The organism is Candidatus Omnitrophota bacterium (assembly GCA_014728045.1).
Classification (GTDB): domain Bacteria; phylum Omnitrophota; class Gorgyraeia; order Tantalellales; family Tantalellaceae; genus WJMH01.
The window spans coordinates 114,511-158,388 of the sequence record WJMH01000022.1 but is presented as its reverse complement, the minus strand read 5'-3'; the positions used below and the strand labels follow the sequence as shown (position 1 = coordinate 158,388).

45 protein-coding genes, 6 tRNA genes and 2 pseudogenes (1 of these 53 only partly in view) are annotated in these 43,878 nt (G+C 48.8%); 5 read left to right on the top strand and 48 right to left on the bottom strand.

Annotation, left to right across the window (positions count from 1 at the left end; all coding sequences use genetic code 11):
- Nucleotides 1–697 precede the first annotated feature (697 nt).
- Nucleotides 698–1,654 (bottom strand): hypothetical protein, encoded by a 957-nt coding sequence (locus GF409_08200; GenBank protein MBD3427186.1) that lies wholly within the window; start codon nt 1,652–1,654, stop codon nt 698–700.
- Between the two features lie 551 nt (nt 1,655–2,205).
- Between GF409_08200 and GF409_08195 the strand changes: the two genes are divergently transcribed.
- Complete coding sequence (locus GF409_08195; GenBank protein ID MBD3427185.1) at nt 2,206–2,643, top strand: hypothetical protein; 438 nt, start codon at nt 2,206–2,208, stop codon at nt 2,641–2,643.
- Between the two features lie 316 nt (nt 2,644–2,959).
- Here GF409_08195 and GF409_08190 read toward each other — a convergent pair whose 3' ends face one another.
- The 13 genes from GF409_08190 to GF409_08130 all read right to left on the bottom strand — a co-directional run bounded on the left by GF409_08190 (nt 2,960) and on the right by GF409_08130 (nt 13,197).
- Nucleotides 2,960–3,805 carry a TSUP family transporter gene (locus GF409_08190; GenBank protein ID MBD3427184.1) on the bottom strand — a complete coding sequence of 282 codons (846 nt, stop codon included), beginning with the start codon at nt 3,803–3,805 and terminating at the stop codon, nt 2,960–2,962.
- A 24-nt stretch (nt 3,806–3,829) separates the two neighbouring features.
- Nucleotides 3,830–4,231 (bottom strand): Rrf2 family transcriptional regulator, encoded by a 402-nt coding sequence (locus GF409_08185; protein ID MBD3427183.1) that lies wholly within the window; start codon nt 4,229–4,231, stop codon nt 3,830–3,832.
- A gap of 306 nt (nt 4,232–4,537) precedes the next feature.
- Nucleotides 4,538–6,109, bottom strand: coding sequence for a radical SAM protein (locus tag GF409_08180; protein ID MBD3427182.1), 1,572 nt, complete (start codon nt 6,107–6,109; stop codon nt 4,538–4,540).
- Between the two features lie 19 nt (nt 6,110–6,128).
- Nucleotides 6,129–6,704 carry a YeeE/YedE family protein gene (locus GF409_08175; GenBank protein MBD3427181.1) on the bottom strand — a complete coding sequence of 192 codons (576 nt, stop codon included), beginning with the start codon at nt 6,702–6,704 and terminating at the stop codon, nt 6,129–6,131.
- Nucleotides 6,705–6,716: 12 nt separating this feature from the next.
- Entirely contained in the window at nt 6,717–7,235 is a 519-nt protein-coding gene (locus tag GF409_08170) for a YeeE/YedE family protein (GenBank protein MBD3427180.1), read from the bottom strand.
- Nucleotides 7,236–7,251: 16 nt separating this feature from the next.
- A complete protein-coding gene (locus GF409_08165) occupies nt 7,252–8,619 on the bottom strand; it encodes an MBL fold metallo-hydrolase (protein ID MBD3427179.1) in 1,368 nt (455 codons plus the stop codon).
- 314 nt (nt 8,620–8,933) lie between these two features.
- Nucleotides 8,934–9,026 (bottom strand) — tRNA-Ser (locus tag GF409_08160).
- Between the two features lie 19 nt (nt 9,027–9,045).
- Nucleotides 9,046–9,498, bottom strand: a complete 453-nt coding sequence (locus tag GF409_08155) for a tRNA-specific adenosine deaminase (protein MBD3427178.1) — start codon at nt 9,496–9,498, stop codon at nt 9,046–9,048.
- A gap of 2 nt (nt 9,499–9,500) precedes the next feature.
- Nucleotides 9,501–9,956, bottom strand: coding sequence for a hypothetical protein (locus GF409_08150; protein MBD3427177.1), 456 nt, complete (start codon nt 9,954–9,956; stop codon nt 9,501–9,503).
- The gene (locus GF409_08145; protein MBD3427176.1) at nt 9,947–10,660 is read right to left on the bottom strand and encodes a PAS domain-containing protein; all 714 of its coding nucleotides are present in this window, start codon (nt 10,658–10,660) and stop codon (nt 9,947–9,949) included. Before GF409_08145 ends, GF409_08150 begins: the two co-directional genes overlap by 10 nt.
- Nucleotide 10,661: 1 nt before the next feature.
- Nucleotides 10,662–11,354, bottom strand: coding sequence for a TrkA family potassium uptake protein (locus GF409_08140; GenBank protein ID MBD3427175.1), 693 nt, complete (start codon nt 11,352–11,354; stop codon nt 10,662–10,664).
- Nucleotides 11,355–11,366: 12 nt separating this feature from the next.
- A complete protein-coding gene (locus GF409_08135) occupies nt 11,367–13,106 on the bottom strand; it encodes a TrkH family potassium uptake protein (protein ID MBD3427174.1) in 1,740 nt (579 codons plus the stop codon).
- A gap of 15 nt (nt 13,107–13,121) precedes the next feature.
- A tRNA-Arg gene (locus GF409_08130) sits at nt 13,122–13,197 on the bottom strand.
- A gap of 91 nt (nt 13,198–13,288) precedes the next feature.
- Here GF409_08130 and GF409_08125 point away from each other — a divergent pair.
- On the top strand, nt 13,289–13,936 hold the full coding sequence (locus GF409_08125; protein MBD3427173.1) for an aminotransferase class IV: 648 nt from the start codon (nt 13,289–13,291) through the stop codon (nt 13,934–13,936).
- On the opposite strand, the gene GF409_08120 is transcribed toward GF409_08125, so the two are convergent.
- Nucleotides 13,933–14,421, bottom strand: coding sequence for a hypothetical protein (locus tag GF409_08120; GenBank protein MBD3427172.1), 489 nt, complete (start codon nt 14,419–14,421; stop codon nt 13,933–13,935). The two genes, GF409_08125 and GF409_08120, sit on opposite strands and share 4 nt — an antisense overlap.
- A gap of 134 nt (nt 14,422–14,555) precedes the next feature.
- Between GF409_08120 and GF409_08115 the strand changes: the two genes are divergently transcribed.
- A complete protein-coding gene (locus GF409_08115; GenBank protein ID MBD3427171.1) occupies nt 14,556–15,689 on the top strand; it encodes a diguanylate cyclase in 1,134 nt (377 codons plus the stop codon).
- A gap of 14 nt (nt 15,690–15,703) precedes the next feature.
- Here the strand turns inward: GF409_08115 and rfaD are convergent, their stop codons facing one another.
- The 12 genes and pseudogenes from rfaD to GF409_08055 all read right to left on the bottom strand — a co-directional run bounded on the left by rfaD (nt 15,704) and on the right by GF409_08055 (nt 26,190).
- Nucleotides 15,704–16,678 (bottom strand): ADP-glyceromanno-heptose 6-epimerase, encoded by a 975-nt coding sequence (rfaD, locus tag GF409_08110; protein MBD3427170.1) that lies wholly within the window; start codon nt 16,676–16,678, stop codon nt 15,704–15,706.
- Between the two features lie 10 nt (nt 16,679–16,688).
- Entirely contained in the window at nt 16,689–17,759 is a 1,071-nt protein-coding gene (gene lpxD / locus GF409_08105) for a UDP-3-O-(3-hydroxymyristoyl)glucosamine N-acyltransferase (GenBank protein MBD3427169.1), read from the bottom strand.
- A 95-nt stretch (nt 17,760–17,854) separates the two neighbouring features.
- Nucleotides 17,855–18,139 (bottom strand): DNA-binding protein HU, encoded by a 285-nt coding sequence (locus GF409_08100; GenBank protein ID MBD3427168.1) that lies wholly within the window; start codon nt 18,137–18,139, stop codon nt 17,855–17,857.
- Nucleotides 18,140–18,319: 180 nt separating this feature from the next.
- Nucleotides 18,320–18,395, bottom strand: a tRNA-Arg gene (locus tag GF409_08095).
- Nucleotides 18,375–18,647 (bottom strand): annotated as a pseudogene (locus GF409_08090) (hypothetical protein). The gene GF409_08095 and the pseudogene GF409_08090 overlap by 21 nt, the downstream one beginning before the upstream one ends.
- 18 nt (nt 18,648–18,665) lie before the next feature.
- A complete protein-coding gene (locus GF409_08085) occupies nt 18,666–19,358 on the bottom strand; it encodes a glycosyltransferase (protein MBD3427167.1) in 693 nt (230 codons plus the stop codon).
- Between the two features lie 2 nt (nt 19,359–19,360).
- Nucleotides 19,361–20,962, bottom strand: coding sequence for a phospholipid carrier-dependent glycosyltransferase (locus tag GF409_08080; protein MBD3427166.1), 1,602 nt, complete (start codon nt 20,960–20,962; stop codon nt 19,361–19,363).
- Nucleotides 20,959–21,378: a hypothetical protein gene (locus GF409_08075; protein MBD3427165.1), complete on the bottom strand. Its 420-nt coding sequence runs from the start codon at nt 21,376–21,378 to the stop codon at nt 20,959–20,961. Before GF409_08075 ends, GF409_08080 begins: the two co-directional genes overlap by 4 nt.
- Before the next feature lie 13 nt (nt 21,379–21,391).
- A complete protein-coding gene (locus GF409_08070; protein ID MBD3427164.1) occupies nt 21,392–22,954 on the bottom strand; it encodes a SpoIIE family protein phosphatase in 1,563 nt (520 codons plus the stop codon).
- A gap of 11 nt (nt 22,955–22,965) precedes the next feature.
- The gene (locus GF409_08065; protein MBD3427163.1) at nt 22,966–23,658 is read right to left on the bottom strand and encodes an anaerobic ribonucleoside-triphosphate reductase activating protein; all 693 of its coding nucleotides are present in this window, start codon (nt 23,656–23,658) and stop codon (nt 22,966–22,968) included.
- Nucleotides 23,621–25,809 (bottom strand): annotated as a pseudogene (locus GF409_08060) (ribonucleoside triphosphate reductase). Before GF409_08060 ends, GF409_08065 begins: the two are co-directional and overlap by 38 nt.
- A 293-nt stretch (nt 25,810–26,102) precedes the next feature.
- Nucleotides 26,103–26,190: transfer RNA gene (locus GF409_08055), tRNA-Ser, on the bottom strand.
- 143 nt (nt 26,191–26,333) lie between these two features.
- Between GF409_08055 and GF409_08050 the strand changes: the two genes are divergently transcribed.
- Both GF409_08050 and GF409_08045 read left to right on the top strand, forming a co-directional pair.
- A complete protein-coding gene (locus tag GF409_08050; GenBank protein MBD3427162.1) occupies nt 26,334–26,687 on the top strand; it encodes an STAS domain-containing protein in 354 nt (117 codons plus the stop codon).
- Nucleotides 26,688–26,704: 17 nt separating this feature from the next.
- Nucleotides 26,705–26,792: transfer RNA gene (locus GF409_08045), tRNA-Ser, on the top strand.
- Nucleotides 26,793–26,861: 69 nt separating this feature from the next.
- Here the strand turns inward: GF409_08045 and GF409_08040 are convergent.
- The 21 genes from GF409_08040 to GF409_07940 form a co-directional block, all read right to left on the bottom strand.
- Nucleotides 26,862–27,230, bottom strand: coding sequence for a response regulator (locus GF409_08040; GenBank protein ID MBD3427161.1), 369 nt, complete (start codon nt 27,228–27,230; stop codon nt 26,862–26,864).
- Nucleotides 27,231–27,235: 5 nt separating this feature from the next.
- Nucleotides 27,236–28,861: a hypothetical protein gene (locus GF409_08035; protein MBD3427160.1), complete on the bottom strand. Its 1,626-nt coding sequence runs from the start codon at nt 28,859–28,861 to the stop codon at nt 27,236–27,238.
- Nucleotides 28,845–29,810: a PAS domain S-box protein gene (locus tag GF409_08030; protein MBD3427159.1), complete on the bottom strand. Its 966-nt coding sequence runs from the start codon at nt 29,808–29,810 to the stop codon at nt 28,845–28,847. The genes GF409_08035 and GF409_08030 overlap by 17 nt, the downstream gene beginning before the upstream one ends.
- Before the next feature lie 418 nt (nt 29,811–30,228).
- A complete protein-coding gene (locus GF409_08025) occupies nt 30,229–31,476 on the bottom strand; it encodes a sodium:proton exchanger (GenBank protein MBD3427158.1) in 1,248 nt (415 codons plus the stop codon).
- A 21-nt stretch (nt 31,477–31,497) separates the two neighbouring features.
- The gene (locus tag GF409_08020; protein ID MBD3427157.1) at nt 31,498–32,517 is read right to left on the bottom strand and encodes a DUF72 domain-containing protein; all 1,020 of its coding nucleotides are present in this window, start codon (nt 32,515–32,517) and stop codon (nt 31,498–31,500) included.
- A gap of 9 nt (nt 32,518–32,526) precedes the next feature.
- Nucleotides 32,527–33,225 (bottom strand): protein-L-isoaspartate(D-aspartate) O-methyltransferase, encoded by a 699-nt coding sequence (locus tag GF409_08015; GenBank protein ID MBD3427156.1) that lies wholly within the window; start codon nt 33,223–33,225, stop codon nt 32,527–32,529.
- A gap of 124 nt (nt 33,226–33,349) precedes the next feature.
- Nucleotides 33,350–33,658 carry a hypothetical protein gene (locus GF409_08010; protein ID MBD3427155.1) on the bottom strand — a complete coding sequence of 103 codons (309 nt, stop codon included), beginning with the start codon at nt 33,656–33,658 and terminating at the stop codon, nt 33,350–33,352.
- Nucleotides 33,655–34,317, bottom strand: coding sequence for an HAD-IB family phosphatase (locus GF409_08005; GenBank protein MBD3427154.1), 663 nt, complete (start codon nt 34,315–34,317; stop codon nt 33,655–33,657). Before GF409_08005 ends, GF409_08010 begins: the two co-directional genes overlap by 4 nt.
- Nucleotides 34,314–35,348: a 23S rRNA (adenine(2503)-C(2))-methyltransferase RlmN gene (rlmN, locus tag GF409_08000; protein ID MBD3427153.1), complete on the bottom strand. Its 1,035-nt coding sequence runs from the start codon at nt 35,346–35,348 to the stop codon at nt 34,314–34,316. The genes GF409_08005 and rlmN overlap by 4 nt, the downstream gene beginning before the upstream one ends.
- A 7-nt stretch (nt 35,349–35,355) precedes the next feature.
- Nucleotides 35,356–35,754 carry a hypothetical protein gene (locus GF409_07995; GenBank protein MBD3427152.1) on the bottom strand — a complete coding sequence of 133 codons (399 nt, stop codon included), beginning with the start codon at nt 35,752–35,754 and terminating at the stop codon, nt 35,356–35,358.
- A gap of 19 nt (nt 35,755–35,773) precedes the next feature.
- The gene (locus GF409_07990) at nt 35,774–36,394 is read right to left on the bottom strand and encodes a hypothetical protein (protein MBD3427151.1); all 621 of its coding nucleotides are present in this window, start codon (nt 36,392–36,394) and stop codon (nt 35,774–35,776) included.
- A gap of 191 nt (nt 36,395–36,585) precedes the next feature.
- On the bottom strand, nt 36,586–36,807 hold the full coding sequence (locus tag GF409_07985) for a hypothetical protein (GenBank protein MBD3427150.1): 222 nt from the start codon (nt 36,805–36,807) through the stop codon (nt 36,586–36,588).
- Between the two features lie 231 nt (nt 36,808–37,038).
- The gene (locus tag GF409_07980; protein ID MBD3427149.1) at nt 37,039–37,224 is read right to left on the bottom strand and encodes a hypothetical protein; all 186 of its coding nucleotides are present in this window, start codon (nt 37,222–37,224) and stop codon (nt 37,039–37,041) included.
- A gap of 97 nt (nt 37,225–37,321) precedes the next feature.
- Nucleotides 37,322–37,684 carry a hypothetical protein gene (locus tag GF409_07975; protein MBD3427148.1) on the bottom strand — a complete coding sequence of 121 codons (363 nt, stop codon included), beginning with the start codon at nt 37,682–37,684 and terminating at the stop codon, nt 37,322–37,324.
- Nucleotides 37,650–38,033 carry a hypothetical protein gene (locus GF409_07970; GenBank protein MBD3427147.1) on the bottom strand — a complete coding sequence of 128 codons (384 nt, stop codon included), beginning with the start codon at nt 38,031–38,033 and terminating at the stop codon, nt 37,650–37,652. The genes GF409_07975 and GF409_07970 overlap by 35 nt, the downstream gene beginning before the upstream one ends.
- Before the next feature lie 242 nt (nt 38,034–38,275).
- Nucleotides 38,276–39,325: a hypothetical protein gene (locus GF409_07965; GenBank protein ID MBD3427146.1), complete on the bottom strand. Its 1,050-nt coding sequence runs from the start codon at nt 39,323–39,325 to the stop codon at nt 38,276–38,278.
- Nucleotides 39,318–40,898, bottom strand: coding sequence for a hypothetical protein (locus tag GF409_07960; GenBank protein MBD3427145.1), 1,581 nt, complete (start codon nt 40,896–40,898; stop codon nt 39,318–39,320). The genes GF409_07965 and GF409_07960 overlap by 8 nt, the downstream gene beginning before the upstream one ends.
- Nucleotides 40,899–41,023: 125 nt before the next feature.
- Nucleotides 41,024–41,111, bottom strand: a tRNA-Ser gene (locus tag GF409_07955).
- 34 nt (nt 41,112–41,145) lie between these two features.
- Nucleotides 41,146–41,826 (bottom strand): hypothetical protein, encoded by a 681-nt coding sequence (locus GF409_07950; GenBank protein ID MBD3427144.1) that lies wholly within the window; start codon nt 41,824–41,826, stop codon nt 41,146–41,148.
- Nucleotides 41,823–43,106, bottom strand: a complete 1,284-nt coding sequence (gene serS / locus GF409_07945) for a serine--tRNA ligase (GenBank protein MBD3427143.1) — start codon at nt 43,104–43,106, stop codon at nt 41,823–41,825. Before serS ends, GF409_07950 begins: the two co-directional genes overlap by 4 nt.
- Before the next feature lie 102 nt (nt 43,107–43,208).
- A protein-coding gene (locus tag GF409_07940; GenBank protein ID MBD3427142.1) for an RNA-splicing ligase RtcB crosses the window boundary here: on the bottom strand, nt 43,209–43,878 show its final stretch. 788 nt of this gene lie beyond the right edge of the window; only the last 670 of its 1,458 coding nucleotides appear in the window; its start codon lies off the right edge, out of view — the gene reads right to left on this strand; the stop codon is at nt 43,209–43,211.

Genomic DNA, 43,878 nt, shown 5'->3' with positions numbered 1-43,878 from the left:
GCCTTACTATATTGTATACTGCTGAATCTGTTGAAGTCGAGCTAGTTGACTTCGTCGATGAAATTATTTAGCACGATCTTGCCGCTGGATAGTCTTTGTTGTAAATAACCGAATGTGTGGTGATCTGCCATCTGCCCCCCCTAATTCAGAGCATTTCAGGCCTTAGGTGTTTGATCTAAAACAATATCCTTACTACGGATATTTACATACTTTTACATCGACATGAAGTTATTCTGGAAACAGATGGGTACAGTTCGAGCACTAAAACTCATGTTGTATAACAGCTTTTGGACCTCTCAATAAAAATTTTGTCTCGCTTCCCTGGTCTGCAGGATTCCGTTTATCCGGTTCCCTTTTATGTATCGTATGCGAACAACCTACTATGGTAAACGTGACAGTTGTTATTATCAAACTGTAGATCAAGATCCTTCTCATGCCTGAAAGCATACCCCATAAAAGAATTATTTGCAAAATATTATGTAGTGCTGTTAATTAAATCCACTGACATCGAATTATCTCAAAAGAAATTCAAAAAGTGTAATAAAAGGGCGGAAAAAGAGAGACATTAGGAATTCAATATTTGTTTCGTAAATTATTACTTGGAAAGAATCTGCGTAAAGCGCCCTGTTGGCCTCGCTTAGGGTCGCGTATAATTGCTAGATGTGAGCTTTAAGACGCGCCGTTCTTTCTCGCGCTTTTACACGAGCTGGACGAGCCAGAACGGGGCCCCTCCGTAAGACAACGGCTTGATATCACGCGCGCGGGTAGAGTCGGCAAGCCCGTAGCGCCCAATTTTCTTCATGTGCTTGCTCCACGCCACGGACCCTTCGCTTGGGTCAATCTCGCCCTTGCCAATGCGAGTTGTAAGCACTATCTCGCAATCGGGCCTCAACAGGCCCCTTTCGGTGACATCGTCGATCTCATGGGAAAATGCCTCTCTTTCATAGCCCACAAGCACCGCGATATTGAGGGCCTCGGCGATCCTTTTCCTAGCGGCCTCCCGGCCCCTGATCTCTTCGTACTTTTCGGCCTGTTCACGGGCCCTTTCCTCTTGTCTCTTTTTCTCGGCTTCAGCGGCTTTCTCTCTCAGCTTATCGTTAAATCCTCTTTTCTGGAATTCTCGCTCAAGAAAAGGCACCATTTCAGCGGCATTTTCCCTTGCGAAGTCAAGTATGGTGCGGTCTCCGTGCTTGTATTTATCCTCGTCGGTTTTGAATAAACTGTATTTCCCGGGGTTTTCGTACATGGAAGCGCCGTGATCGAACAAAAGGGACACCATTTTCCTATTGTTGTTTCTGCAGGCGGCCTTAAGAGCGGTGTTCTTTTTGTCCTCCGCAAAATTGGGATCCACCTTGTGATCCAGAAGTAATTTCAACATGTCTATCCGGTTCAGTTCGGCGGCGGCTACGTGCGCGTATTTATATTTAAGCCTGGGATAAGCCCATTTATAGACTTTCCCGTAAGCGAAGCGTTCTCCGTAAGGGGATATCCGCAATATTTTGAGGAAAAACCACAGTTTTCTGACGTTTCCGGACAGTACGGCCCGAACCGGCGCCACGTCGCGGAAAACCTTGTATTTAATGTAGGTCAGCGCCCCGCCGGCGAGAATACCCGCTATAACTGATCCGGCAACTATGCCCCAAAAAGCTCCCACGTGATGAGTCCTTGCAAGTTATAAGTTGTAATTTGTAAAGCGCAATGTTAACACATCGTCTCTGGTAAGAAGAACCGCTGTGTCACCTTTAAAAACAGCTAACCTCTTTATTATAGAACGTTTAGACCTAAGGTCAAGGGGATTAACTGCTTGATGAAAATGTATGCCGGAGAGAGGGATAGGACTGCTCGCCTCTTATCTTATTCATTTAATCTCTTACTTATCTTGGGAGTCTCCTATGGGGGCCTATAGGGGTCAAGTGTTAATACTTCACTTTAACAAGCATTTCTACCGCACTATAAAACCCTTCCTTATCTCTCTGCGACCGTTCAGGCTCTTATGGATCGGCCCATGTGTTTCCGCATTATCGCATTATGTCCGCAACGGGATTTAGAGTAAGTGGTTAAGACTTGATCCCCGTTTGATTGGTTCCATATCCATCCAACCTTAATTAGACCGGTTTGACAAAGCTTTTTTCGATAAGTATACTTAAAAAAGACTCTTTTGTAAGCTTGTAATACCAATAAACCCTAGAAAAGAGGAGTACTATCATGAACTCAAAAACCAAACTTATCACAGCGGCTTTTCTTATTTTCTGCGTGGACCTGGCTGCCAATGCTGTGAACAGCATGGGTTTCTCCTGGATATACAAGATCCCTCCCACGGACATATGGGATTTCCCCATAACCGTCCCGAAAGTGCTGATCTCACTGACGGCTGATTATCTCTGGAATATCGTGATCGTCATCTGGTTCTTATTTTTTATTTCTTCGTCAATTACGAACAACTTCAGCAAGAATAAAAGCGCTGTAATATTTGGTCTTTTGCTCATAGGCTTCTGTCTCGGCGACTGGATCTCGAATTTCTGGGCAATCCTGAAGATACCTACAGCCGTAACAGTTTACTGGATAGCTCTTACAGTAGTCATGAACCTTTCTAAAAGTTTTATCTTATCATATTATTACGGCGGGAAAAACGCCCAGCTGTAATAACTAAAAGAGCAAACTGACACATATCAAGGGCGGGATAAACATCATTATAGTATAGAAACGTGTCACTGGATGTATGTTGTCCGTGCAGGTATAGATCCTGTTTCCTACAATTTATGGATATATTTCATGGCTCACTTTTAGACGAATATTAAGCCTATGCCAAATATTTTAGGAGATTTATTCATTGGGTTTTCTGCTAGTGGGTTGTAAAACGGCGGAGGGGGAGGAATTAGATAACTACTCCCCCATCTTCTCTAATTAAGTATACTTGCGGGATCGCAAACGTCAATGTGTTAAATTTGTGACAAAATTTTTATCCACTTATCGTTTTTGTAATAGTAACTATACCCAAGATTATGCTCAATATCGCTATGGCTATTTTCAATTTTTTTTCAGTCATTTTCTTCACACTTTTTACAGAAAAGGGTATGGACGCAACCGCCCCAACAGCAATAAAAGGGGCTAATCGTAAGTCTAAGGAGGACTTTGAAATCAACAGGTACGATATTATCCCTACAGCACAAGTTAACCCCTCGGCTAATGAAGTAATCCCAACAGCGCTTTTACCCTCAACACCTGAAAGGATCTGCCCACTGGTTACTACCGGGCCATAACCCCCGCCACTTATGCCTTTATTAAATGATGCAACTAACCCTAAATTTACTATTTTCCTCCATGAAAATTTAAATTGCCTGTTGAAGCATATTAGAATAATAATCCCCATCATTAGCACCACAGCGCCTATGTAAACTTTGACCCAATATTTAGGCAAATTAACCGCTATAAAAGTGGAAAAAATAGTGCCTATTATACTGCACAGCGCCAAAATCAAAGCCACCTTTAAATGTATGGGTATATTTCTACTAAGGCTTTGAATATACCCGAAGGACTTTAATTCCTCCTTAATTGCCGCCAAATCAATTATTTTAGGCTGAAAATTCACATTTCCTTCTTTGTGGTGAAAATACCCTGCTAATAACCCGGTAATCAATTCAGATATCAGGACAACCGGAACTACCTGTAACGGTTCATATCCAATAATTAAAAGTACGGGTGTCACTGTCGTTCCATATCCCATACCAAGCGTGGAGTCCATATACTCGCAAAAAAAGGCAAGAAATACTATTCCCAGAATAGTGCCTAATGACAATTCGAACATCCTACCAACCACCTTTTTGATGCTTCACAGCAAATCGGATATTTTTATGCTTTCAACTTTTTTGGAAACATAATCTCTGATCTCTTTCATAACATTAATAACTTTATTCTCCTTTTCTAGTGGGTTGCTTTCAAAAAAATATTTACTCACAGATAACGTCGGAGCCAGCGCCCCATCCATTAATCTCACGACCTCAGCTAGACTTATCTTCTCCGGTTTCTTGGCAAGCATAAAACCTCCGTTTGCCCCCCTCCTGGTTTTAATGTACCTTGATTGCCTTAAAGCATTGAATATTTGTATCAGATACTTTTTGGAAAGATCATACTTCTCTCCTATTTCTTCCATCTTCACATATCCGTTGTCCTTTCTCCTGGCAAGATGGATCAATGCCAATAAGGCGTACTCACTCTTTGTAGTCAGCTTCATATTGCCCCCCCTTTTTTTGTGTAGTTTGTATATTTACTTAATATACAATAAAAGTGATAAAAAAGCAAATTTAATTAAATAAACAAAAATATCAAAATTCGCAAAGATTTTAGACTTTGAAGATCTCTTAACAGGTAAAGTTAATACTTAAAATGATTGATTTTAGGAAGTTCTAAAATATAACTGACGGAGAGAGGAAACAGGAGACATGTCAGCATAGGTCGTTATAAATACTTTTTTTGCAACCGAACCCCGCGCTTGCCATACAACTTTTTTACAATTTCCCTGATAGTTTCGCTTAAAAAATCAGTGTTTTACTAAACGTTTTTCTGCTGATATTAACTTATCTAAAAAGTCGCCTTTATAGAAAGCTTTTGACCATTTTTTCATCAAAATCCATCCCCCAAATCTAACCAGAGACTGCCTCCAAAAACGATACCATCTTCGCCATCCATGTTTTATATTATGGGGAGAAAGAATTATCCCTGGAGTCAATAGAACATTTATCCCCACCATAAACATATTCTTAAAACGGAAGATCCCTCTCATTATTTCCATTGTTGACTTCTGCATCTCTTTAGATGTCATGGGTTCGTCGGGATGAAAAACGGGGAAGTTGCCATCATAATATTCCCAGCCTACATCTTCAATAGGATATATCCTGTTCTCGCTTTTAAGTCTTTCCCTTAACTGGGTACCCGGAAGCGGTATAGGCAACATGACTTGAACAGTATCGAGTCGTGCTTTATTAATAAATTGTTCAAAACGTTTTACTCTCTCCTTTTCCGACATCTTAAAATCAACACCTGCCTTCATTGGATATCCGAAAATAAACATTCCATGTATCAAGAATCCTGCTTTGCGGAATATCTTTGTAAGATAAAGCATCTCTTCAGGATCAAGATGTTTTTTCATGACCTTTAGTTCCTCTTCAATCGGCGACTCATACCCAATAGCTATAAAACTGATCCCTGCCTGGCGCATCGCGGAAAGAAGCTCAGTATCCTTTGCCATGTCTAATCTTATCTGCACACCGACATCCAGTCTTACGCCTATGGCCTTTTGATAATCTCTCAGCATATTACAAAACCTGATGGTTTCGGACCTTTGCTGGCCAAAAAGATCATCAACTACAAAAAATTTCTTTGCCTTTGTCGTTTCGACAACATTTGTTATTTGTTCCATTAATCTTTCCACGGAAGCACATCTTGGTTTTCCCTTAACTGCGCAGAACTCGCAATCCATACCACACCCTCTTATTCTCCCGACAGGATACACCACTATCTTTGCGCACCTCACTAAAGAGAAATCAGGTAAAGGTAATCTGTCGAAATCGGTTATGGGTTTTCTTGCCGGCGTACGGATTATCTCACCGTTCTGCTTGTAAACTATACCCTGCACTTTTGCCAGATCACCTTTTTTCATAAGGGTTCGTAAAAGTTCTTTTATGGTCTCTTCCCCTTCGCCTATAACTATGTAATCAACGCCCGATGAAAGAGCTTCTTCAATGGTCTCGTCAACAAAATGGTGCCCCCCGGCAATGGTTGTTATTCCTTTATTTTTGTAAAATTTAGCTATTTCATAAAGCCTGGGGATCGTGCTCGTAAGCCCCCCGTAAAGTCCCACAACATCCGCGGGCCTTAATTTTTGCAAGAACTCATGATCCGCGCCACCCGATCCGGATTTGGGACCATACCTCCTGAGATTATTTTCATCAATAACTTCTGCGCCCCATCTTTCCATCTTATTAACCGCAGTCGCCACGCACACGGGTCCTAAAGGGGTTGTCCTACCAGCATTGAACGAATAGACATTAAACGCCGGGTAAGCCGGATCTACTATCCTGAATCTGTATCTTTTCTTTAACGGATCGATCATTTTCTTAAGTAATCCTTTTTTACTTCCCCAGCAATCCGGGAATATTATTTGTTTCTAAAAGGATAACAAACCCTATAATTACAACTGTTACCGCTGACATAGCCGCCCACTCCGGGATATGCAATATCTCTGGCAAGTTTTTTTTGCCGAAATCACCTATGTGCAATATTTTCCCGTTCAGTGAAGGAAAAATTCTCGAAAATATCCAGGATCCGGCTAATAGCCCGGCTATACCTCCAAATAGCGCGTCCAGATTGCCCTGTGCAGCTGCCCCGGATACGGTTCCGGGGCAATAACCTAGAATTCCCATACCTACCCCGAACACAAGACCACCGATCAAGGAAGACCCGATCGCGCCGGGCTTGATGTGCAACTCCACAAGAGCTGCTTTTTTCAAAAAATATATGCCCCACATACCTACAAGGATCGCTGAAAGCATTATCTTTATCACCCGGAAATCTTCAAGAAGCAATTGCCCTATCATCACGTCATAACGGGTAACACCTCCTTTTTGAAGAAGAAATCCGAAACAGATACCGAATAAAAAGCCCATTAAAAGCTGTAACATTTTTTTATTACTATTTTCTAGTTTCATTGTTTCTCCCGGTTAAAATAATGCGTATATAATATGAGCCGTTAAAACACCAGTGATAAAAAAACATATAACGGCTATCCAACTGCTTACGGCCAGCTGTAATGTGCCGCTTATGCCGTGCCCGCTGGTACAACCACCCGCCCACCGCGCTCCTACCTGCATTATAATCGCGCCGATGAAGGCCGCGGCCCAACGCAGTAAAGGCGTATTACCAAAAGACGCTTCCCAGCGGCCGGGCACCCAATCGAGAGCAAAAACCCCGGATAATTTGGAAGATAGAAAAGCTCCTAATATAAGTCCGGCGACGAGCATCCATTCCCAATCTATCGATGGGGAATATTTCCGGTAATATTCGTTCTTTTTCTCAACATTGTTATCCAATTTTTTCTCAATAAGACCACAGGTCCTGACATAAGCCGTGGACACCCCCAATGCCTTGTTCGAAATAAGAAATGTTATCCAGCTCAAAACCCCTATCAAACTGCCCGTCACATAAGGAGACCACATATCCATTGTCAACCACTTCATCATGCGCTTTCTCCTTTTTTTATTTTTCTATCGGACAACCTATGGCGGAACATGCTTTGATCGACCCCAGACAGTCCTCAACCTTATCGTAACCGTTTCTCTTTAATATTGACGCGGCTATAATAGCCCGTCTGCCGCTTCCGCAGAAGGTAACCACAGGACGATCTTTAGATACCTTATCCAGATGTTTTTCGATATCCCCCAAATAAATATTTACTGCCTTTGGAAGATGACCGGATTCGAATTCACCTTCCTTCCTGACATCAAGAAGAGTAAGCTCCTCCCCCCTATTTATCCTTTCTACCAGGTCTTCAGCGTGAACAGCAGGCACTCTGTCGAATTTGCGTCCGCTCGTTTCCCACTCGTGCAGGCCTTTATCCAGATATGCCTGTATATTATCATATCCCATCCTCAGCAGGTATCTTACGGCCGTATCTACCTGGCTCTCGTTCTCGACGACAATTCCGATCGGCTTGTCATATGAAACGAACCAACCTCCATAAGAAGGGAACATCCCCAGAGGAATGGCCAGACTTCCGGGAATGAACGCTCCCGCAAAAGCTTCAGGACTGCGCATATCTATAACTACCATATCCTTCTTTTCGATAGCTTCCGTGAACTCTTTCGCACCCATAGGTGCCGGTAACGGAAGCCCGCACATCTCAGGAGCCCCATTCTTATTGTACTCCTCCATTTTTTTAAAATATGGCGGCAGGGGATGTTTTTCCTGCGTTTTATGTCTTATGAACTCCTCTTTATTCATCTTAAGCATCGGGTTGTTCCTTATTTCGTATCCGATAGTCGAGAATTCCCGGGTCGCCAGTCCTGCACCGCACACCGAACCTGACCCGTGGGCGGGGTATATAATAACGTGTTCCCCGAGCGGAACAAGTTTTTTAAAAATGCTATCATGAAGAAGCCCGGCAACTTCTTCTTTTCTGTCCGGGAAAAAATCCGTCCTTCCCACATCACCTATAAACAGGGCATCACCCGTAAAAACACCTACCGCGTCTTCTCCGGATTTTTTATCGTAAAGAACGATCGAAATGCTTTCGAAAGTATGTCCTGGGGTTTCGAGCACCTTTAACCCCACGCTTTCCAGTTCGAAAGTTTCCCCGTCGGACACTGCCGTACCATATTGAAAATCCATGTTCGCGCCATGAAATATTCGCGCGCCTGTACGTTCCGCAAGCGAAACTGAACCTATAACGTAATCCTCGTTCCGATGCGTTTCAAAAATATGAGTGATACGCATACCCTTATTAGCTGCTATCCGTTCATATATATCATGGTCGCGGCGCGGATCTACTACTGCCGCTACGTTCCCGCTGCCGATAAAATATGACAGATGGGCTAGGCCTTCCGATTTGATCTTCTGTAAATACATATGTGCATCCTTTTTATTCTTTTTGAATATAAGCATCAAACGCTATCAAACACTGTACATTATATTTATGTGTCGTTCTTTTCCTATCGGTTATATCCACTTTATATTGACTATTTTCTACTTGCAGAGGCAACCAAAATCATGCCCCGGAAATGCGGGTGAGTCGAATGAAGAGAAAATACTTATTTCCTCCAGGGGCACTACTTAAAACAAACAAAAGAAGATAAAAGAAAAGACTCAAACCCTTATTCTGAAAGAGTTTGAGCCTTATTCTATGATGATCAGGCAACTTATGAAAATGCCTGTTTTATCGCTGGCGGAGAGGGAGGGATTCGAACCCTCGGTAGGGTGTTACCCCTACGACGGTTTAGCAAACCGTTGCCTTCAGCCAGCTCAGCCACCTCTCCGTATTAAAAAAGGTATGTTTTAATCTCTTTTCGCGAGGAAGAATTCCTGTATTACCGTCCGGCATTCGGGTTCCATTATGCCCCCTGTAACCTCAAGGGTATGATTAAATAGACCCGGTTTAGTCAGATCCACCGCCGAACCGCAGGCACCCGTCTTGGAATCGCTTGCCCCGTATACCACGGATTTAAATCGTCCCAGAATAAGCGCCCCCACACACATCGAACAGGGCTCAATTGTAACATAAAGTACGCACCCGTTCAATCTTTCATTTCTAAGGTGCGCGGCCGCCTGCGTGATAGCTATCATCTCCGCGTGCGCGGTGGGATCCTTCAGCATTTTTATCTGGTTATGGGCCCGCCCTATTATCTCCCCTTGATAAACTATCACGCATCCAACGGGTACTTCATCCTCGTCAAAAGCTTTATAGGCTTCGGTAAGGGCCTGTTTCATGTATATTTCATGTATGTTCATTATCACCACCTGAGACTGAGTTTACATGTGGTTATCGACTCGGAGTAATCAGTATCCACCGTAAAACGTCCTGTTCTGCTTCCTCTAAGACCCAGTATCCGGGGGATAACCGCTGATTCCTCCAGGGCGACCGTATTGCCGGCAGAATCCAAAAATTCGGCGACCACCACAACTCCCGCTAACGTAACGTTCTCCAAGGGCTCCACGGTACCGCTGATATAGAGCTTATCCAACAGACCGGACCCGGTCCGTTTCCTGACGTGGGCCGGGTAAATATCCCCTATACCCAAACGCTCATAAGTATTTACCTCCACCTTGATCCGGTAGGAGAATTCCGGTTCGGTGCTTCTTACATCCAGTACCATTACCCTGGAAAAACCCCCGGCGTAAGAAACCCCCGCCTGGATAAATAAATAGATCACTGACAGCGTTACTGCCCATATTCTTCTCATTCGCATGATAATACCCCCACAGCGTGTGATATATCAGAGTCCGCATTAATGACCGGATAGAATGTGATTCTGCACTTTTTGCTCTTGCCTCCGGCATTTATGGTGATTTCACCCCTCTCGATAGCTTTTCTTCTTCTTTGGAGTTCCGAGAAAAGATCCTCGGGGGCTACCCCCTGGAGAACACCGCTGCAAGTATATCCGAGAATGTCTTCCCTTGTAATATCCATCTCCCCGAGAAGCGCGCTGTTACAGTCAACAAGGCGCCCATACCTGTCCATGACCAACAGCGGTTCAGCGGACATTTCCAGCAAAAGGTCTTTCATCCCGGACAGGGAACTTATCTTCAGCGACTTTTTCCGGTTCAGCTTCTCCAGGTGGAATACCAGGAAGTTCACCCTCTCCCCCAGCCTGCCGAGCTTGCCCAGGTGTTCTCCCACATCGTATTTGCCGTAGGAGGAAAGCTGTATAAGCTTATCGAGACGCTTGAGGATATTGTTGCTCATCCTAACGAAATTGACCAGAAAGAAGAACACGATCATCATAAGCACGATAGAGGCGAAAATAAAGTTCTCCATCTCATACTTGACGTCGAGGTCCGTCGTCTGATCGACATGCCTGAGGGCGTAGAAGAACTTGACCTCCCCGAATATGACGATCAGGCAGAATAGAACCGTCAATATGAAAAGATACCTTTTCTTTACGAGTATCATCTTATATCTCCTTGAGTTTCTCTATGTCCTTCGGCGACCCGAGAACGATCAGTACGTCATCCACCTTGAGCTCTTCGTCCGGTTTCGGCGTGAAAACGAATTCCTTCTTCATGGGGTTGCCCATGTCGTCTATATCGATCTTGGAACGTCTTACCGTGATGATATTGACATTGAACCTCTTTCTGAGTTCGAGCTGCGAAAGCGTTTTCCCTATGAAATTCTCCGGCGCCCGCATCTCGGCTAGCACCTGGTCCTCGGATATGGGAACCACATCAACTATGTCCGGGGCTATTATCCGGTTGGCCAGTCTCTGTCCCTGGTCGACCTCGATATTGATGACCTCGGTCGCACCGATCTGCTTGAGGACCTGCGCGTGGACATCGCTCATTGCCCTGGCGATGATATAAGGAACCCCTATCTTCTTGAGAAGGATAGTGGTAAGAATACTGCCTTCCATGTTGTCCCCTATCGAGATTATAGCGACATCCGTATCCTGAAGTGCCGCGTTCCTCAGGGCGTCTTCGTCGGTACTGTCCAGAAGCACCGCCTGCGTCACGCTGTCCCTTACCCGGTCCACGTTCTTTTTATCGATATCTACCGCTATTACCTTGGCTCCCTTCTTCGAAAGCACGCTGCATATCTCCATACCGAACGTACCTAACCCGAACACCGAAAATATTTTTTCCTTTGCCATTTTATTTTCCTCCTATCCTATGCTTACCTTCCCTTCGGGGTAGCTTATACCGTATCGCAATGTTTTCTGGGAGATAGCCGCCACCACTGTAAGCGGCCCCACCCTGCCTATGAACATAAGAGCTGTTATCACCATTTTGCTGAAAGCGGTCAGTTTCGGCGTAATACCCGTGGAAAGCCCCACAGTGCCGAAAGCGGAGAACGATTCGAAGACGAGCTCATGGAAAAGTTTGTCATGTTCGAACAGCATAAGCAGAAGCGCTCCGGAGAATATCACCGACGCTGAAAGCAGGACCACCAGAAAGGCCTGATTGATGAGGTCCTTCGATATAGTGTGTTTGAGCAGAACGACTTCATCTTTGTTGTTGAAGACCGAACGCACATAGGCCCAGACCACACCGACGGTATTGACCTTTACTCCTCCCGCGGTGGACCCGGAAGCCCCTCCTATGAACATGAAAAGTATCATCAGGATGAAGGTGCCTTTATGCAGTTTGGAAATATCCATCGTGTTGAACCCGGCCGTTCGCAGCGTGACCGTCTGGAAAAATGATTCAAGGTACTGCGTCTGGATGCTGTCGGTGAGTATATTTTTGTGCTCGATCTTGTATATGACAAGGGTCCCTATAAGAAGAAGCGTTGCTGTAGTATAGAGCACGATCTTGGTATTGAGAGTGAGTTTTTCGATCTTTTGCGTCCTGTCAAGAAACCTTTTCCGAAAAGACGTCTTGAGGTGCCTTGCCGAATTGGTTATTACGCCGAAACTTATGCCGCCTGCTATGATAAGACCGGCTATCACGAAATTAAGAAAACCGTAAGACTTGAACGAAGCCAGGTTATCCGAAAATAGAGCGAATCCTGCGTTACAGAACGCCGAAACCGCGTGAAAGATCGAATAAAAGGCCGTGCTTAGTATACCCCCCGTCGTGGACTTGAAAGCCATGAAAAGAAGGACAGCGCCAGCAAGCTCGAAAAGAAGAGTTAGAAGCACTATGTTCTTGACGCCCCTTGCCAGATTACGGGAATCGTTCTCATCAAGCATATAGGATACCATGAGCCTGTCCTCGAGGGTAAGCTTCCTTCCCACGATAAACCCCGTGAAATAGGCGAATATCATTATCCCGAGTCCCCCGAACTGTATGAGCAGCATGATAACGATCTGCCCCAGGACAGAGAAACGCGTTGCCGTATCCACCACGATAAGCCCCGTCACGCATGTCGCGGAAGTGGCGGTGAAAAAGGAGTTCACAAACCCCATCTGGCTTCCGTCGCTGGTGGCGTAAGGGGTCATAAGCAGGATAGTTCCGGTCACGATTATGGCTATGAAACTGAACATAATGGTCTGCGCCGGGTGAAGGCTCAGCTTCTGAATGACGTATTTTACAGTATTTACCCTGGTGAACACCTTGAGTGCGCTTATGATGGTTATGGCTATTATGAGCTTGACGGGTATACTATGACCCTGGAAATCATCGATAAAGAAATGATAATACTTAAAGGCGAAGAACATGACGGAGGCGACCGCGGCCAGTGCGATCTCCAGAATATTCCGTCTGATGAACTCCTTCTTATCCGGCGCCTTTAGAATGCCGGCAGCAGCGGCCGTCACAAAAAGGAAAAAGATGGCAAAATCGAGAAGATGAGCGACAAGCTCGGAAAGATACCACTGGGTAATGGCATTCTCCAGGATTATGGATATGCTCCCCAGAATAACTATGAAAAGGGCAAGTTTACCTTCTTTTCGCAGGCTCATTTCAGGACCGGATAATGGCGTGCCAGGGAGGATTCGAACCTCCGACCAACGGCTTCGTAGGCCGCTACTCTATCCGCTGAGCTACTGGCACGCGCTTAGAATAATCAATTGAGTTTTTATTGTATCACATCTATAATAATAGTCAACGAAGACAGACGTAACACCTTGACGGGTAAATCCTTATGGAAAACTTCAGTTTGATCGAAACACTTCTCTGGGAGGACGGCGAGTTCTTCCTGCTCGAGGAGCACTTATCTCGCCTGCGCGAAAGCGCACGTAGGTTCTCTTTCCCCTACGGGGAAGATTTCATATATGGTGCCCTTCAGAGCTCAAGCGCTGATTTCAGCCTCATGAGAAAGTACAGAACTCGCCTTTTGCTCGGTCCGGAAGGCGAATTGAAGATAACCAGCCGCGTTCTCGGTGAAATTCCCGAGGCCCCTGCCAGACTGGCCCTGTCAAGAGAGAAGACCGACAGGAACGATGATTTTCTCAGGCACAAGACCACCAGAAGAGACCTTTATGACCGAAAACTCCGAAAATGCCGCGAAGAGGGGTTTTTTGACGTTATTTTCACCAACCGAGAGGATGAGGTGACCGAAGGCGCTGTTACCAACATCATGATCCGTAAAAGGAACTATTACCTGACGCCTCCCCTCTCCTGTGGGGTCCTGCCGGGCACTTTCAGACAGCATCTTTTGCGAGAAAAGGACCGGCCAGTGAAAGAAAAGGTCCTCCATGTGGAGGACCTTATTAAGGCTGATGAAATTTACGCCATGAACTCGGTAAGGAAGATCTTACCCGTCTGTTTCCAGCCGGACGCCGTGCTCTAGACGGCCCTGTCTATCTTCTCTTTCAGCTGGAACATTTCCTTCAGGTGCCGTATTTCATCATCAATAAGCGAATCTATGGTCGTACCGCCCTCACCTGTGACATGGCTCTTGAGTTCATGCAGAAAAAGCATGAAATCCTTCTCGAACGTTATCCCGGCCTGAAGAGCCTCCTCTTCGCTTACGGTCTTTTCAAGCGCCTGCCGTGTCGTCACATCGCAGCTGTATGCGTTGTCATCGACAAGTGCTTTCAGGTAAAGAGCCCTTTCTCCCGGATAGGCCTCCTCCTGGTCGGCACCGGTGATATAGTCGAGCCATTTCTCAAGCTCCAGCTTGTGTTTCTGCTCGTCCTTGGCGAGTTCGGTGAATAGTTTGCTCACGTGGTAGTTCTCGCTGTTGCGGGCAAGCGCCAGATAAAGCTCCTTGCCCCGCTCCTTGGCCTGGACGGCCATCTGGACTACGTCTTTAGGAGTATATAATTCTTCCATGGGTATTGCTCCTTTCAGCTGAATACAATACACAAACTATAACATATAACCCGGTGATTTTCAACAAAACCCTGCCCCGGCTTCGGGGGCAAATATTGCTTTCTCGGCGCGGGGCGTATATAATATATATTATTATGAAACTTTCATTCCTCAAAACGAGGTTCATAGCTTATCTGGTGCTTTTGTCCATCATAGGTGGGTTTCTCTTCAACTTCCTGCTTACCAGGCAAAGCGCCATCATGTACAAGTATTTCATCGAAAAACCCACTTCTTACAACCTGGAAAGGGCCGAAAGACTCGCCTCATCCATATACCAGAGCTTTAAAAAGGAAGTGCCGACACCGACCATAGAGAATATCAAGACATTCCTGGATAAATATAACGACATACCTTTCCTTAACGTTAATTTCATATACAGGGATGAGAACGGCATTATGCGCAGCGCCGCCAAGGACGTCAAGGAGGTCGATATACTCAGCGCCGAATACGTCTACCCTATCAGGTATGGAGATACCGAGGTGGGCACTCTGCTCGTATACGATATCAACAAGGAATATAAACGGGGGCTCTCCGAATACTCGCATATGGTGAATGTCACCAGGGTATCCTTCATAGTACTGCTTGTCCTGCTTTTATCCGTGCTTATATACCGAGAATACAGCGCGAAGATAGAACACGACAAACGCATAGCCGAATACCAGGCTGTGCACGACGGTCTGACCGGACTGTACACCCAGAAATACTTCAAGGAGCACCTGGAAAGGGAGATCGCCCGTTCCAAGCGTTACGGCAATCCCCTGTCACTTGTCATGTGTGACATAGATCATTTCAAGAAATTCAATGATACCTACGGACATCTGGCGGGCGACCAGATGCTCAAAACGGTTGCTGCCATAATCGCCGAGAACGTCCGCTCATCTGATATAGTTGCAAGGTACGGCGGCGAAGAATTCGGCATACTGCTTATGGAAGCCGGACCGGAAGAAGCCGCGACGGTCGCCAAAAGGCTCAAAAAGCTTACCGAAGAGGCCCTGGAAGTAGCCGACCGCATAAAAGAAAAGGTGCAGAACACGGAAATAGAAGTAGAGAATAAACACGTCGGGGTCACCCTCAGCCTCGGGGTTTCTTCATACAACGCGAGCCCGGACTACAAACCGGAATACCTTATCAGTGAAGCGGACCACGCCCTTTACGAATCCAAGAACGGCGGCCGCAACAGGATAACGGTATTCAATCCCGTCACAAAAGAATTCAAGACCTTTAAATAGGCACCTCATCTGCCTCAAAGATGGGAATTATCCCTTAAGTACCGCACGTAATCCCTTACGGCTTCTTCAAGGGACATGAACTGATGGTCACAGCCGGCCTCTCTGAGCTTGGTAAGATCGGCTTCGGTGTAATACTGGTATTTGGGGCGGAGTTCCCCAGGCATATCGACATATTCAATCTTCCCTTCGTTCTCGGCGGTGCCGTAATGCGCCGTGAACATGGCACGGGCAAGATCATTCCAGCTTCGCGCCCTGCCGGAACCCAGGTTATAGATACCTGTGATGTTCGGATTAGTGAAGAGGAACCACATCACCTCTATCGTATCCTTGATATAAACAAAATCCCTCTTCTGTCCACCGTCCGGATATTCTTCACGGTAGGATTTGAAAAGCGTGATCCTGTCATCTTTGACCAGTTCGGGGTATTTCTTGCAGATAACGCTCATCATCTCGCCCTTATGATATTCATTCGGCCCGAAGACATTGAAGAACTTGATGCCGGTCATCTTTCCCAGAAGGCTCTCCTCTCTGGCCCAGAGATCGAACATGTGTTTCGAGTAACCGTACATATTGAGCGGCCTCAAAGAATCGAGACCCCCCTCATCGTCCTTATACCCGCTACTGCCGTTACCGTAAGTGGCGGCCGAGGAAGCGTAGAGGAAAGGGGCCTTGCGGGAAAGAGCCCACCGGGCTAGTTTTTTGGAATATTCGTAATTATCTTTTATGAATATATCCGAGTCGGTTTCGGTAGTGGAGCTGCAGGCGCCCATATGCACGACGGCCTTTGGGCTTGGGATACTGTTCTCTTCGACCAAGGATAAAAACTCGTCTTTCTGGCGGTAATCGCGGTATTTCTTCCCAAGGAGGTTGCGCCACTTCTCTGAGCGGTCAAGCTGGTCAACGACGAGTATATCGGTAATTCCCTCATCATTTAGCTTACGCAGAAAACAGCTTCCTATGAACCCCGCTCCGCCTGTCAGTACTATCATGCTTCACCCGTCATTGCTCAGGAAGGCTCCTTATGAACCTCTTGAACTTTTTCATGTGCCTTAAAAAGAGCGACATAAGCCCGTACAACTTCCTGGCGTCTTCGGCCTCCCTGTGAGGATAACCGAAAACGGTCTTTCCGTCAGCCACCCGGCCGGTAACGCCTGTTTTGGCACCTATCTTGACATTGCTGCCTACTTTACTGTGGTCGGCTATTCCCGCGTTACCGCCCATCATGGTGCCCTCACCTATTTCACAGCTTCCGGCTATGCCGCACTGGCCGGCTATGAGAACATTCCTGGCTATCCTGGTATTATGTGCCACTTGGACAAGATTGTCTATCTTGGTGGAATCACCCACGACGGTGGTAGTAAAGGTGCCCCTGTCTATACAGGTATTCGCCCCTATCTCAACGTTATCCTCAATAATAACGTTACCCATCTGGGGGACCTTGTAGATCTTTCCGTCCTTGGGAACATAGCCGAACCCGTCAGAGCCTATGACGGACCCTGAGTGCACGATGACCTTCCTGCCCATGACCGTCTGGTCATATATGACCACGTTGGGGTATATATGCGAAAGTTCTCCGACAGTGACCTCCCTGCCGATAGAGCATCCCGATCCAATGACGCAATTGTCGCCGATGCGGGAGTTGTCCCCGATCACCGAATAGGGCCCCACGGCAACGTTCTTCCCCAGTCGGGCGCTCTCGGAAACTACGGCAGTGGGATGGACGCTTCCCTTCTCCGGCGGCTTGATCTCGAGCATGGCATTATACATCATGGTGAGAGCCCGTTTTAAGTCATCCACAAGGATCACCGTCTTGGGGTAACTATCTTTGGCGACCGTGGTGAGCACACACGAGGCGGGACTTTTACAGGCCGCGTCAAGCTCTTCCCCGTCCGAAGCGAAAGTGATGTCCCCTTCCCTGGAAAAGGTTATCGAGGAAATGTCCTTGATCCTTACTCCGCCGTCACCTTTAACGGAACCTCCAAGAAAAGTGGCGATTTCATTCGCCGAAAGGGAAAGGTCCCCGCTCATCGTTTTGGCCTTCATATAGAGATTGGTCAGAATCTTTTTCATAATAAGTTAAATTTTATCATCTGCTCCCGGAAAACACAACCCCCACCGTTCTTCCGGTGGGGGTTGCGATGATACATCCATTTTCTTAAAGAAAATTACAGGCTTTCTTTAAGGTTCTTTCCGCTCTTGAAGGTCACGACCTTCTTCGCAGGTATCTTGATCGATCTGCCGGTCTGCGGATTCCTGCCTGTTCTGGCTTTTCTCGTCTTCATCTGGAAAGTGCCCAGTTCAGGAAGACGGATAACCCTGTCTTTCGCGCTGCCTTTGCTGAGGCGGCCGGAAAGAGCGGAGACCACGGCATCATAGGCCCTTGCCGCTTCGGCTTTGGTCTCGTAATCACCGTGCTTGACGACTGATTCGATAAATTGCTGTTTGTTCATAACTACCTCCTTTGGATTTTGAACGATCAAAACCTTACTAGAAAACTATACAGGATTATACTGACCTTGTCAATATAATTTAGTAAACACAGGGGTTTCCGCATTACAATAACGGGTAGCCCTTATGCCAAGGGGTTGATGGAGCAGCTCAGCGATCAAAAGAACATCATCCGAGAAGAATGGCGTCCCCGGGCAGATTCGAACTGCCGCACCCGGCTCCGGAGGCCGGTACTCTATCCAGCTGAGCTACGGGGACCCTTTTGGACTTTTTTATCAAAAATAAATTCCTAAGATATATCATTATGCCGGCACCCTGGCCGACGATGAACACTATATCCTTTCTGTGGAGGGCGTATATGAAAAGCACCGTGCCGCCGAACAGGCTGAGGTACCAGAATACCGTAGGAACATAACTTCTCCTGCGGATCTCCGAAGCAAGCCACTGTATGAGAAAACGTGACGCGAAAAAGAACTGTCCTAAAAATCCGAAAATTATCCATTTATCCATGATCACTCCCGGGTTGATTCAATATTTTCCTGATATGAGCCCGAAAAACAATTTAACAGTTTGGGGCGCTTTTCTCAAGGAATATTTAGAGCTGCCGTATCTTCTGGGTTTATGGTTAACCTCTTTTTCGGCGAGCCTGAAGCCGGCACGCTGCAAAAGATAAGGTATATACCTATGGAGCCCCTTCTGCTCGAGGCGTATCTTTTTGATGGCCTGCGCCCTGTACACCCTGAGGGTGCACGAGATATCGTGGACCGGAACGTTCAGTAAAAGCCTCTGAAGTGAATTGCCCAGCCTGGAAAGCGCTGTCTTCCCGGTCGCGTCATTGCGTCCTTTTCTCCAGCCGCATACCGCGTCGGCGCCTGTTGCTTCCATTTCATCCAATAAAGCGGGTATATCCGACGGGCAGTCCTGCAGGTCCCCGTCCAGCGATATCACGACCTCTCCCTTCGCCCTTTTAATGCCTTCGGCGAGACAGGCGGTCTGGCCCCTGTTGGCCCGGAAACCGAAGGGCACTATCGCCGGGTTAACCGAGCTCATTTTCATGTTCTCCCGGCGGGTATGGTCGGTGGACCCGTCATCGCAAGCTAATATCTCGTACGGTTTGCCGAGCTTTTCCATTACACTGGTCAAAGAACCCAGAAGCTCCTCAACGGAATCCTCCTCGTTATAAAAAGGCACTATGACCGAATAGTATATTTGATTCTCCATTATCAGTTCTCTTTTACTGCGAACAGGTAAACCTTTTCCCTGAAAGCCTCGTTAAAGTACCTGGCGGCCCCGGAGGGATCGTCCAGAATATTTCGCAGCAACTCGCCGAACAATATCCTCTTCCTCCAGAAACTGTCCCCATAAAGCCGGCTGAAGGAAAGGTCCTTCCCGCGGACCTTTTCCAGGCGGGATATGAAGCTTTCCCGGTAAAGCCGGTATTCCGTCTGTGCCATGACCAGGTAAAAAAGCGTTCCCGACCCGCCCCCGGAGGATAGCGCTTGTTCAAGGCGCGGATCTAACGCTTTCGCTGTACGGCCCAGATTCACCTCCCACAGAACGATCACTCTCTCATCTATATAGAGCTCCACTTCCTGCGGATCCAGCCTCCAGGAAACCGCCACGGGAGCGCGCCGCTTCTTAAGCTGTTTTTCCAGTTCCATCGAAAGACGGTCGACCCCGTCAATGAATATCATAGGGAACACCATGACAACGGTCAAGAAATAAACCGCAAGGGCAGCTACAAGCAACCTCCTGAAAGCCTTCCTGACAATGGCGGCCCCAAAATCGAAAAAGGACACCAGATACAACGATAGCGCCGGGAAAAGGGACAGAACGTAGTGGGCGCGTTTTGCAGGTACCAGCGTGTAAAGGACAAAACCGGCCAGGATCCAGCAAAGCAGGAAACTTCGCTCAAGGGAAAGTTCCTTCCCCCTCGGATACTTCCTGATGATCACCAACCCGGCCGGTAAAAGCACCGACCAGGGAAGGTACTGCGCGAACAGGACCGGGACATAGAACAAAAGCTTGACCGAATAGTGCCAGAAAAGCCGCCACGGGCTCCCAAAGCTGATCTTTTCGGTGAATCGGTCCATCTCGACGGTTGCCATATGATCCAGAAACTGCCTGCCGTAGATCAGTACCGCCGGCACCGCCCATACCAGGAAAGCTGAAAAAACTATGAGCGCCCCCGCCGCCCACGGGACCGTAGGGAGAGTGAACCTTCGCCTGTTAACCAGATAGAAGACCGCCAAAGCGGCACCCGGCAACACAAAGGCCACCGGGCCCTTTACAAGGGTCCCCGCGCCCATTAAAGCGAAAGAGGCGTAGAAATAACCGTGTTTACTAAGAGAAAAAGCGGTATAGGCCAGATAGAAGGATGCGGTCATAAAAAAAATGAGCATCATTTCGGGAAGAACGATCCTACCGAACCTGAAAAAAAGCACGGTGGTGGCAAGCGATCCCGTCGCGTAAAAAGCCTTCTCGCGGCCGAACATCCTCACCCCAAGCATATACGTGGCTAAAAGCACCAGTATCGAGGAAAAGACCGATACCAATCTGGCCGAGAACCAGCTGGTCCCCAGCAGTTTGAAAGACAGGAGGACGGCGGAATAAAAAAGGGGCGGTTTCTGGAAACGGCGCTCACCGAAATACTCCGGAGCGTAAAGGTCCTTTACTTCCCTGATCGATTGGGTGCTTTTGTAATAAAAAAGTTCATCCGGGTTGAAACATATCTTGGGTTTCCATGTATAGAGTGAAAGTATCGCAAATACCGCGACCAGGAACAGGATCAGTCTTGTATTGTCTTTTCCGGACATGCTTATCATTCTTCGGAACTTTTTCTCAAGGGCGCGAGGAAACTACCGTTTATCTGTTCGGCAAGATACCTGCAAACGTCTTCCATGCGCCCCTCACCGAACTGCGCCACGTCTGATGTGGGCCGGCTGTAAAATTCATCGCGTACATGGTAGGCGATGCATATCCCCAGCGCGTAAAATCGTATCGGCTCCTGTTCAACGAGACTGAGATCCAGATAAAGATGGCTTTTGTCCTTCTGGTCCGTCACCGTTACATCTTCAAAGGATTCGAACCGGCTGGCCAGAAAATCCCTCACCTTCTCTTCAATGCCGGTATCGCCCCTCATCTTCAGGTAAACCTTGATGGGATCGGCGCAGGCCTCCGGGCAGAGGATGCCAGATAATAAAAACAGTACCGGTATTATCCTTAATATCTTCATATTCATTACGTCATCCGGTTCACTTGACGCGGAAGACCAGAAGCGTGAGGTCATCGAACTGCGCCAGGTCGGCAGTGAACTTGAAAACGCTCTCACGGATATTATTGACCAGCTCCTGTGCCGGAAGATGCCTGGATTCCAGAACCACCTGGCTGAGGCGGCTCAATCCGTACATTTCCTTCTTCGAATTCATGGCCTCGACCACACCGTCGGTATAAAGCACCATCAGATCGCCCTTTTCCATATGCACCTGGCTGTCGGCATATTTCTGCTCCTCCATTATACCGATCGGATAGCCGTGGGGCTTTAAAAGCTCTATGCGGGAGCTTTCGCTCTCTATGAACAGGGGCGGATTATGCCCGGCGTTGGAATACCTGAAAACACTTGTATCCTTGTCATAGATCCCGTAGAACATGGTGATGAACATCGACGAGGAACTTGAGCCCATCTCTCTTATGACCAGGTCATTGGTCCTTTCTATCACCTTGCCGGGAGAGGTCTCCTCGGTGGTCATTATCTTGAAGATACTCCTCGAATTGGTCATGAAGATCGAGCTGTAAAGACCCTTCCCGGTAGCATCGGCTATCACGAAACCTATGTTCCTCCCGTCATTGTCCATGTAGTCGAAATAATCGCCCCCGACTTCCCTGGCCGGCAGGCTCAGTCCGGCCAGGTCTATTTCCTCGATATCGAGATTGTAATGGGGTAGCATCGCTTTCTGGAGCTCCGCCGCGATCTCAAGCTCCCTGTTGAGCCTTTCCTTCTCGCTGGTCACCTCCGTAAGGTCCTGTATGTATTTTTTAAGCTCCCTGGCCATTTTATTGAAATTTCCGGCAAGCTTCCCTATCTCATCAGAAGACCTGACGGGTATCGCATAATCAAGGTTCCCAGAACAGATCTGGTCCATGCCCTTCATAAGTGCTTTGATCGGTTTGGTGAGCCACCAGGAGGCGAGGTTCCCCGCAAGAATGGATATGACCACTCCTACCAGGAAGACATACACGGCGTTGACCAGGACCGTCCGGCGCATCTGGGCTATGGTCTCGGCTGATATGTCGATACCCAGAATCGCGATCGCATCATCAGCTTTATCGCGTATGGGCGCATAACCCGAAAGCCAGTCCCCCCACCTGTCGGAAAGCACCCTGTGGTCCGCGGAAGGTCCGTGTACGGCTTTCACCAGTTGCGGGTAACGGGTAACATCGAACTGTTCCCCGCAATCGACAAGTTCCTCTTCATCAGCGTTGGCGACGAACTTCATGATCCCGGGAGAGCGGGTATTTACAAGGACGTATACATCGGCTATGTCAGGATGCACGTTCATTATGCTCTGGAGCTTGCTGCGGAGCTCCAGATATTCGGCTGAATTCATGTTGGACCGGGTGGGAACTATCTTTTCGACAAGAGAGGCCGGGACTATCCTGGTGCCCAGCGTTGAAAGCTCCATAAGCTTCTGGCGGAGGTTCTCCTTCTGGACAAGAACGGCCTTTACGTAGAAAAGGCCTATGAGGTAGAGGGAAAGTATCGTGTATGTGGCAAGGAACGTAAGGGTTATCTTTGCCTTAAAGCTTATCTTTCGCATATTCCCGCCTTTTATATCCCCCGCATATCCACCTGTTCGACCTTATCGAGCAGGATATCCCGGAAGCCTGAGAGAACTTCCTTACCGTAGGGGGCTCTCTTCTGAAAACTCTCCTGGTAGCTTATCCCGGGGCTGAACTGCTGGAGGGAGCATTTTTTTGCCCCCTTGAGGAGTTCAGCTATGGAACGTATGTCCTCCTCTTCTACTATACCGGGTACGCACGTTATACGGAACTCATAGGGTATCGTTGAGAGCATTGTTAGATGCACGCTTGAGGATATAAGTTCCTCGATATCCTTCACGTCCGTTAACAGAGAATATTTACCGAGCGATGTTTTCACGTCCACCGCCACATAATCCAATAAGTGCCCCCTGAAAAGGTCTTCAAGCCCCGCGGGATCGGAACCGTTGGTATCCAGCTTAAGGCGAAACCCCTTCTGTTTGATCCTGGAGGTGAACTCCGGAAGATCCCCGTGGATCAGGGGTTCGCCGCCTGTAATTACCACGCCTTCGAGCATGTTCTCGTTTTTTTCGAGATAATCCAGGATATCCTTTTCGTTATACGCAGATTCCCTGTTGAGCGGTATCAGTTCGGGGTTATGGCAATAGCCGCACCTGAAGTTACAACCCTGGAGGAATATCGCCGCGGCGACATGCCCGGGATAATCAACCATTGACAGCTTTTGTAACCCTGCTATCTTCATTCGCTATCTCGGATGCGTCCATTTTGTATTTTTTCCTGTCAGTGAACTCGGCGGTTTTACCTTTGTTCCAGGACTGGACGGGACGAAAGAACCCGGTAACTCTGGCAAAGACCTCAACGTTACATTTCTTGTCTGTCATATCGATACCTCCTCACTTGTAGTACTGTGTTCCTCATAAGGACAGGTGAAGTGCTCCCCGGGGATATATCCGTGTTCCGAACAAATGGTGAAAGACGGCGAGATCGTGAAATACGGCATATGATAGTTCTGCGCTATCTTGCGAACGAACTTTTTGCAGACATCCCGGTCCTCTATCCTCTCGCCAAGGAATATATGGAATACCGTACCTCCGGTATAGCGTGTCTGCAGCTCATCCTGGTGTCCCATGGCGGCGAAAAGGTCCTCGGTGTAACCTACGGGCAGATTCGAGGAATTGGTGTAATAAGGATCCTCCCCGCCCTGGGTGACTATACCCGGGTACTTCTCCTTGTCCATCTTGGCCAGCCGGTACGTGGTGCCCTCGGCGGGAGTCGCTTCCAGGTTATAAAAATGTCCTGTTTCTTCCTGGAACTCCATCATGCGTTCTCTTATGTAATTGAGCGCCTCCAGCGCGAACCTCTTTCCTTTCTCGGTGCTTATGTCCTCCTTGATAAGATTGAGGCAGGCCTCGTTCATCCCGACTATGCCGATAGTTGAAAAATGATTGGCCCAGAAGGAACCGTGCCTTTTCTTTATATCCGCCAGGTAATGGCTTGAATAAGGGTAAAGCCCCTGATCTGTGAGCTGCTCGAGTATCTTTCTTTTGATCTCCAGGGCTTCTTTGGATATGCGCAGAAGCTCATCCAGCCCCTTGTAGAAATCCTTTGTGTCGCCCGACATGTAGGCAAGACGCGGCAGGTTCAGCGTCACAACACCGATAGAGCCGGTAAGCGGGTTGGACCCGAAAAGGCCGCCACCCCTCTTCCTGAGCTCGCGGTTATCGAGACGAAGTCTGCAGCACATGCTCCTGGCGTCATCCGGATCCATGTCGCTGTTGACGAAATTGGAAAAATAGGGTATGCCATATTTTGATGTCATCTCCCAGAGACCGTCCAGGTCCCGGTTCTCCCAGTCAAAGTTCCTGGTTATGTTATAGGTGGGAATGGGAAAGGAGAATATCCTTCCCTTGGCGTCCCCTTCTATCATCACGTCACAGAAGGCCTTGTTTATCAGGTCCGCCTCGTGCTGGAAATCCCCGTACTTTTTGTCCTTGATCTCGCCTCCCACGACGACAACCTCGTCCCTGAACGATTCGGGTATCGTAAGGTCCATGGTGATATTCGTAAAAGGCGTCTGGAACCCCACCCGTGTCGGCACGTTGATGTTGAAGATGAATTCCTGCATGTACTGCCTCACCTGGGCATAGGTGAGGTTATCATAATATACGTAGGGGGCAAGAAGCGTGTCGAAGTTCGAGAAAGCCTGCGCGCCGGCGGCCTCGCCCTGCAGAGTGTAGAAGAAGTTGACTATCTGGCCCAGCGCGACCCGGAAATGCCTCGGAGGATTGGATTCAACCTTGCCGTAAGCTCCGCCGAAACCCCTTATCAGAAGGTCCTTGAGGTCCCATCCGCAGCAGTAGGCGCTTATCGAACCCAGGTCGTGTATATGAAGGTCCCCCTCCATATGCTTCTCTGCTATTTCCCTGGGATATATGCGGTCCAGCCAGTACTTGTTGGAGACGGCGGTGGATATGAAGTTATTGAGCCCCTGGAGGGAATAACCCATGTTAGCGTTCTCCTTGACGCGCCAGTCCTTCTGCTGAATATAGTTGTCGACCATATTGACCGCGTCCGAAAGAAGCGCCTTGGTCTGGCGCAGTTTGGCGTGCTGTTCCCTGTAGAGTATGTACGCCTTGGCGGTCTTGGCGTGACCGTTCTCAATGAGTATCTTCTCGACCAGGTCCTGCACGTTCTCCACCGTAGGCACCCGGTCAGCCTTATATATCACTTCCAGGAAGGACACAGTCTGGCGGGTTATCTCTCGCGCTTTTTCGATGTCCTCTCCCCCTACCGCCTTGGCGGCGGCAAAGATCACACTCTCGATCTTTTGCGGGTCAAAAGGTTCAAGTCTTCCATCCCTTTTCCTGATGAATTTGATATCAGTTGAATACATTTTCCACCATCTCCTTCGTTAATAAAATGAGTCTTTTTTTCAAGGACCTGTATCTATATGAGCCAGAAATACTGGATAATTCTTTCGATGGCCGGTTCCCCCCGCTTCCGGGAAAGAACGTGTTTAACAGGTGTAAGACCGCTGGTCGATTATTTTCAAAGCAAAAGCAAAAATACCATATGTTGTTGGCTTTGTCAAGAGATACACAATATATAGTTAGTAGCAAAAAAGCTGGAATTTTAATCTTGACAATCGAACCCCGTGGTTTTTTGCAGGAAATACGCAAAAAATAATGGCGGAGAGGGGGAGATTCGAACTCCCGGGACCCGAAGGCCCAACGGTTTTCGAGACCGCCGCATTCAACCGCTCTGCCACCTCTCCGCAGGGAACTTATTGTACCAGAATATCGCAAAATTCTCTACAATTTTCATGAAAATCCGGTCTTTTAACTTAAGAAAATTCGTGACAAACTCATCATATGTAGTAGAATATAAAGGCATTCAGGGCAAAAAAAGGATCTTATCATGGCTGAACTTATTTCCAATGAAAAGACAGGCGATATCAATCTCGTAAGATTCTCGTTCAACGAGATCACACGTGAGCAGAGGGAACAGATCAAGCGTAAACTCCAGGATCTGATGGACTCCGGGGAAAAGAAGTTCATTATCGACCTAGACGGTGTGGGTTTCGTTTCATCGCTGGTTATCGCCACCATAATCTTCTTCGCCAAACAGGTGAGGGAAAACGGCGGCACCATCAAGATAAGCGGCCTGTCCAACGAAGCTTTCAGTATATTTCAGCTGACCCAGCTTGACAGGATCCTGGAATTATACGAAACGGAGCATGACGCCCTGGAAAGCTTTAAGAACATTGACTGAATATTACTCCTTCGGGTGGAGAGGTGGCCGAGTGGTCGAAGGCGCTTGTTTGGAGAACAAGTGAACAGAAATGTTCCCAGGGTTCGAATCCCTGCCTCTCCGCCATTACCCGGAGAATAACAGATAAAAAACCCGGCAAAAGCCGGGTTTTTTGTTTACTGCTTAAAGGGGCACTCATCCTTCCAAAAGTTCCCTTAAAGTCTCGATGAGCTTTTCCGGGCCCTCTGTCTTGTTGATAAAGGCGTCGGCCTCCCTGGCGAAGACCGAGTGCCTGTAACTGGTGTAGCCGGTGTAAATTATCAGTCTTGAAGCGGGGGCTACCGAGCGGATGGTGTCGAATATGCTTATTCCGCCTTTATCGGGCATTATAAGGTCGAGTATTATGACATCCACGTCCTGCGTTTGCTTGAGGTATTTTATCAGGGAAAAACCGTCATGAACGAAATCCACCGCGTATCCTTCCCCTTCCAGTATGCACTTGAGAAGATCGCACAGTTCGCGGCTGTCCTCGGCCACTATGATCTTTTTCTTGTCCTGTTCCATTTGGATCAATCGCGTTTTTTGTGATCGAGCGGCAGATATATCCTGAAAACCGTACCTTCGCCGAGCTCGGAATCGAACTCGATATGACCGTCCTGGTTCTCTACCATCATTTTTGCTATAGGAAGACCAAGACCGGTACCTTTGGGTTTACTGCTGTAAAGGGGTTCGAATATAAGGTCCCGCTGATCGGGCGGTATGCCCGGGCCGGTATCCCTGACCTCTATGCACACGTGATCGCCCTCGGTGTAAAGACCAAAAGTAAGCACACCGTTACCGCTCATGGCCATGATGGCGTTATTGGCAAGGTTCATCAGCGCGTGCATCGTCTGGTCGCTGTCTATCTCTATTTCCGGAACGTCCTTGAATTCCTTCCTGACCTCCACAAGGTCCGGCACATTGATCGAAGAGAGCGCGTTATCGATCACTTTTCTGAGGTCCTGTTTCTGGATGTTCGGCGACCTGGTCTTGGCGAAACCCATGATGTCGTCGATTATCGAATCGATCACCGAGATCTCTTTTTTTATGATGTCGATATATTTTGCGACCTTCTTGTCCTTGACGGTGGAGGACTTCTTCTCAAGATAATAGGCGGCGTTCTTCAGGACCGCCAGCGGGTTCCTGAGCTCGTGTGTTACGCTGCCCGATAGCTTCCCCAGGAAAGCCAGACGCTCGCTCCTGTGCAGCTTTCTGCTGATATTGAGAAGTTCATCAGTTCTCTGTCTCACCTTCTCTTCGAGATTATCGCGTGCGTCCTTCAGCTGGGCGCTCATCTCGTTAAGGTCCTCTATCATGAAGAACATGGATTTCTGGGTCTTGCGAAGTTTTTCTATCTGTTCTTCAAGATCACGCTTCGTCTTCTCTATCTCGAACTCCTTTTTCTCTATGTATCCCATCGCCGCCCTCTTGAGATATTTGTTCTCAGCGGCGTTCTTCCTCAGCTGCAGGGCCATCTCTTCAAGCTGGCGTGATTTGGCCTCGTACCGGTTCCTTGATTCGGCTACCTTCCTTTCCCTGTCTTCCTTCATTTTCGAGAAAAGCCCCGTCGCGTACGACATCAGGCAGAACATGCCGCCGACTATGATGAAATTGGTCATCACCAGGTACCGGAAATTGTCGTAACTGGCTTCCTCCAGAGGGAAAAGCCTTATGTGCGTTATGTGCCCTTTGTATTCGAGGAGTACCAGTGAAAAGTAACTGGCGACTATCAGGAAAGTCACCAGGGCTCCTCTGGCCCTCCTCATAAGGACGTTCGCGTACACCAGATCGAAGAAATAGATAGCGAAAGCGAGCCACTCGGCTCCCCCCAGGTAATGCACCAGGATCGTGGAAAAAGCGATCCCGAAGAAGTAATAACTTAAATGAACGTTATCCAGCATCCTCTGGGACCGGCACAGGTTAAGCCTGTAATAGACCAGGTACAGCGTGCTGACCAGAAGCCATGCGTAAAGCACCCCCGGTATCTGCCAGGGTAAGTCTACATGTACAAGGGAATCGATCAGGTTTGCGCAGATCAGGCCCACGATGATACTGAAAATACGCACCTGGAATGAGGTCACCATAAGGGCTTTCTGGTAACCCAGTTCTATTACCCCGACCGTCTTCTTCTGTTTTTGCTTATTCTGCTGAACCATTTTTCTGCTTCTTCATTTTGAGCTGCTGCTTGGTCCTTTCCAGCTCGCCCCTCAGGTCCTTTATCCTTTCTTCGCGTTCGGTGGAAGCCTTCCAGAACTCTTCAAGCTCCTTTTTGCGCTTCTGTTGCTCTACTCTTTCCCGGGCCATGGCCGATACGTCCTTTACCAGGATCAGTACGACCCGGTGTTCCTTTATCTCCACCAGACTGAGCGTTAGTATGACCTCCTTGTAAGAACCGTTCTTGCATACTATGATCGCCTCTGCCCGGGAATTCCCCCGGAAAAGCAGGTCCTCCCGGCTTTCCTTGAGACCTTTTCTGTGGGTCGGATGAAAAAAATCCCCGAAAGGTTTGCCGACAAGCTCCTCCTGTGAAAAACCCGTGATGACCTCGGTCACCGGATTGATCTCTTCAATGATGAAATCATCGAACTTGCAAATTATCACCATATCACCGGAATTTTTAAATAGTTTTTCGTACCTCTGCTGGGATTCCTTCATCTTCTGGTATGACCTTCTCTCCTCGGTTACGTCCTCTATAAGTGCCTCTATCGTCTCTTCCCCACCTGGGCTTTTCACGATATAGGAATTGTGTATGACGACCTTTTCCTTGCCCTCGAGGGTCCGAAAACGGTACTCATAGTTCTTAAGCTCCCCTCGCTGCTTTAGCTTGCTGCGAATGCTGCCTTCCCCATCGACGTAGATCAAAAGTTCACTGAGAGACCTGCCGACGATATCTTCGACCGGACTGCCAAGTTCAAGGATGTCCACGAAAGCCTTGTTGGCCGCCAGGATAACCCCGTCGCGTGCTCTGTACCTGTAGTATCCCACATTGATGTGATCTATGAGACGATGGCATGTCCTGCGCGCATGCCGCAGGAAGAGAAAATTCCTGGCTAGGACCACCAGTATTATCAAAGTGATGATCTGCACGATTATGAGGTAAGTCATCGCTTGTTTCCCCTGTGTTCAAATACCGCAAGCTCCCAGAATATCAGCTTACGGCGCTGATATTCTTCTAACATTTTTTCCCGCGTATAAATATCCGTAAAACGCCTCATGCTTGATATTTATTACTCTTAACTTACAGGCGGTTTTAACGCCCTGTATATAAATTCCAGTCCTTAAAAAGGCCTATCACGCTTTTTGGATTTTTAACCTTTTTTTCTTTGTCGCGCGTTTTTCTGAGCATTTTCCAAAAGTTGCCTACATATCATTTTATGCTATACTTAAGAATGTGGAAAGAAGAAAATGCTCTTTTAGATTTTGGGTCTTTTATAGCTTTTCTCCCCCCTTAAAATAAAAAACTTAGGTGAATAAGGTTAAAGAAAAGCTAACCTTTTTAAAGCAGCCGGAAAGGCTGCTTTTTTTATTCCCCCTTCCCCGCTTCTTCGGAGCGCTTGATCGCTATTTCGGTAAGTAACGGGCCTATAAACTCAAAAAGGACCGTGGTGCCGAGTATAACGTTCAGCAGGATCGTCGCCATTCCGCTGAAAGCAGGCTGCTCTTTGAGAAGAAGCGCAAGGCCCACTATTATGCCGCCCTGTGGAACAAGCCCAAGAGCCGTGTACTTCTTCACGTTCTCCTTCGCCCCGGATATCACCGCTCCCGTATAGGAACCGGCGACCTTGCCGGCGACACGCAAAGCGACGAAGATTATGACCACCGCAAGCGCGCTTTTGAGGATACCCAGCTGTAGGTTAGCTCCAGCTATGACGAAAAATACGGTGAAGACCATCTCCTCGAAATAATCCCTCACCGACAGAAAGTACTTATCCTCGTCCTTGGCCAGATTCACGACCACGCAACCGAAGGTCATGGTTGAAAGCAGTTCATCCAGGCCGATGGCCTGCGCGATACCGAAACACGCGAAGAGCGAACCGAGGATCAGCGCTACCATGACTCCCTTGTCCTGGACTTTCCGGGAAGAGGCGAGTAAAAACAGGGCGAAAAGCCCTCCCGTCAGGATCGAGAAAAATATGGTGCCGAGAGGTTTTATGATCGCCGATGCCAGACCCCCGGCGCTTCCGCTTACCATGGCAGCACCCGCGGCCGTCGCCAGACTGAATATCATAATCCCCATGGCGTCGTCAAACGCCCCTATACCGAGTATCGTGGTCGTCACCGGTCCGCTCGCCCGGTATTCTTCCTTGACCGCAAGCGTCGGCGTGGGATCGGTGGGTGCGCCCAAAGAGCCGGCGAGTATCGCCAGCGGCAGGAAAAGTACTGGCTCCACTGACAACCCCGCGTAACGCGTAAGCAAGGGAAGCAAAAAGAAAAGCCCCACCGATATCATAAGAAAGGTCATCACCGACTCGAATATCGTCATCACCCATATGGTGTTGCCCAGAGAACGGATCTTCCTGAAAGACAAAGAACCGCCTATTGCATACGTTATGATACAAAGCGCGAAATTATTGACCACGGAGGAGTGGGCCATGAACTTCTGCGGCAGGAGGCCCGTGACCGAAGGCTCGAGAAGAACCCCCGCTATTATGTAACCGGTCACCTTGGGGAGCTTCAGGAAGTTGGCGACTCTCCCGGCGACGTATCCGGCCAGGAGAATTATCCCGAAGGTAAGGATCGCGTTGAAGTGAGTGCTCAGCTCCTGTATCATTGGTCCCCCCTTTTTATAGAACTATTCTCCTTTTTCGATCTCCCTGAACTGTTCCCACAAGCGGTCGAACCTCTGGCTGTAGATCATCTCGTAAAGGTATTCCTTGTCCGGGAAAAGTTGCCTGCAGAGTTCGCGCAACTTGGATTTTTCGATCTCTATATCCACCCTGGCATAATCTGTATGAAGTATCAGCGATACTATCCGCTCGGCCTCACGGCTCAGCCTCTCGACCTTTTCATCCTCCTCATCGTACTCTATGCGGTGGCACAGGCTCTTTATGAAATCGGTATTGATCTCCTTTATTCTGCCGGTATTCTCTATGATCCATTTGAACCTCATAGCGTCATGCATCATGGAGATATTATTGAACAGGACATATGCGTGGCGGTCACCCGCTTTCTCTATTTCACTCTCGCAGAAATCCCTTAGTTTCTTAAGGTCCATGCCCGTGTATTTATACCGATACCCCCCGATCCCGTGCATCCGGAAATACCTTATGCGGCCTCTTTCGATCTTCGCCTTGAAGGGGTCCACGCAGTGCACAAGGTCGAGTTCTTCACAGAGGGCCTTCACTTCTTCTTCTTTCCAGTCGCCACGAACCTCCCAGACGAAGGTATACCCTCCCCTGTCGATCGTGCGGAAGAACCTCCTGAGATTCTTCTTGTTAAGCTCGGTCGGCAGGAAGGAAGGCGGACACTGGAAGACTATGATGCCGGCCCCGAGGGCGGCTGCGGCCTTCTCGGTCTCTTCCCAAGCGCCGAAAACCTCATCTGTGGGTTTAAAGGACCCGTAGTTGGACTTTTTCCAGTTATCGGGGTGCTTCTTAAGCCTCCGGTAGGTCGGACTTGCCGCCTCATGCGTTATTACCTGCCAAGCCTTGAGCGTGAACTCGAAACCCTTCGTGGCCTCCATGCGCCATCTCCGCAGGGTCTCCACACGCGGAGGACTGTAAAAGGTCTTCTGCACCTCCATTACACGGAATTTACTGAAATATTCTTCCCTTTTTACGGGAAATCCGCAACAACCTATCCTTATGTCCACCTGAGGTCCTTATTCTTTTTCGGAACGAACCATGGGAACGAACCTTACCGGCAAAAGCTCTCTTTTCTCAATGCCTTGCTCTGTTCTGATTATCAGATTGATCTTCTGAAAGAACCGGCCCACCGGGACCACCATCCTGCCGCCGATCTTGAGCTGTTCCACAAGTTCCTCCGGTATCTCCGGCGGAGCGGCCGTGACGATCACCGCATCAAAAGGCGCCTGGTCGGGCCACCCCTTGTACCCGTCGCCCCATCTGACGTTCACGTTATCGATACCGAGCTCGCGAAACCTCTTACGGGCAGATTCGGCAAGGGGCTTTACTATCTCTATGGTATAGACCTGATCAACCATGCGGGCAAGTACCGCCGCCTGGTAACCGGACCCGGTGCCTATCTCCAGCACCTTGTCATCGGCCTCCAGTCCGGCCAGTTCCGTCATGTACGCCACGATGTAAGGCTGTGATATCGTCTGGTCATAACCTATGGGCAGAGGTGTATCTTCATAGGAAAGCCCGCGTATATGTTCGGGGACGAATAGGTGCCGCTTCACCTGGCGCATGGCCTCGAGGACTTCCGGATCCTGTATCCCCCGCATCCGGATCTGTTTATCAACCATCCTCAGCCTCTCTTCGAGGAAAGGGTCCTCCTGGGCACAACATGCTCCTGCAAGCATAAAGAACGCGCATATTATCAAAATTCTCTTTGTCATCTTCATGATATCACTCATTTTTTGTGTTTTTTTGTGCGTATCCTCGTGCTTGATCTTTTTTTCTTCTCTCTTACCACCCGCGGTATATCCTTCTGGCGTCTTGAAACGCGTTCGGCGACCATGATCAAGCCTCCTTTCTTTCCATCAGCTCACGCAGCTTCCTCCTGTAACGGCCGTAACAGAGCTCCATTATACCGTCCGGGTCCTCACCCGACTCGAGAAGCATCTCATGGCAGAGTATCAATAGGTCACCCACCTCCACCGGGAATTTTTCACTGGAGGCGCGGTAAAGCTCCTCTATCTCTTCGGCGTGTTTTTTGACCAGGTAAAGAAGCACCTCCATGTGAGACTTTTCCTTGCCGTTATATTCCCGCGACAGTTCATGGACCCTGCTTATATTCTCTCTTGCGTGTTCAGTGAGAGATCTGGTCATTTGTCCTCCCCAGGAAAAGACACCTCGAGTATCTTATTACATACTTCCATAAAATCCTCCGAAGTGCAATTATAATCTACTATCTCCGATAACTTCCCGCTTGATGAGTTGAACGCGATGGAATACCCCGCGATCTCTATCATGGGAATATCCCCCTCGCTGTCACCTACCGCGATCATTTCCTCAGCCCGTGCGCCGAACCGCTTGAGTATCCCCCGCACGGTCCTGCCCTTAGCACCGTGGCTGATCTTTATCGTGACCTTGCCGGTAAGCCTGCCCTTTCGTATGTTGAGCCGGTTACCGATAACATGGTCGAACCCGAGTTCCTTCTTCACGCGGTCCGCTATGAACTGAAGTCCGGTGGAAATAGCTACCAGTTTGAAACCGCTTTTTTTGAGCTTTTTCATCGCGCGTTTCACGTTCTTTGAATACTTGACGGACGTGAATACCTTCTCCAGCTTGGAAACCTCCATATCCTTCCAGTGCGCCGCGTCAAGCTCGCAGAACCTTCTGTAGCTGATCTTCCCGGCGAGGAACTGATCCTGATATTTTTTCGCAAGAACGTCCCAGAGCCCGAGCTTCTCGTGTATGTACCTCCAGCTGGAGACATGCCTGGTTATGGTCCCGTCTATGTCGAAAACGATAAGTTTGTATTTCATCTTCTCTGTTCGCGCTTTCTTGCTGCAAGCTGGCCACAGGCCGCCATGATGTCACTTCCCCTGGACCTCCTCAGGGTCACGTTAACTCCCCGGGACCGCAGGCAGTCAGTAAAGGTGCGCACCCTTTTTGCTTCCGGAGGGGTTGCTCCCGTGTCCGCCGACGGGTTGCAGGCTATAAGGTTCACCTTTGCTGCGAGTCTTTTCGCGATACCGGCGAGCTTGTCGGCGCACTCAAGCGAATCGTTCATCTGACTGATAAGCGTGTATTCCAGGGTAATAACCCTTTTGGTCCTCTGTGTATATTCAGCGCACGTTCGGATCAACTCTTCCAGCGGGTAGCGCCGGTTCACCGGAACGAGTTCGTCCCTGAGACCGTCCGTCGGCGCGTGAAGCGATACGGACAGCTCCACCTGCAGGCCGATGTCCATCAGCCTGCGTATGCCTGGAACGATCCCGCACGTTGAGACGGTGATCTTTCTGGCGCCCAGGCCTATACCCAGGGGATCGTTCATTATTTTGATGGAACTCTCAAGGTTAGGGTAATTGTCCAGCGGCTCACCCATGCCCATGAACACCGCGTTGGTGATACGCTGCGCGCTCTTTTTTTGTACCGACAATAACTGGCCCGTTATTTCCCCGACGCGGAGGTCCCGCTTAAACCCCATCTTTCCGCTGGCGCAGAACCTGCAGGCGTATCTGCACCCGACCTGCGTGGAAAGGCAAAGCGTGCGCCTTTTCTTCTCCTTTATGAGAACACTTTCGATATTGTACCCGTCATCCAGCCGCCACAGGAACTTCTCGGTGCCGTCCCCGGACTTGAGGCGTTCAGCGCATTTTAGACACCCGATCGTGTACTCACTATCCATCCGCTCCGCGAGAGAACCTGGGATATCGGTCATTTCATCGAAAGAGTCTGCGCCCTTGGCGTATATCCAGGAGAAGATCTGGCGCGCTCTGTGCGCAGGTTCTCCCATAGATATTATCCGGGAAGTAAGTTCCTCGAGCGTGAAATCCCTTATATCAACTTTCATTCTGCAATCAGTGAACAATGACCTTTACGGTGTATTTCTCCGCGGGAGGTTTATCCTGTTCCCAGGGACGCAGGTATTTGAAAACAAGTTTAGCCCTGCCTCTTTTGACGGCTTCGCACCTGAATATCTGTACCCCGGGAGCCCCGACCAGTCTGGGGTCCCGGGATCTTCTCACATAGCGGAAAGTGCCTATCTGGCGAATGATATCACCGTTAACCGCATCGGCAAGCTGCCAGGTGTAACCGGTAGAGGCGTTCGACTCGAAATGAAGCTTGAGTATCTGCCCTTCCCTCAGGCCGACCGTCTCATTCCCCTCCACCTCGAGCTGTACTATTCTTTCGGGCGTACACCCCGCCAGAAAAACCAGATTAGCCGCGAGGAATAAAGATACTATCTTCCTTACCATTCGTCATCTCCCGTCAGATCTATTTTTCGAGTTCCTCTATGCGTTTAATACCGTCCTTGCGAAGGACGACTTCCGACCTGCCCTCGGCGATATCCACCAGGTATCCCTTCTGCCCCTCCATCAGGATGGTAGCTTCTATGCTCCTGCCGTTATTGAAGATTATCCTCACCTTCTTGGGCTCGGGAACAAGATCGGTGCCTCCGGCGGGTTTATCTGCCCACCCGAGTTTTTCCCGGACCGGCGACGGCAAATACTCCACCAAAGACGTGATGCGGAGCTTCATCTTTTCCCAGTGCTCCTGGTAAACGGCCGGGTCCGTCATTCTGGTCACCACGAACCCCCCGCTTACAAGCCCGGCGACAAGCAGGATCTGCAGGAGAAAAGATATGACCCCGTAGACGAAACATATCAGAAAAGACCTGAAAAAACCGATATTATACCAGTTGATGAGTATAAAGACCCAGATCATAAGACCGAAAAGGAAAAGGAACCCGCCGCCGATCACGCTTAAGATAAGAGCGGTCAAGAAAGCAGTCGCCAGGTTATTCCTGTAATTATATCCTTCTACTATCTTTATCGAAAAATATATAAGAAAAGTACTTATCGCGATCTTTATCGCGTAAGCCAGTACGGTTAGCATTCTCTCCTCCGGACTTTGCCTGATCGCATAATATTATTATAATAGATTATTTTCTATATTTATAAATAAATTTGCCTGATAAATCATATATAGTCAAATTTTCCGGCTTTATAAAAAAACCGGCACTTGTAAAATGCCGGCTTTTCAGTAAAGATGGTCGTGTCGCCCCAGAAAACGAGTGCCCTTTTATCCTACCAGTTATTAAGGTCCTTTTGAAGATAATCGGAAACCTTGCCTATCAGCTGTTCCTTGAACTTGGGATCATCTCTGGTAACGGCCATTATCGCCCTCATGACTCTCGACTGCGGCACCCTTGTGCCTACGCGCGAGCATATCTTCTCCATAAGGTCCTCGTGATACTCAAGCATTTCCTGAGTGATCCTGTATGAAACATGTAGATCTTTATTCGCCATATTCTTTCCTTTTGTATATCGCAATACAAACCCCGAACTGCCGGAGCCGCCGGGAACGGACATTTTCTCCGGGTGAATATCGGGAGAGAATACTCTACCCCTAAACCTTACTGCCTCTGCATTTTAAAGGTAAAGGGGTAAGGGAGTGAGATAGGCGAAGTATCCTCCCCCGGTCACCTTCCTGCTTTATAATCCGTCTATAAATGATCTTCGATTCGCCAGAAAGCAAACTTACTCGATCCAGGTCGTATTCAAAAGAACCGGTTCCATGTCGGCGGTCTGATGCCATGCTGGGGAGTTTTCCTCAAGACAGTCAAACCCCACTGTTGTCTCTTTTTTCCCGTTCTTGAAGGATTTCCTGCGGGGCATGGTCTTCTTCCTCTTTTGCTTCGCGCCTAATGGATATGTCCGTCCCATTTGTTTCCTTTTTTACTAGTTTCTTTGATAATACTTCTTTGATGTGAAGGCTTTTTAACGATTTTGTGAAAAGTCTGCAATTATTCCCTTTCCGGCACTAGAGCCTGTTTTTTGCCCGCTGATGCTTCTTCTCCCACGCACCCTTGAAACCGCCCCGGTGCTTGGTCTTAAGCGCGGGCATTAACGCGTAAGCGCTGCAGAAACCCTCGTTCCGGGAACCGGTGACCTTCTCCGCGCAACCTATCGGCGAAAATCTCAGAATGGTTATCAGGCTTAATACCAGGAACACGGATATGACAACGGCGCATTTTGTTAACCTGTGTGTCGGAAGTGAACTCGTCGTGCAGATCATATCGACGCCGAAATCGATATCTCCCTTAAGATACGCGCCCGCCATATCACAAGCCTCGTCCTTATCCGGGGCTTCACACGTCAATTCGATCACCGTTCTGTATTTCATCTCTCGCTCCTTTCCTGAACCTCGGAAAAGTGGGACCGTAACTTATGACCATGCATTCATCCATCTTCGAGATGTCGATAAGCTCCCCGGCCGATTCTCTGGCCTGGTCCTCGCTCTCCCCCTCAGAGTATATGTGTATCACCGTCTCGTACTTTTCCGTTTTTTCCTGTTTATTGATGAATCCGAACCCTTTCTTGCCTTCGGCAAAAACGGCGTGTGTGGATTCGCAGCTTATGGTCATGTTCCTGGCGACCTTTTCGCCGTTTATTACTTCGCCTGCCTTTTCTCCAGCTTCGTATTCATCCGCGCCTTTACTGATTATCCCTATGATTGTTTCATAGATTACCATCTTCCCCCCTTTTTGCTGCCGATGGAGCTCTCTCCGGTCCTCATTCAATACTTTATTCGATGATTGTTATGGATCTTTTAATAACAAATTACGTTTTTGTGACTTTTCGGATTTCGAGAGCCCCCCTCTACCCCGTAAATAAAGGGGCATACGCCACCGGGGGCCTATATCTTGTGGTCGGATCCAAAATATATTACGGGAATGTGTTTAAAAGGTGTCCGGAGCAGGCATTGATATGGATATCATCCGGTAACTTCAAAAACGTTCTTCAGCAGTTTCTCGTGCAGATTCCGCCTGAACAGCGCTATCTCCCTGGGAGTATATCCCATTTTCAGGAAAATGTTCTTTATTCTCTTGGTGCCGTAATCGCCCTTGTCGACGACCTCCTCGGTCTGGCTGAACCTGTGGAGAAAATCCCGGAGGTTCTTATCGCCGAAGACCTCAACATAGGCGCTTATGAATTCATAGCCGAAGTGATGATGGGTCACCCCCACGTAACCTTCCATAGGCACGTTCAAAGCTCTTTCCTCGCCCCATATCGCCGCGTCAACGTCAAGCTGGGAAAGCCCTTCGAGTCTCGCGGCCTGCTTGGCGCTTATCGGTATCTTCCCCAGGGACTCCCTCGCCGGGCTCTTTCTTCCCATTACGCGTTCGGCAAAGTAATCGGCGAACCCCTCCTCCATGAACCTGTTCTTCGGATTGCGTATACTGCCCACCGCCATGGCGAATATACTGTGGGCCATCTCATGCAGCATTACCCACTCTTCATAACCGGTTATGGGCGTCTCGAGCGTCCTGCCGGGCATTAAAGGACTTTTATAGGGCAGAAGGTCCGGGAAAATGTTCGAGGTCTTGCTGTAAACATACACACGGTTGAAAGGATGCCCGGACTGTGTCCTGCCGAAGGTCATGTTGAACCTGTATCCCTTCGGCAGGAAAGAAAGCATCTCGCTTGATTGCTCGAACGACCTGCCGTAAAGAATGAGTATCGTCGCCACGAGGTCCTGCCTCATCCGGTAGTCCATCTTCTGGTAACTTCTTTCCGGCACGTTGATACTGAAGAAGTTGTCCATGAACTTCATCTTGAAAAAATAGAAGCCCGACTCCTCCTTTATCCTGCCCTCAAGGACGGTGGGCATCGAAGAAGTCATTATCTTGACCCTTACGCTCGCCTGGCCTATGTCGTAGGTCTCTATAAGCCTCTGTTCTGCGTCCGCGGCTCTCCCAAAAAAGAGGAGCGCCAACACCAGAACTAATATTTTCGCGGTAATACCAGTACATGTCCTATTCATCTTCACCTTCCTTGTGCTGGAAAAGAATTTTACCCTCAGCGACAGCCTTGTAGGCGATAACGTACGCGGCCGCGCTCACCCCCAGAAACGCCGTGCCCTGGGGTTCGCTCTTTATCTTGTTCATCTCTATGTTCCTGAAATACCTGCGGTTGTCCTTGTCCTTGAAAAAAGCTATGGTCATCAGAACGTCCTTGGCGTCGGGGCCGACGGTGCTCAGTTTTATGTGGTCGCCGGTTTTCGCGTTGAGAGTTCTGATGGACATCTTATCGGTGATCTCAACCTTTTTGTTCCTGTATGTCAGGCGCAGGTTGGACCTCTGGACCGAATTGAAATTAAACAATTTCTCCGAAAAATAAAAATCAAGCCCCCTCGGATGGACCACCTCGACCTCCGCGGTGCATTTCTGGGCGGTGTGGTATTCATAGAATCTCTTGCCGTTCCTTACCGAGGCGTTCGCCCGCAGTATCCCGTGGAGATAGCGTATGGCTCTTTTCTCCGCGCCCACCCTGACAAGGCCCGAGACGTACACCCCGGTATACCATGGCCACAGCCCCCCGTTATGGTAATGGCCCATGAACTCCTTGAAACGGTATTGGTACAGGCGCTTTGACCGGAATATGTTCTCCTTGAAGAAGGGGTAATGCGCCGGAACAAGAGGATACCAGTTAACTGATATCATGTCAACAAAGCGCATGATGTTCTCTATCTGCCTCGAGGAAGCGACCGCGCTGACCAGCGCCAGGCTGTTCCCGAAAGCGTCAAATATCCCGTGTGAACGGTTGAAACATTCTTTCGAATCCCGGGCGGCGTAATAAAAATGCATCAGGTAGCCCATGATGTCCAGGTCGATCTTTTTCCGCATGCTCAGATAAACGCTGTCCTGCTTGGAAGAATCGTTCTTTATCCAGAATCTGTCCCTGATGATCTTTTTTACGTCAAGAGACCTGGCAAGATACTCACCTGACCTTTCATCGCCGGTAGTCTTGTAAAAATGGGCCATCTTCTTAAGAGCCAGATGCCACAAAACCTCGTCGTAAAGGACGAACCCTTCCTGGAAATATTCATCCGCCCAGTTGCCCGCCCTGGGTATGTATAAAAGACCGCAGTTTTTGTTCTCCCAGGTATTTTCGAGATAACCCAACGCTTTCTCGAGGGAATCTGCGAAATACGCGAACTGGGAGGGGTCCTTTTTATACCTCAGGTATTCCACGCTTCCTATGATGTACAGCGTGGTGGGGTCCACTCTCGGGTTAATGATGCCGTAACTCACCTCACCGGCCGCCGATACGTTGCTCGGAATGGCCCCGTCAGCCCTCTGGGTATCCTTAAGAACATCGAGACTGCTGCGGAAAGCCTCTATGAGGTCCTCTTCCCCCGAAAGAATACTGGCCATGCCTATCCAGAACGTATCCCGGGTAAACAGGCGTTTATAATTATCGATGTTTTCCGAGGAAGCGACGTAGCCGATCCGGCCCTGATCGGGGCCTGTGATAAGGTCTCTTAGCTGGGCGAGGGACTCGTTATAGGCCCCTTCGAAATCTATCTCATCGGTATACGTCTTGACTTCGGTCACTTTGAACTCCCCGCAGAATGAATTTCAGCACTCTCCTAGTATACACCACACAGGAGGATCCTGTCACCCCGCGGGAGAAGGGCGTAAAAAACCCTTATCATAAAAAAAGATAAGGGTCTTGGGTATGGCGGAGGAGGTAGGATTCGAACCCACGGTGGGTTGCCCCACAACGGTTTTCAAGACCGCCGCTTTCGACCACTCAGCCACTCCTCCGCCGATATATCTCCTTCAGGGATTTACTATTTTATCAGATTTGTATCCTATTTACAAACTCAAGGGTTCTCTCGTAAATAAGCAGATATATGTCCCTCGAATACTCAATGGATTCTTTGAAGAACCCCACGAACGAAAGTCCATCGAATACCGGGGATACTACGGCAATGGTCACGATAAGGTTGCATAGAAGTATGAAAACCAGAGAGAAGATAAGCCCGGACTTGATTATGTCGGGCTGTTCCATTCTCAAAACTTCCGAGGTCATGCTGAAATGGAACGCAAGCGTAAATCCGACCAGGAATATGAACAGCTCGACGGTATGAGGCGTTTTGTACCCGAGAACTTCCAGAAGAAGAAAAACCGGACCGAGAAGCACTGTGTAGATCGGAACGAAATACGGGCTGAGCTCTATGAAAACGTTGGACTTACTGGTAACTACGTTCCCCCCGGAGGGCTTAACGCTGAAAGAGACCACCCTGCCCCCGCAGAGCCAGGTTGCCAGAACATGGACGAATTCGTGCCCCAGAACGTAAAGGTAGGCCGGACGAAGGAGCATGACATGCATGAGCAGATAGGCCAGAACCCCTCTCTCGAGCACATGGAGAGTGCCGCTAAGGATGCTTATCCCGGAAACATTGACGTAAAAAGCCCTGCCGAAACCTATGACAACCGGTATAAGCAGTATGCCGATCATTGATTTTAGGAACTTCATGAGCCTGGTTCGATCCTGTCCGCCCCGAAATAAGGTCTTATCGCCTGTGGTACGGTCACTGAACCGTCCTCGTTCTGATATGTCTCCAGGATGGCTATCACGAGCCTGGGAAGCGCCACACCTGAAGCGTTAAGCGTGTGGAGATATTCAGGCTTCCGGTCCCTGTCGGAAGGACGGTACTTGATATTGGCGCGTCTGGCCTGGAAGTCGGTGAAGACCGAACAGCTTGATACCTCAAGCCACTTCCTGGAACCCGGTGCCCATAACTCTATGTCATAGCATTTATGCGCGGCAAAGCTCATGTCCCCGGTAGACAGGACAAGCACACGGTAAGGAAGTTCCAGGCGCTGTATTATGTCCTCGGCATCCTTAAGGAGCTTCTCGTGTTCCTCCATGGAGCTTTCAGGTGTGGTGAACTTGACCATCTCGACCTTGTCGAACTGGTGCACCCGGATGAGACCCTTTGTATCCTTGCCGTAGGAACCGGCTTCTCTTCTGAAACAGGCCGTATAGGCGGTGTAGTAGATCGGAAGGTCCTCTTCGTCTATGGTCTCCTCCGAGTGGATGTTGGTCACCGGTACTTCCGCGGTAGGTATCAGGAAGAGATCCTCCTCGTATATCTTGTACATATCCTCTTCCAGCTTGGGGATCTGACCGGTACCGAACATGCTCTTGCGGTTGACCAGAACCGGCGGAAAGAGCTCAGTGTAGCCATGCTCTTTGATGTGAACATCCAGCATGTAGTTTATAAGCGCCCTCTCGAGCTTGGCGCCCTGGCCGGTAAAAAGAGGAAAAAAAGACCCTGTTATCTTGGCCGCCCTTTCCAGGTCGAAGAGCCTGTTGATCTGGCCCAGCTCAAGATGGTCCCTGGCATCGAAAGAAAACTCTTTCTGCTCGCCCCATTCCTTGACGAGGGTGTTCGCAGATTCGTCCCTGCCCACGGGCACGCTCTGATGGGGCACATTGGGTATCCTCTGAAGAATGTATTCGTATTTCTCTTCCGTTTCCCTGAGCTTTTCATCAAGGGCTGATATCTCAGCGGAAAGCTTTTTCACCTCAGCCTTTGCGTCCGTGACATCCTTTTTCTGTTTTATGAGTTCGCCTATGTTCCTGGAAGACTCGTTCTTCCTGCGTTTAAGATCTTCTACCTGCTGGATAAGGTCTCTTCTCTGCTCATCAAGCTTGAGAAAGTCATCGACCATCTCCCTCTTGTCGCCGCGGGCGTCCATGGACTTTCTCACGGTATCGGGATTTTCGCGTATGAATTTTGGATCAAGCATCTATATCTATCCTCTCTTTTTATTTTAAAGGGCAACCTCGGAGGGGGTTGCCCCTATCATGTTTATTACTAATTATATATTCTCAGGTCCGATTATGCAACCTCAGCCCTTTATGACGCCGATGGGCCTGAGTCTTGCGACCTTTACGGAGATCCGCGCCCCTTCGACAATATCCACGACTTCTGTAACGTCCTTGTATGCCTCGGACACCTCCTCGTTAAGCGTGCTCTTTCCAGTGAACCTGACGGTTATCCCCTTCTGGTCGAGCTCCTTGACGATATTTCTTCCCCTGGTGGATTTTTTAGCAGCGGTCCGCGACATGATCCTTCCCGCGCCGTGACACGTGGAATAAAAGGAATCCTCCGCCTCTTTTGTGCCCGCGAGCAGATAGGAACACCTGCCCATGTCACCCGGTATGATGACGGGCTGGCCGGTCCTGCTGTAGGCTTGGGGGATCTCATCGTGTCCGGGAGGAAAGGCGCGCGTAGCGCCCTTTCTGTGGACGCAAAGCTTGCGTTTTTTACCGTCTATCTCGTATTCCTCGAGCTTGGCTATGTTGTGCGCCACGTCATAGAGCAGGTTCATCCCGAGCGACTCGGCGCTTTCGCCGAAAACCTTCTCGAAAGCCTGTCGCGAAAGATGGGTTATAACCTGGCGGTTCGCCCAGGCATAATTGGCGGCGCATCTCATGGCGCCCATATAGGCCCTCCCGTCATCGCTTTTTACAGGAACGCATGAAAGCTGCCTGTCGGGAACACTGATACCGTACTTG

Excerpts from the sequence above, each read along its gene's own strand:
- GF409_08120 (MBD3427172.1), bottom strand. The coding sequence starts at position 14,421 with ATGGAAGAATTATATACTCCTAAAGACGTAGTCCAGATGGCCGTCCAG.
- GF409_07980 (MBD3427149.1), bottom strand. The coding sequence starts at position 37,224 with ATGGGACGGACATATCCATTAGGCGCGAAGCAAAAGAGGAAGAAGACC.
- GF409_08115 (MBD3427171.1), top strand. The coding sequence starts at position 14,556 with ATGAAACTTTCATTCCTCAAAACGAGGTTCATAGCTTATCTGGTGCTT.
- GF409_08155 (MBD3427178.1), bottom strand. The coding sequence starts at position 9,498 with ATGAACATACATGAAATATACATGAAACAGGCCCTTACCGAAGCCTAT.
- GF409_08180 (MBD3427182.1), bottom strand. The coding sequence starts at position 6,109 with ATGATCGATCCGTTAAAGAAAAGATACAGATTCAGGATAGTAGATCCG.
- GF409_08150 (MBD3427177.1), bottom strand. The coding sequence starts at position 9,956 with ATGCGAATGAGAAGAATATGGGCAGTAACGCTGTCAGTGATCTATTTA.
- GF409_08170 (MBD3427180.1), bottom strand. The coding sequence starts at position 7,235 with ATGATGAAGTGGTTGACAATGGATATGTGGTCTCCTTATGTGACGGGC.
- GF409_08035 (MBD3427160.1), bottom strand. The coding sequence starts at position 28,861 with ATGGTTCAGCAGAATAAGCAAAAACAGAAGAAGACGGTCGGGGTAATA.
- GF409_08185 (MBD3427183.1), bottom strand. The coding sequence starts at position 4,231 with ATGAAGCTGACTACAAAGAGTGAGTACGCCTTATTGGCATTGATCCAT.
- GF409_08125 (MBD3427173.1), top strand. The coding sequence starts at position 13,289 with ATGGAAAACTTCAGTTTGATCGAAACACTTCTCTGGGAGGACGGCGAG.
- GF409_07975 (MBD3427148.1), bottom strand. The coding sequence starts at position 37,684 with ATGAAATACAGAACGGTGATCGAATTGACGTGTGAAGCCCCGGATAAG.
- GF409_08145 (MBD3427176.1), bottom strand. The coding sequence starts at position 10,660 with ATGATACTCGTAAAGAAAAGGTATCTTTTCATATTGACGGTTCTATTC.
- GF409_08070 (MBD3427164.1), bottom strand. The coding sequence starts at position 22,954 with ATGCGAAAGATAAGCTTTAAGGCAAAGATAACCCTTACGTTCCTTGCC.
- GF409_08175 (MBD3427181.1), bottom strand. The coding sequence starts at position 6,704 with ATGAAACTAGAAAATAGTAATAAAAAAATGTTACAGCTTTTAATGGGC.
- GF409_08140 (MBD3427175.1), bottom strand. The coding sequence starts at position 11,354 with ATGGCAAAGGAAAAAATATTTTCGGTGTTCGGGTTAGGTACGTTCGGT.
- GF409_07965 (MBD3427146.1), bottom strand. The coding sequence starts at position 39,325 with ATGAATAGGACATGTACTGGTATTACCGCGAAAATATTAGTTCTGGTG.
- GF409_08065 (MBD3427163.1), bottom strand. The coding sequence starts at position 23,658 with ATGAAGATAGCAGGGTTACAAAAGCTGTCAATGGTTGATTATCCCGGG.
- rfaD (MBD3427170.1), bottom strand. The coding sequence starts at position 16,678 with ATGATAGTACTGACAGGCGGAGCGGGGTTCATAGGAAGCTGTTTTCTG.
- GF409_08195 (MBD3427185.1), top strand. The coding sequence starts at position 2,206 with ATGAACTCAAAAACCAAACTTATCACAGCGGCTTTTCTTATTTTCTGC.
- GF409_08005 (MBD3427154.1), bottom strand. The coding sequence starts at position 34,317 with ATGAAATACAAACTTATCGTTTTCGACATAGACGGGACCATAACCAGG.
- GF409_07970 (MBD3427147.1), bottom strand. The coding sequence starts at position 38,033 with ATGGTAATCTATGAAACAATCATAGGGATAATCAGTAAAGGCGCGGAT.
- GF409_08085 (MBD3427167.1), bottom strand. The coding sequence starts at position 19,358 with ATGGAGAATCAAATATACTATTCGGTCATAGTGCCTTTTTATAACGAG.
- GF409_08040 (MBD3427161.1), bottom strand. The coding sequence starts at position 27,230 with ATGGAACAGGACAAGAAAAAGATCATAGTGGCCGAGGACAGCCGCGAA.
- GF409_08010 (MBD3427155.1), bottom strand. The coding sequence starts at position 33,658 with ATGACCAGATCTCTCACTGAACACGCAAGAGAGAATATAAGCAGGGTC.
- GF409_08165 (MBD3427179.1), bottom strand. The coding sequence starts at position 8,619 with ATGTATTTACAGAAGATCAAATCGGAAGGCCTAGCCCATCTGTCATAT.
- lpxD (MBD3427169.1), bottom strand. The coding sequence starts at position 17,759 with ATGAAAAAGATTCTGACCAATCTCTATATGAAGGCCAAAACGATGAGC.
- GF409_08025 (MBD3427158.1), bottom strand. The coding sequence starts at position 31,476 with ATGATACAGGAGCTGAGCACTCACTTCAACGCGATCCTTACCTTCGGG.
- rlmN (MBD3427153.1), bottom strand. The coding sequence starts at position 35,348 with ATGAAAGTTGATATAAGGGATTTCACGCTCGAGGAACTTACTTCCCGG.
- GF409_07990 (MBD3427151.1), bottom strand. The coding sequence starts at position 36,394 with ATGCTAACCGTACTGGCTTACGCGATAAAGATCGCGATAAGTACTTTT.
- GF409_08015 (MBD3427156.1), bottom strand. The coding sequence starts at position 33,225 with ATGACAAAGAGAATTTTGATAATATGCGCGTTCTTTATGCTTGCAGGA.
- GF409_07985 (MBD3427150.1), bottom strand. The coding sequence starts at position 36,807 with ATGGCGAATAAAGATCTACATGTTTCATACAGGATCACTCAGGAAATG.
- GF409_08080 (MBD3427166.1), bottom strand. The coding sequence starts at position 20,962 with ATGATAAGCATGTCCGGAAAAGACAATACAAGACTGATCCTGTTCCTG.
- GF409_07995 (MBD3427152.1), bottom strand. The coding sequence starts at position 35,754 with ATGGTAAGGAAGATAGTATCTTTATTCCTCGCGGCTAATCTGGTTTTT.
- GF409_08075 (MBD3427165.1), bottom strand. The coding sequence starts at position 21,378 with ATGAATATGAAGATATTAAGGATAATACCGGTACTGTTTTTATTATCT.
- GF409_08030 (MBD3427159.1), bottom strand. The coding sequence starts at position 29,810 with ATGACTTACCTCATAATCGTGCAGATCATCACTTTGATAATACTGGTG.
- GF409_08050 (MBD3427162.1), top strand. The coding sequence starts at position 26,334 with ATGGCTGAACTTATTTCCAATGAAAAGACAGGCGATATCAATCTCGTA.
- GF409_08100 (MBD3427168.1), bottom strand. The coding sequence starts at position 18,139 with ATGAACAAACAGCAATTTATCGAATCAGTCGTCAAGCACGGTGATTAC.
- serS (MBD3427143.1), bottom strand. The coding sequence starts at position 43,106 with ATGCTTGATCCAAAATTCATACGCGAAAATCCCGATACCGTGAGAAAG.
- GF409_08135 (MBD3427174.1), bottom strand. The coding sequence starts at position 13,106 with ATGAGCCTGCGAAAAGAAGGTAAACTTGCCCTTTTCATAGTTATTCTG.
- GF409_08190 (MBD3427184.1), bottom strand. The coding sequence starts at position 3,805 with ATGTTCGAATTGTCATTAGGCACTATTCTGGGAATAGTATTTCTTGCC.
- GF409_07950 (MBD3427144.1), bottom strand. The coding sequence starts at position 41,826 with ATGAAGTTCCTAAAATCAATGATCGGCATACTGCTTATACCGGTTGTC.